The sequence below is a fragment of the Mongoliibacter ruber genome (assembly GCF_003003005.1).
In the GTDB taxonomy this organism is placed as follows: domain Bacteria; phylum Bacteroidota; class Bacteroidia; order Cytophagales; family Cyclobacteriaceae; genus Mongoliibacter; species Mongoliibacter ruber.
The window spans coordinates 298,117-355,787 of sequence record NZ_PVTR01000004.1 but is presented as its reverse complement, the minus strand read 5'-3'; the positions used below and the strand labels follow the sequence as shown (position 1 = coordinate 355,787).

Annotated in this window: 32 protein-coding genes (1 of these 32 running past the window's edge); 22 read left to right on the top strand and 10 right to left on the bottom strand. The window is 36.0% G+C overall.

Annotation, left to right across the window (positions count from 1 at the left end; translation table 11 throughout):
* The 12 genes from CLW00_RS08890 to CLW00_RS08835 form a co-directional block, all read left to right on the top strand.
* On the top strand, positions 1–2,022 hold the 3' portion of the coding sequence (locus CLW00_RS08890) for a baseplate J/gp47 family protein (RefSeq protein WP_106133323.1). 1,704 nt of this gene lie to the left of the window's left edge; the window shows 2,022 of its 3,726 coding nt (coding positions 1,705–3,726); its start codon lies beyond the left edge, outside the window; it ends in the stop codon at positions 2,020–2,022.
* A 2-nt stretch (positions 2,023–2,024) separates the two neighbouring features.
* A complete protein-coding gene (locus CLW00_RS08885) occupies positions 2,025–2,762 on the top strand; it encodes a hypothetical protein (RefSeq protein WP_106133322.1) in 738 nt (245 codons plus the stop codon).
* Positions 2,763–2,780: 18 nt separating this feature from the next.
* A complete protein-coding gene (locus CLW00_RS08880; protein ID WP_106133321.1) occupies positions 2,781–5,555 on the top strand; it encodes a hypothetical protein in 2,775 nt (924 codons plus the stop codon).
* A 340-nt stretch (positions 5,556–5,895) separates the two neighbouring features.
* The gene (locus tag CLW00_RS08875) at positions 5,896–7,509 is read left to right on the top strand and encodes a hypothetical protein (RefSeq protein WP_106133320.1); all 1,614 of its coding nucleotides are present in this window, start codon (positions 5,896–5,898) and stop codon (positions 7,507–7,509) included.
* A gap of 180 nt (positions 7,510–7,689) precedes the next feature.
* Entirely contained in the window at positions 7,690–8,112 is a 423-nt protein-coding gene (locus CLW00_RS08870) for a hypothetical protein (RefSeq protein WP_106133319.1), read from the top strand.
* Positions 8,113–8,367: 255 nt separating this feature from the next.
* Positions 8,368–14,736 (top strand): contractile injection system tape measure protein, encoded by a 6,369-nt coding sequence (locus CLW00_RS08865; protein ID WP_106133318.1) that lies wholly within the window; start codon positions 8,368–8,370, stop codon positions 14,734–14,736.
* Entirely contained in the window at positions 14,724–16,079 is a 1,356-nt protein-coding gene (locus tag CLW00_RS08860; protein WP_106133317.1) for an ATP-binding protein, read from the top strand. Before CLW00_RS08865 ends, CLW00_RS08860 begins: the two co-directional genes overlap by 13 nt.
* A gap of 5 nt (positions 16,080–16,084) precedes the next feature.
* Positions 16,085–17,167, top strand: a complete 1,083-nt coding sequence (locus tag CLW00_RS08855) for a hypothetical protein (protein WP_106133316.1) — start codon at positions 16,085–16,087, stop codon at positions 17,165–17,167.
* A gap of 8 nt (positions 17,168–17,175) precedes the next feature.
* Entirely contained in the window at positions 17,176–18,249 is a 1,074-nt protein-coding gene (locus CLW00_RS08850) for a DUF4407 domain-containing protein (RefSeq protein WP_146131388.1), read from the top strand.
* A 131-nt stretch (positions 18,250–18,380) separates the two neighbouring features.
* Entirely contained in the window at positions 18,381–19,517 is a 1,137-nt protein-coding gene (locus CLW00_RS08845) for a hypothetical protein (protein ID WP_146131387.1), read from the top strand.
* The gene (locus tag CLW00_RS08840; RefSeq protein WP_106133313.1) at positions 19,514–21,247 is read left to right on the top strand and encodes a glycoside hydrolase family 18 protein; all 1,734 of its coding nucleotides are present in this window, start codon (positions 19,514–19,516) and stop codon (positions 21,245–21,247) included. Before CLW00_RS08845 ends, CLW00_RS08840 begins: the two co-directional genes overlap by 4 nt.
* 6 nt (positions 21,248–21,253) lie before the next feature.
* The gene (locus CLW00_RS08835; protein WP_106133312.1) at positions 21,254–21,508 is read left to right on the top strand and encodes a hypothetical protein; all 255 of its coding nucleotides are present in this window, start codon (positions 21,254–21,256) and stop codon (positions 21,506–21,508) included.
* A gap of 3 nt (positions 21,509–21,511) precedes the next feature.
* Here the strand turns inward: CLW00_RS08835 and CLW00_RS08830 are convergent, their stop codons facing one another.
* From CLW00_RS08830 to CLW00_RS08810, 5 genes are all read right to left on the bottom strand, one after another.
* Positions 21,512–24,046: a hypothetical protein gene (locus CLW00_RS08830; RefSeq protein ID WP_106133311.1), complete on the bottom strand. Its 2,535-nt coding sequence runs from the start codon at positions 24,044–24,046 to the stop codon at positions 21,512–21,514.
* A gap of 12 nt (positions 24,047–24,058) precedes the next feature.
* Complete coding sequence (locus CLW00_RS08825) at positions 24,059–26,923, bottom strand: TonB-dependent receptor plug domain-containing protein (RefSeq protein ID WP_106133310.1); 2,865 nt, start codon at positions 26,921–26,923, stop codon at positions 24,059–24,061.
* 16 nt (positions 26,924–26,939) lie between these two features.
* Entirely contained in the window at positions 26,940–29,612 is a 2,673-nt protein-coding gene (locus CLW00_RS08820) for a hypothetical protein (protein ID WP_106133309.1), read from the bottom strand.
* A gap of 54 nt (positions 29,613–29,666) precedes the next feature.
* The gene (locus tag CLW00_RS08815) at positions 29,667–32,759 is read right to left on the bottom strand and encodes an ATP-binding cassette domain-containing protein (protein ID WP_146131386.1); all 3,093 of its coding nucleotides are present in this window, start codon (positions 32,757–32,759) and stop codon (positions 29,667–29,669) included.
* A 433-nt stretch (positions 32,760–33,192) separates the two neighbouring features.
* Positions 33,193–33,948: a bacteriorhodopsin gene (locus CLW00_RS08810; RefSeq protein ID WP_106133307.1), complete on the bottom strand. Its 756-nt coding sequence runs from the start codon at positions 33,946–33,948 to the stop codon at positions 33,193–33,195.
* Positions 33,949–34,918: 970 nt separating this feature from the next.
* Between CLW00_RS08810 and CLW00_RS08805 the strand changes: the two genes are divergently transcribed.
* Entirely contained in the window at positions 34,919–35,839 is a 921-nt protein-coding gene (locus CLW00_RS08805; RefSeq protein ID WP_106133306.1) for a toxin-antitoxin system YwqK family antitoxin, read from the top strand.
* Positions 35,840–35,970: 131 nt separating this feature from the next.
* Here the strand turns inward: CLW00_RS08805 and CLW00_RS08800 are convergent, their stop codons facing one another.
* Positions 35,971–38,184: a hypothetical protein gene (locus CLW00_RS08800; protein ID WP_106133305.1), complete on the bottom strand. Its 2,214-nt coding sequence runs from the start codon at positions 38,182–38,184 to the stop codon at positions 35,971–35,973.
* A 384-nt stretch (positions 38,185–38,568) separates the two neighbouring features.
* On the opposite strand from CLW00_RS08800, the gene CLW00_RS08795 reads away from it, so the two are divergent.
* The 3 genes from CLW00_RS08795 (at position 38,569) to CLW00_RS08785 (ending at position 41,759) form a co-directional block, all read left to right on the top strand.
* On the top strand, positions 38,569–39,297 hold the full coding sequence (locus CLW00_RS08795; protein ID WP_146131385.1) for a hypothetical protein: 729 nt from the start codon (positions 38,569–38,571) through the stop codon (positions 39,295–39,297).
* Between the two features lie 188 nt (positions 39,298–39,485).
* On the top strand, positions 39,486–40,400 hold the full coding sequence (locus CLW00_RS08790) for a glycosyltransferase family 2 protein (RefSeq protein WP_106133303.1): 915 nt from the start codon (positions 39,486–39,488) through the stop codon (positions 40,398–40,400).
* Positions 40,401–40,658: 258 nt separating this feature from the next.
* Positions 40,659–41,759 (top strand): GAF domain-containing protein, encoded by a 1,101-nt coding sequence (locus CLW00_RS08785; protein ID WP_106133302.1) that lies wholly within the window; start codon positions 40,659–40,661, stop codon positions 41,757–41,759.
* A gap of 90 nt (positions 41,760–41,849) precedes the next feature.
* On the opposite strand, the gene CLW00_RS08780 is transcribed toward CLW00_RS08785, so the two are convergent.
* The 3 genes from CLW00_RS08780 to CLW00_RS08770 all read right to left on the bottom strand — a co-directional run bounded on the left by CLW00_RS08780 (position 41,850) and on the right by CLW00_RS08770 (position 44,672).
* Entirely contained in the window at positions 41,850–42,605 is a 756-nt protein-coding gene (locus CLW00_RS08780) for a bacteriorhodopsin (protein ID WP_106133301.1), read from the bottom strand.
* A 456-nt stretch (positions 42,606–43,061) separates the two neighbouring features.
* Positions 43,062–43,832, bottom strand: coding sequence for a YdcF family protein (locus tag CLW00_RS08775; RefSeq protein ID WP_106133300.1), 771 nt, complete (start codon positions 43,830–43,832; stop codon positions 43,062–43,064).
* 216 nt (positions 43,833–44,048) lie between these two features.
* A complete protein-coding gene (locus tag CLW00_RS08770; protein ID WP_106133299.1) occupies positions 44,049–44,672 on the bottom strand; it encodes a hypothetical protein in 624 nt (207 codons plus the stop codon).
* 726 nt (positions 44,673–45,398) lie between these two features.
* Between CLW00_RS08770 and CLW00_RS08765 the strand changes: the two genes are divergently transcribed.
* From CLW00_RS08765 to CLW00_RS08750, 4 genes are all read left to right on the top strand, one after another.
* On the top strand, positions 45,399–46,430 hold the full coding sequence (locus CLW00_RS08765) for a ParM/StbA family protein (RefSeq protein WP_106133298.1): 1,032 nt from the start codon (positions 45,399–45,401) through the stop codon (positions 46,428–46,430).
* A gap of 17 nt (positions 46,431–46,447) precedes the next feature.
* Positions 46,448–46,966, top strand: coding sequence for a bactofilin family protein (locus CLW00_RS08760; protein ID WP_106133297.1), 519 nt, complete (start codon positions 46,448–46,450; stop codon positions 46,964–46,966).
* Between the two features lie 1,411 nt (positions 46,967–48,377).
* Positions 48,378–48,932: a hypothetical protein gene (locus tag CLW00_RS08755; RefSeq protein WP_106133296.1), complete on the top strand. Its 555-nt coding sequence runs from the start codon at positions 48,378–48,380 to the stop codon at positions 48,930–48,932.
* Positions 48,933–49,332: 400 nt separating this feature from the next.
* A complete protein-coding gene (locus CLW00_RS08750) occupies positions 49,333–50,883 on the top strand; it encodes a tetratricopeptide repeat protein (RefSeq protein ID WP_170073194.1) in 1,551 nt (516 codons plus the stop codon).
* 433 nt (positions 50,884–51,316) lie between these two features.
* Here CLW00_RS08750 and CLW00_RS08745 read toward each other — a convergent pair whose 3' ends face one another.
* The gene (locus tag CLW00_RS08745; protein ID WP_106133380.1) at positions 51,317–52,015 is read right to left on the bottom strand and encodes a response regulator; all 699 of its coding nucleotides are present in this window, start codon (positions 52,013–52,015) and stop codon (positions 51,317–51,319) included.
* A 117-nt stretch (positions 52,016–52,132) separates the two neighbouring features.
* Between CLW00_RS08745 and CLW00_RS08740 the strand changes: the two genes are divergently transcribed.
* Both CLW00_RS08740 and CLW00_RS08735 read left to right on the top strand, forming a co-directional pair.
* A complete protein-coding gene (locus tag CLW00_RS08740; protein ID WP_106133294.1) occupies positions 52,133–55,096 on the top strand; it encodes a PAS domain S-box protein in 2,964 nt (987 codons plus the stop codon).
* Positions 55,086–56,129, top strand: a complete 1,044-nt coding sequence (locus CLW00_RS08735) for an ATP-binding response regulator (RefSeq protein ID WP_106133293.1) — start codon at positions 55,086–55,088, stop codon at positions 56,127–56,129. The genes CLW00_RS08740 and CLW00_RS08735 overlap by 11 nt, the downstream gene beginning before the upstream one ends.
* Positions 56,130–57,671: the final 1,542 nt, after the last annotated feature.

The window sequence follows — 57,671 nt, the reverse complement described above, 5'->3', positions numbered from 1 at the left end:
TCACCTAAAGTGGGCAGCTATCTTTTAGTGGGTAGTGATGAGGTTTTTTCTAAGGATCTGGATGAATTGAAGGTTGGATGGACCTTCCATGGATTGCCGGAAGGGGAAGATATGGAGTCGTATTTCAGTGGCTATCCTTTTGGTATAAAAAACGATAGTTTTAAGCTTCAAATTCAAGCACTTTCCGATTTTCGATATATACCCACCCAAAATCAAAATGCTATCATTACAAATTTATTTAGCTATGAGAAGGACGGGCTAAATAGGTTCCAAGTCATTGATAATATAGACCTTTCTCAACTAAGAATCCAACCTGATTATAACCTGGGAATAGAAGAGGATTTTGAACTTTCATTGGATGGCCAAACCGGCTTTCTGAAATTAGAATTGGTTTCCCCTTCCATTGGTTTTGGTTTTGATGTGTACACTGATGTGTATAATAAGAGTGTTACCATGTCTACCAATCAACAAATCGAAAAACCCACTTCTGGTTTTTCTTTTGATGTACCCAAGGAACCGTTTTCTCCTATGGCCAAGGATATCTTTATTGACTATAAGGCCTCTTCTAAGATAAACTTTTTAGGCACAAAGTCTTTTGCCAATCAAAAAGAAAAATCAGAGAATTTTATACAGGTACATCCTTTTGGAAAGAAATACCTCTTTAAAGAAAACTTGGTCTTTGATAATGGCTTTCTGCCATTCTTTGAACTTCAAGGAGCCTTGTTTTTAGGAATTGAAGCGCGCCAATTTCCTCAAGAGTTAAGTATTTTATTTGATATAGGTAAAAATGAAAAATGGTACCATGGTGATATCCCCAAGCTTGATTGGTTTTATCTTTCTACAGATGAGTGGAAGCCATTTAGAGTGGATGATTTGTTGTTTGACACTACATATGGGCTGACTAGGTCTGGGATTATTTCATTCAAGTCACCGAAAGACATCAATCTAGATAATTTGCTCATGCCCAAAACCTGTTATTGGATCTGCTGTAGGACCAAGGAAAATGCAGAGTTGGCAAGCATGATTTCCGGGATCCACCTCAACGCTTTTTCTGCAACCGCACTATTAGAAAATAATACCCTTCACGAACCTGTTTTGCCCAAATTCAGTGTGGAATCATTTGAAAATAATATTCCCGGCATATTGGATTTGATACAACCCATAGATTCAAGAGGTGGTAAGGCTCCTGAAAATCAAATGGCTTTTTTCAGGAGGGTCAGTGAGAGTATAAAGCACAAATTTAGGGCTGTCACCAGTTTTGACATTGAAAAAATTCTTTTGAATGAATTCAGTTGGTTAGGTTTAGTAAGGGTCTTTGGTAGTTTTGGGAATGAGCAATATGTAAAACCGGGTACTATTTTTATTGTGGGTATTCCTGAGATTTCCAACAAGGAGAATTTTTACCTTCCGAGGCTGAATCCTGGTCAGATTAAGGAGATGGAGTATTTTTTAGAAAAGTATGCTAACCCATTCATGACATTCAAAGTAATCAATCCGCAGTATGAATACCTTTTGATCAAAGGCAAAATAAAATTTCACACAGATGATATCGGGATGACCTTTAGGTTGTTGTATGATGAATTGTTAGCATCTATTTGCCCATGGTTTTATGGGGATTTGTCCGATGCATTTTTGAATAGGGAAACCAAAAAATCAGAAATTTTGAACTTGATAATCAGTAGGCCTTATGTCAATTTTTTTACAGGATTTTCGATAGCCCATATTTATCAAAAAGAGGATATGGGATATGTTTTTTTGGATGGAAATAAACTGGAAGATGGCATGGATAAAGTAAATATTGGGAAACCATGGTCAATTTTAGTCCCATATCAATTGAAAAATATTGAAATCGTAGAGGATGGGGATTACAAACCTTCGGAACCATTTGACCTTCGAGATTTTATCATGGGAGAAAACTTGATAGTCACTTCAGATTACGTCGATACATATAAAGTTGAAACAAAATCAGAGGAAATCGCAAAAGAAAATGAAGATGATTTTCATATCACAATAGATTTATAATTATGGCACTATTGAACAGGCAATCGCTGATAAATTATTTTAAAAGGGGAAGCACTCCTACGGAGAAACACTTTTCTGATTTGATTGATTCTACTGTAAATATTGTAGATGATGGAATCGCAAGAGATAGAAAAAACGGTTTTAGAATAACGTCTGTCGGAAATTCTAACCGTCTGATTTCTTTTTATAAAGATTTCAAACAGATAGATCCTGAGTGGAGCATCAGCCTTGAAAAAGACAAATCCAGTAACCTCACTTTTCAGGAGCTTAACAATGATCCAGCTATTGTCTTGAAGAGTGGAGGAAATGTAGGTATCGGTGTGGAAAACCCAAAATCAAAACTTGATATAGATGGCATAGTTACGTCCAAAGGGAGGGTAGGTTCTTTCAAAAAAGGTCAGGTTCCCGCTGATGGCAAATGGCATGTAGTGATAGGTGAACTCAGTGAACCTTGCGCATTAGAGCTTATGGTACGTGTAGATGGCGAAAAAGGTAGCGGACGCTATGCATTGGCTCATGTCATTGCACTCAATACTTTTGGAGGTAGAATGTCTAAAGGTTCTATAAAAAAATCATCAGCTTACTATGGTAGTTTTTTTAATCGCTTGAGATTCAAGTGGGTTGGAGAAATGTATAATTACTCTCTCCAAGTCAAGACAGCCCGCCATTTTGGACTGGATCCTAAGACTGGTGAGCCTTATCCTATTGTATTCTCTATTGGTAATCTGATGCCTGTTTAAACACTAAATAAAAAATTTGTGGCTAATTTTATTTCTAGTGAACTTTCAGAAAATACTATTTTAAGGTATGACCTCTTGTTTGAAGAGGGACTTTGCTTTGCCCAAAAGTATTCTGGGAAAATTTGGACCGATTATAATTACCATGACCCAGGGGTTACTTTCCTGGAATATTTTTGCTATGCCTTGACCGATTTGGGGTATAGGACCAACTTCCCCATTCAGGATTTATTTTTATTTGACCACGAAAATACCGATCCGGTCAATGACAATTTGCTCTTTGGCCCTGAGACTGTTTTCAGTACAAGCCCAATTACTATCAATGATCATAGAAAACTAATCATTGACCGTGTCAAGAATGTTGCAAACGCTTGGGTGATTCCTCTTTTGGATAATAGGCTGGGTGTCCAAGGTCTATTTGATATCTTTATAGAATCAGGTGAGGATTTCAGTGATATTGAACTTAATTTTCTCAAAAAAGAAGTCGCTTTGGTTTTTCATGCCAATAGGATGATAGGTCACGATTTGGATAAAGTCCATATCCTCAGAAAGGTGAATATATCTCTTGCAGGTGACATTTATATAGAAGCGGATGTTTTGGCTGAGTTTGTCATATCCAAAATCTATGCAAACTTGGACAAATATATCAATCCATTTGTAGAGCTTCACGATCCTATAAAGCTATGGAAAGAAATGGATATGCCTCCTGAGGCGGTTTTTAACGGCCCACTTCCCAAGTTTGGATATATTTTTGAAAAAGATCTTTCTCCTAAAGTAGAAGCCATATACCTTTCGAGAATAAAAGAAATAATTCTGGACGTAGAGGGGGTAAAGGAAGTCAAGAACTTGAGCCTGTTCAAAAATGGTATTCCTGTTTTTGATACTTTTGTGAATTTCAAAAAAGATGAGTTCCCCAAAATTCAATACCTAGATGAAATTACCGAAGCCTTTGATAGTAATTTAAAGGTTTATAAAAATAGTGTTTCCTATGATGTTGATGGCGTTATAGCCAAACAGCTTATTGCCACCGAGTTATTATCAAGGAATAAGTTTTACCATCATGAGCTTTCCTATACCCAAAAATTACCTCAAGGTAGATTTTCCCAAAGCCAACTTCAACAGCACTATCCGATACATGATGAAATGCCTGATCTTTTTGGCGTGGGTAAAATCGGAGTCTCTAAAAACGCCAGCAAAAAGGAGCAGGCCTCTGCACTGCAAGTTTCGGCATACCTGTATTTCTTTGAGCAATTCATGGCTTCTTATCTCGCTCAATTAGTCAATGTAAGGCACCTGTTCTCAGTAAGTGATATTAAGCATACATATTTTAATCAAATCCCTGAGGGAATTACCAAGCTGAAAGATTTATTGAAGGATTACCCCATATTTCAGGAGTTTCTTGATCAATGCTCACAGTCAAATGATGATTTTTTCGATAGAAGAAACAGGGTTCTTGATCAGCTTCTGGCAAGATTTGGAGAACGACTTGATGTATCTAGTCTCAAAAAGTTGAGTAGCGGAAACAATCTCAAAACCATAGAGGAAATCAGTTCCGGTATTATCGAAAGTAAGGTCAAACTGTTAAAGGGTATAGTTGACTTAGGTCATGATAAGGCTAAAGCTTTTGATATCTATGCCAAGTCTATTTGGGAATCAGATAATGTATCAGGCTTAGAAAAACGCCTTGCAGCTACATTGAATATCAAAAACATCAAACGTCGGTACATTTCAGCCCCTCTCTTGCAGTCTCTTGGACTTGCGACGCAAAAAAAGCAAAAGAAAAAATGGGGGCTTTTAGAAATAGAATTGGTACAAGGCAAAATCCAGGTGTATAAATTACCAAAAGAAGCTTACAAAAATGGAAAAGCACACTTTATGGGCAAAGGTTTGGCTTTTTTTCCAGAGCTTTTTGAAGTATTGTCAAACGAAAAAGTTATCTACTATGGGGTATCTCAGGACAATATGAACCATTATCTTTTTATGAAACAAAAAAGAGCTGAGTTTCCTTTTGTGTTGTTTCAGTCTGATAACAGGGAAGATTGCATACAAGCTAAAGCCAAAGTCTTGGATAAGCTTCTCCGCTTAGATGATGAATCTGAAGGCTTTCACATGATAGAGCATATCTTACTAAGACCGATGGCGTCAGTATCATACCTTTTTTCTTTTTTTGACCTCAAAGGTGATGTTTTCTTGGAGGGTATTCATGTGGGAGATTTAGAAGAACAAAAGTCTCTCGGAGAAGATCTTGTAATCTACGGAGTGGACCTTGATAATTATACCATTACTGAAGACGAAGAAAACAACACCTTTTCAGTGATCTTGTATAATAGCAACAATGAAGGCATAGGAAGAATCTTTTCACAGTTTGATTCCCGACAAATTGCTAAAAAAGCAATTGACGATGCAATAGCATTTTTCCGGAAAATTGAGAAAAAAGAAGTGAGCATGGATACGGTGTTTGAAGTGAACCATGTAGCCGGCGCGGGTCATGGTTTTCCACCTGATTTTGAGTTTTCTCATACAATTAGCTTTATTTTTCCAGACTGGCCAAGCCGCTTTTCAAAAGCTGATTTCTCAAAGTTCATCACACAACTCATTGCGGAAAATATTATCGCCCATCAGAATGTCAATGTCTATTTTTTAAATGTAATGGATCTCTACAGGTTTGAAGAAGTATATCACCAATGGTTGAAGTTGAAAAACTCCAGCAATCCTGACCTGAAAAAATTAGATACCTTATCTCTCCAGATTATTCAGTTGCTGATGGGGCTCAAACCGATGACATCAACATTTTAGAATCCAATGAAATTATGAAAGATAAATAGGGGCTCAATTGAACTTTGACCTGAAGCTTTAAGATTCATTGGTCTGTTCATTGTCTTTCCATGGCTGTTATAAATTGATATAATAGGAAAAAGGGAATAAACACCTTGAGCAGGATTACGCTGCAATTTGACATGAAAAACAGATGTGTTTGCTCAAATTTATCACTTGATTAACAAAAGAATGCGTATTCATTTTTTAGTGATTGTCTTTTTTATCCAAGCCATCAATTTTTCTTAAATAGGATATTGATTTTACATCAACCATAAAATCAATTTGCACTTATCCCTGTGTTACATATAATTATGTTTTTTTGGAACCTGAATTAATAAATAGAGAAAGCTTAGTTGCTGAACAAAATGGAAATACTTCAATTCCATCGGGAGAAATCCAGGATGCAGCTGATGCGTCAGCAGAAGTTGTAGCTTTAGAACAGCTTTCCAACTTGGCAAATCCACAAGATGCTTCTTTGGATTCCGACGTGAATGTGGCTGATAAGGGCGCTGATGCTTCTTTGGATTCCGAAGTAAATGTGGCTGATAAGGACGCTGAAGAAACTCAGGGCCCTACTGACCCATTGGACGCAAAACAAGAGCTAAAAAGTCCTGACAACGGAGATAAATTCACGCCCGAGGCTATGAGCATGTCCGAAGCGTTGGAGAAAAGTGCAAGTGTAGGAGGAACTGTCAGCAAAGGCTATGAAGGTATCATTGGAGGTAGCACTTTGGCGCATTCTATTGTGCAAGGGAGTACCGATAAACTAAAGAGTGTAATTGGTTTTTTTGACAAAGCAAGGGATGCATGGAAAAAGAAGGATTGGGAGTCAGGCATACAGTTCTTTGCAGAAGCAGGTGATACCACTCATGTGGTATTTACCCAAATCCATAAATATGGAGGCAGTTTACCAGCTGGAGGAGCTTCGCTTTTACCCGGAATAGGTGCTGGTATTTCTATTTTTAAATCTGCTATGAATATTGAATTAAAAGGAAGCAAGTTTGATAAATTGAATGAATACAATGAAATTTTAAAATTAGATCAAAATGATAAGGATGTCCTTAACAAGTACATAGTAAGGGTAGAGGATAGTATGCTAAGTGATTTAGTAGATTTTTATTTAAGTATTGCGGAATTGATATTGACTGTAACAACTTTACCCCCAGTTGGACTTGTAATCGGTTCTTTAAGGAGTGTAAAAGACGTTTATTTGTCTAGCCTGGAATTTTGGAGAGAATTCAAAGGATCAAAGGAAAGGCAGGCATTGTTTAGGGTTACGGGCGCCAAGGAATCAATGTCTGAGGATGAAATGGGTGATTTGTCAAGTCTAAGAGATAAAGTGGCCGATCCCGAAACCGGGAAATTTAATCTTAAAGATGGTTCATTAAGGGATCTCTTGAAAATCAAGCTCGAAATAGATACAGTAAATCGTCAGATTCAATCTGTATCAGGTGAGAACAAGTTAAAAGCAAAATTGAATACGCTGAAAAACGGGTTGACGGATTCTCTTAATAATGGCATAATAGAATATAATCAAACGCTGTCTGCCTCAGAAGAGACTAGTAAATTTCAGATTTCTATAGATGATGTGGATAAGATTGCTCAAATTCATTCAAATGTTATAGCTCAAGTATTGAAAAAAGCTAATACAGAGAAAACCTTAATTGGAAGAGTAAAGAATATATTTCACAAAGAGAAAAAAGATAAAATTCTTAAAGAAATATTCAATGGGGAACTTCCTACTGATATTCCAATAGAAGACCTTTCTAAAGGTGAAAATGCGGATTATTTTTGGGAAAAAACTCAAAAAGCATTGAATATGGCCTTGGAGGGTAGGAAGTACTATTCCAATGCAGAACTTAAGAAAGAAGTCGAGAAAATTTTAAATAAATACAATATTAGCAAGAATGAAATAGATTCTATTATGATCTAAGAAGTACTCAATGGAGTATCAATTTCATACGTTAGAATTAATTATTTGAGACAAGATTTCTTCGATTATTCGTCAGATTTGAGACCTGCATATTTAAGTGCTTTAAAGTATAGCCCAAATTAAATATTTCATCAACATAGTCGGTTGATCAAAAATCCTTGAATTATAACTAAATATCCTATGACTGATATAAATTCAACTATTAAAATCATACTAAGTGAAACGGATGCCCAAGAAATAAAGGAAGTAAAGGAAAATGATTTCCAAGCTTTCAGTTTCATTCAAATAATAGAAGGGAAGAAGGAAGAGTTTGTAATTATTTTTGCTATGGAAGATGATAAGATGGTGATCATGAATCTTTATTGGCATGATAACCAATTTTATAAAGACCTCGGCTTGGATTTCTATACCATCATCAACAAACTCAATACAAATATTATCCTCGGAAATATTCAAATAAGTGAAGAAAATTCATTCCATAAATTGGTCTTTAAGTCATCTTACGTGGGAGATTGTGAAGATTTTCAAGCCAATAAATCATTCCTCTATTTCTTAAAAGTTTCTTTTGATATGGTAGGAATGGTAAAAGATCAGTTGGGTTAACTCAAGATTGATTCATATCAAGGTTAGTAGTATAGATGTGATTTCAAAAGAGGGATTGAGAAAAATACGCCCATCTCAAACCGATTTTATGCACAAATAGTCTTAATCCTCTTATTGACAGAAGGGAGTATGTACCCAATACTCCCTTTAGCATTTATTGAAAAAAGTGCAAGGTCTGAAAATTACCATTCTCCTATTTCTTCAAATCACCTATTTGCTCATGGTTTTTAAGCACTCAAGTTAGGCAATCATTCAATGGAGGAGAGTCTGATAGAAAAAATGGAATTCCAATTGGAAATCAGCCAAGAGTCTGATTATGATATGGTATCCGATGAGGTGACTAAGGCTGTAGACCTGATATTACCAATGATGGAAAAGGCCTTGAATGAATTGCAAATAGGTAATGAGGTTTTGGTGATTGAAAAAATGGAGCTCGATTTAGGCTTGTTAAATATTTATCGCTTAAAGGAAGACCTTGCGGACAAATTTACCAGCCATTTCACTGCTTACCTCAAAGATGTACTGATTCGGAAATCCAAAGTGACTTTTTCCGATCATTCAATGGCCATGAACACCGTAGTGTTTTTTGTCCATTTTGGAACAAAACCATGGTGGCTAGGCAATGGAGTCCCTAATATTCATCATTATGCAACTTTAGCATTTGAGACACACCCAGACCAGTTACTCAATCTGGTCTTGTCTAATTACCACAAGGCCAACCTACGCAATAGGATTATCCATAATTTCTCGGATAGACTCTTGGTCAGTCTTTTATTACATAAGTCCAAGATCTCTGGAATATCAGAGGAAAAAATATTGAATCTGAGATTTTTATTTAAGTCAAAATTCAAGCATTGGGATGAGAGAAGAATATCATTTGCTTTCAATAGATTGTTGATCAATTTGATATATTCCTCAAGAAATCATAGCTCATTTGATTTAAATACCGCCCTATTTCAAGGCTTTATGGGATACCAAAGTCAAGGTATATTCAGTGAGGAATGGTTTGGTATTGGTGGGCTCAATTTAAAAAAGACTGAAAAATCAAACTTACAAAAAGGTGTTGAAGATGGTGTAATATCTTATAGGAAAAAAACCAAAGAGGAAACACTAATTGATTGGCTAAAATTTTATCTTCTTAATGGCTATATACCTTCCAATTCATCAGCTCATTTTTACAGTTATCGAAACTTCAGTAATTTATTTAAATATTTGGTTTACAATTATTTAGATCATGTTGTCGATTTGCTTTTGGCTGTAGGTAAGATACAAGTCGTCAAAGACAGGTTTTTGGACAGTACTTCTCCCGAACTTATTCAGTATTTTTTTTCCAAAGTGGCGCCATCAAAAAAATTATTGCTGGATTGGGTGGTTGGCGTATTTCAGCAGGTTCAGGAAGACTATAAGCCGATTAATCAGACTTTTGTCCGGGTCCGTAAGTCTATAAATGAAATTACATTCGAACTTTTCCTCCTTGACAACCTCAGTTCGATTACTGACGAAAATTACTTGAAACTTCTGATCAAATCCACTGCAAAGAAGTTTGCAGTCAGGTACCAGGACTTGCTTTTTTTTGTTGCTGAATCTTCTGCCAAATTTACAAGGGGCTCGGGGGCATTTAATTTTCATAATACCCTTGCGAAAATTTATCATTCGGAATTTTCAGAGAAAAAAAATAAGCGGGAAACTGATAAGCAGTTATCTTTTGGGAAATCGGATATGCTTGTTTTTGATAAAAGAGAGTCTGCTGAAACGACTGATTTTCAGGTTGATACTTACTCTGATTTCAACGACAGGACTTATGTCCTAAAATTACTCCTTAATTATTTCAGTTTCGCAGAAAAATCAAAGCCCAGGCAAAATCAAGTAATGTCATGGCTCAACGATAAATATAAGGATGGAGCTACCTTCACTACCGAAGAAATATTAAAACTAGTGGAGGAATTTTGTATCAAATACAATTTAAACCTAAATCAGCTTATCATTTCAATTTTAAAGGTCAAGGATGAAAATCCAACTGTGAAGCTCTCTAAAGCATCTATTATTGAGTGGAAGAGCAAATTAAATGGTTACAGTGAAAAATCCCGTTATCAGGTTGATTTCTCAAAACAACAGTCCTTACATCATTTTTTTGAAATACTCGGAAAGGAAAATATTGAGTCTTTTTTCCAGGATTATCAGCACTATGAGGATAATATTTTATTTAAAACTTTGATTACTAAATACAGTGATGAATTTTTCAATCTCCTAAAATTAAATCAATATAATAGAGAGTTTAAAGATTTTGTCCTTGTACACTCTCCGGTTTGGCTTAAGAGAGAAATCTTAAGCTTTATTATGCAAGGCAGCAGTATGTCATGGTCTGATCTCATTGCTGATGTGAGTGCTGTCTTTAAGGATACCAAATGGCTTAATTTGAACAAAATAAGGCAGCTTGCTTTATTTGAGGCGGTTTTGTGGCTTAAGGTATTTGATAAGGAGATCCTAATCATCAATGACCTGATAATTTCAGTCTTGGATGAAGCAATAAGTCAAAACCTACACAACAGCAAGCTAGTCAATGATTTTAAAATCTTGAAGAACTCAACAGCATCTTCCAAAAAGCCTGGGCTTTCGATAGGAGCCAAGGAACTTGAGAAGATGTTTTCCTTTGGATATGCTGATTATTTGGATAGACTTTCAGGTAATTTTGAGGTTTTACTCCCTGTCAGCAAGCCTACTGAGGAGCAAAGTTTGACCAAGCACCTTGATTACAAGAATTTTTTCGAAATAATTGGATATGAGCAGATTAGCCTTATTTTTCATGATTACAAGTACCTTGAGGAGGATGCCTTGTTCAAGACATTGATTACGAGGTATAAAGATGATTTTTTCAATCTTTTGAAATCCAATCAATTCAATGTCGTCTTCAGGAATTTTGTCCTAATCCAAGCTCCATCTTGGCTTAAAGATGATATTTTGGATTTTGTGATTCAAGATGCTTATCCGTCTTGGAATGATCTCGTGGAAGGCCTAAGGTTAGAGTTTGCTGAGACCAATTGGTTAAAGATTAGTAATGAAAGGCTCATACTTTTTATAGAATGGAACTTGTGGATGAGAGCCTTTGAAAGAGGAGCCTTGGTCAAAGAAGACTTGATGCTACATATACTGCAAGAAGCAATCCGACAAAACCATCACAATGAAAAGTTTACTCAAGACTTAAACAACCTAAAGGGTTTTACTAATCAGTCTTCTTCGGCAGCCATTACCTCATCAGGTCTTCGGGTGCTAAGAAGGATTTCTTCTTCAAAATATTCCGGTTTCCAACCTAACCTTTTGCTCAATAAAGTGGATATCTCCATCGGTAAAAAGGAATTGGCTGGAGCAGATCTGATAAAAATAAGGGCATTTAAACTCATGTTTGATATCATAGGCAAGGATGATATCAAATCTTTTTTCAAGGATTACCATCGCTATGAAGAGGAAATATTATTCAAAACTTTGATCACTAAATACAAGAGCAACTTTTTTAAACTTTTGAAATCGAATCAATTTAATCTTGAATTCAAAGAGTTTGTATTGATACATGCTCCGGATCGGTTGAAGTATGAAATCTTAGATTTCATCACAAAAGATGCAGGATTGACTTGGTATGAACTTATTGACTCTCTCAGTACGGGTCTTACTGAGCAGAAATGGCTCAAAATAGGTAAAAAAGAGCTGATTGTCTTTGTGGAGAGGATTTTATGGCTGAGGGCATTTAATCAAAGATGGCCTGCCAAAGAAGATTTGATGGTTTTTGTGCTACAAGAGGCTATCAACCAAGGCCTGCATAGCGTCAAGCTACTAAAGGATTTTAAGAGTCTACAGGAACGTAAATCTTCTTTAGCTGCGCAAAAGAAGTCAATCGCTGTAAGGGAATTGGAGAAAATGCACTTTTCAGGTATCTTGGATTACTTAGAGAATATTGCATCAAATGGTACAAATGAAATATTGATCAGGGATCTATTTGAAAATATCATTTGGTATCAAAAATTCCCTAAAGCACACATTTTTCATGATAATGCTACCCTGGATTTAGACCTATATATCAATGAACTGATTAAAGATAACTGGAGGGTTTTTGTATCAGTGGTCGAAAAATCCGATGAGATTCAGCTGAATATCTTTTTTGATACCATTGAGACGAAATATTTGCAATTATTGGTAGATGCAAAATTGAAGGGGCTAGCTTCCTCTGTCAGTTTTAAAAAACTGAGGTTCATTCTGCATGTATTTAAATTAAAGCAAAATAAAAAATTGCATTATTTTTTTAAGTCTTGGTATCTGGCAATTAGAGCAGATATCAAAATACTAAAATCACCCATAAAAATTTATGCTTCTTTTTTAAAGCTATTGCTAGAAGATAACTTGATCTCAAAAGCAAAACTCATTCATGATACCCCATGGGAATCATTGATGGATAAACTGGAAATCTCTCAGGGTGACCGACTGGCATTTTTAAAAGAGTTTGATCAAGTATTAAACCTGAAGTCAGTTTTCAATTCCAATTTATCGACTGCAAACACTTATTTTGACGGTTATTTGCCGGACACAGGGATTTATCAACTTGTTTTTTCCAACAAATATCCTGTAAAAGCTTACCTGCAAATGATAGCATTTGGTTTGGATAGCAAGATTTTCAATGAAAAACATCGGATATACATAGAAGAGTGGGCAGCCTTCTCTTTACACTGGAATGACAAAAAATACCTTCAAAGTCTGATTCATATTTACCTAATCAATAGGCTTTCATCGGAGCGCAATGTATTGAAAATGAGGGGGGTATTATTCTATTCCTTTTTTGAAAAAGTTTCCGCTCAAAAAGGTGGGTTAAGGACCTTTTTAGTGCGCATCAAACAGTTTTCCTCTTTATTCAAAGGCCTTCCTTTCTCTGTGGTAGGGGGGATGCAAGGGCAAAATCTGGTAAAATGGACTAAAATATATTATAAAATCAACCCAAACCAGAATTTACAATCCTCAGATGCAGCTTGGATTGATGTCTTTCTTGCTTTGCAAGTGAAGCATTCCAATACATTGACATTAGCTTCTGCAGAGCATAATGAATTTCTTAAAAATCTCATTCAAAAAATGCCTTTTCATAAGCTTTTCAATTATGACATAGCTACTTCGTTTTTTACTGAGCTGACAAAAATCAAATCCCGGGCTACTTTAAAGAAAGATTTTTTGAATGATTCGACTTCTTTGTTAAGGCAATTGAAAGGATGGGAATTTATACATGATTGGCTTGGGATTTTCTTTGAAAAAGCCAGTAATCCTGATTTGGCTGGTTTTATGAGTTTATACTTCAAAAGTTTTTATAACGGTTCAGGTACCCTTCAGAAAAGGGGTGAAACCTTTTTCAAGCTATTGTTGGAAATCCCAATAGGCAGGTCTACATTTTCTTTGACCTACCAAAAAAGAAGTGCGATCAATGAAGAACTACCCCTCAAAGTTCCTGCTTTTGTCACAGGTCAAAACACCATTGCAAAAACTGATGAAAATGAAATTAAAGTTCTTGATGGGCTTTCAATTTTTTTTGAATTTGGAAGCATTCCGGAAAACTTTGGGGACTATGAATCCTTTGCACTTCAAATCATCAAACTGAAAGGGCAAGAGAAACAAAAACTTAAAATTCTGGTCTTTTCAGCCTTAAAGTCCGCTAAGAAAAGAAATCACCTCTATCAGCTTTTAGCACATATTGATGAATCTTGGTTTCTGGGATTATTGCACAAAGACCTTTTCCGAGACCTAAATAGCCTGCATTCAACCTTCAAGAAAAATTCTGGTTTGGACTTCTTCAGTGATCTTGGAATAAGCCATAAACAAGACCGCCTCATCATGATGGCTGGCAAATGGTCTTTGATACGTCTATATATTTTTTCACCCATAGAAATCATCAACCTTGTCTTTTCCGAATGGTTAGAAATTGTAAATGCAGAGAAAATCGCAAAGGTATTTAAAGTAAAGACACTGTCACCCCTCTTAGGACAATTGAAGCGTACCAATAATAAGCTCAAAACTATTCTAAGAAGTGAAATTTTGAAAAACAAAGAGGAGAGCGTCCGGGAAGTAATGGAAACAAAAGAAGTGGATTATGGAGAGGGAGTGACTGTTTCCAATGCAGGATTGGTGTTATTTTGGCCATTTTTAGGCAGGTTTTTTTCTTCATTGGGGATGCTGGATAGGGAGGGGATCAAAGGTAAGGAGATGCAAGAACGTGCGATTCAACTCCTACAGGTCGTCGCTACCGGTCAAACAGCGTTTGAAGAGTGGGACCTTACTTTAAACAAACTGTTATGTGGGGCTGACCCTGGTTTTCAGGTATCGCCTGGGATCACATTGAATAAGGAGGAGGAAGTTTTGATAGAAAAATTAATCCAAGGGACAGTTTACAATTGGGAAAAAATGAGAGGAACAAAGACGGATACTTTCAGAGAAACTTTTGTCAATAGGGAAGGTCGGCTTTATCAAATGGAAAACAGGTGGGAACTGATTATTGAAAAACGTGCATATGATGTTTTGCTTGATACTTTGCCTTGGAACATCACCATGATAAATCTCAGTTGGATGAGAACAAGACTAAATGTAATATGGAAGTATTGAAGACTTTGGACAACGCCTTTCTTTTACCCATTCTCAGAGACTTGGATTGGTTGAGTGCATTTATAAACGTACGGATAAAAAACTATTTTCAAAAAGATTTAAATCAGGTAGTAGTCTTGCCCACAGCTCCGGATATTGAAGATGAAAAATCCCCGTATACCCGCTACATCCTAAGAAATAATTTGACTCTTAATGAAAGAATTGTCTTTCTGATGAGTATGGTTCCATTGCTGAAACCGCAGATTTTTGACTGTTTTTTTATTCAAAACAAATCAATAGGCAGGTTTTTTTCAGAATTTGGAGGTGTTGATTCAAAGTCAAGCGGTGGTTTCAATCCCACTGTAGAGACCTTGAATTTTGTCATAAACGGTCAAGATGTCTCAAAGCGTATAGCTCTTTTTATGATCTTGTCAGAAGATCATTTTTTTGCTAAGGATCAGGTTCTTTTTCTCAGAAGAAACCAGGACAATGATACGTTTTGGTCCCGTAGACTGATGATGAATGAGGACTTTTTTTATCACCTTATATCTGGCGAACAGATCAAACCTAAGTTTTCCGAGGGGTTTCCAGCAAAGGAACTTACTACGCAATTAGAAATTGAAGACCTCGTATTGACCAAACAACTGAAGGAAGAGCTTTACCATATCCTTGCCTGGATGGAACATAGGTCCGAAATCAATAACAACAAAAATCTAAGGAAAAACTTCAAAAAAGGATATAGAGCACTTTTCTATGGTCCACCTGGGACTGGAAAGTCACTTTCGGCGGCTATTTTGGGTAAAATGAGCAATCAGCTTGTGTATAGGGTTGATCTTTCTCAAGTAGTGTCCAAGTATATTGGAGAAACTGAAAAGAACCTAGCAAGGCTTTTGGATACCGCCGAATATAAAAACTGGGTGTTGTTTTTTGACGAGGCCGAATCCCTATTCTCAAAAAGGACCGAAGTCAATGATTCAAAAGACAAATATGCCAATCAAGGCACTGCTTACCTGCTTCAAAGATTAGAGGACTATGATGGGTTGGTCATATTGGCAACTAACTTAAGACCTAACATCGATAGAGCTTTTGTGCGACGATTCCAATCAATTATATACTTCAATGTTCCGGGTTTTCAAGAGCGGATGCAGCTTTGGGAGAACTCACTTAAAGTATTCGAAATCGATGAAAATCTAAGTATTCCAAAGCTAGCTGAAAGATTCGAAGTTTCAGGAGCCTCAATAAACAATGCCATTCAGTTTGCTTGGTTAAATGCCCGTAGGCACCAAAGGAAAATTATCGAAACCTTTGACATAGAAGCTGGATTGATGAGAGAAATGTCCAAAGAAGGTAAATCAGTAAAATAGCGTATATGTTTGATTACGTTCATGTAGTAGAGTTGACAGAAGTTGATATCAAAAATCACTTGAAAAGGGTTAATTATCAGGCACAATTGCTTATCGAAGCCCCGTTGTTTTATGAATTGGGAAATGCATTGTTGAAAGGACAGATGGCGGGTAAATTTTTTGAAATAATTGTAGTGATTCCTCAAGGGTTCAAACCTCTTGAAATGGGCAGTTTAATGCACAGGCTTGTTCAATCTGGAGCCAGTATAGGTTTTTTGGAAGGGGGATTCATGATTGAGGATATGGAATTATTCGCGCTGTTAGACAATAAAGTGCTGATCAGTAATAAACTTCATGGCATAGAGAAAGACGTCATGGCTTTGGTTTTTCAAAAACACAAGGAGTTTGAAAAAGTGATGGGCATAAGTCAGAAGGTCAAGACTTCTTCACAAAACATTAAAATTCAGTTTAAGGCGGACAATTATTTTGTGTCTAAAAATCAACCTGTTCAACTTTCTTGGGAAATAGAAAACGCAGATTTGGTCGTCTTAAATCCAGGGGCAATGGTGCTTGACAGCGAAGGTAGTATCTCATTACCTATAGAAGAGGATACCTTATTTACAATTAGTTGCAAAAACGCAAAATATAAAAGGACATTATCTATTTTTATTAAGTACTTAGAAGAAGACATTTTGAGACTTTCTCTTCTGGTTTACAACAGAGACCTTGACACATTTATCGAAATAGATCCGGTAAAACCAGATGATCACAGGTATGCTGTCTATAAAGGAGATTTGATCAAGGTAGAGTGGGTTTGCAAAGGCGAATTTAAGTTGTCGGAAGAGGGTATGGGGCAATTGGAGAATATTGGCTTTCAAGATATCATTTTGATGCATCACAAGGTGTTTCAATTCTCTGCTCAACAAGACAGTTTATTGATTGACAAAAGGATGGAGGTAATACCCATTTCAGATGATGAAATACTATCAGACCAAGTAATTGGTTTGGATGAAAAAAAAGAAGCTAGTAGCATAAAAAACCGGAGTATAGCACATGAAAAATTGAATAAAACATGGCTTCATAAGCTGGGATTGAAATTTAAAAAGTGAAAGAAAACATGAGGATTTCGACTTTCTTGTTATTGTGCTCGGGAGTAAGTAGAAAAGTGTTGGATAAGTGCCCGGAGTATGAGAAAACAAAGCACATCAGCATTGGAGCATCTGTTTTGTTTACTGCTCTTTTGGCGGTAATCTCTTCCTATTTTGCTTTTAGCCTGATCTTCACCTCTATTTTTGTTATTTTATTTTTGTCCGTTTTTTGGGGCTTGATCATATTTAATTTAGATAGGTTTATAATCGCTACTTTAAGGAAGCGGGGTGATTTCCTGCAGGAACTACTCCAGGTAAGTCCGAGACTTTTTCTTTCTATTGCTATAGCTATAGTGATTTCAAAACCCTTGGAATTACAGATTTTCAAGTCTGAAATCGACCAAAGTCTTCAAGAGCAAATGATGCTTCGCCTAGAGATCAGTGAAAAAAAACACCTGGACAAACTTGCTATAATTGACAGCGGCAAGAAGCAATTTTCGGAAGAATTGAGGGGCTATTTCGACCTGAAGGAACAATATTACCAAGACTATAAATGTGAATGTGACGGAACCTGCGGTACTGGAAAATTCGGGAGTGGTGTGGAATGTCAGAGGAAAAGAAAAAAATATGAAGATTTTTTAGTTGAATATCAAGGGAAAGAGCGCATGATCTATGATTTTTTGGCGGATCTTGAACTGGAAAAAGAAGCAGTTACTCTTGATGCCAAAGAAGAAAGGGACATCTTAAGGGCCAACTTTTCTTTTGGTCTTCTTGCCCGACTGCAGGCTTTGCACAGTTTGAAAAGCTTTGCTCCATGGGCAATAACACTTGTAATTTTATTTGTAGAAGTTGCACCTGTTTTTACAAAACTCTTCACTCCAAAAGGCCCCTATGATGAACTTTTAGCTATTGATGAAAATAATTTCAGGTTTGACTACATCAAAAACCTGTACCAAAATGAAAAAGAATTAATGAATGGTTACGCCAACAGGGCCCAGGAACTAAAACTCATTAAAAGGGAACACGCTTCTGAAAAAGAAAAAATGGTGAAAGAATTATATAAGGACCTTAGCCAAGAGTTAAACAAACATTTAAATAATTGATAATTTCTCATCAAATATCACTTTGGCTTCTTATAGGCTTTTGTTTGTTTTCTTTTTGCCTTTGGGCTCAGGAGGACAAGGGAGCTAATCGAATTCCCGAAAATGTCGACCTATCACAATCAGATGTTAAAGTGTTTGATAATGAGAGTGATTTCGCATACTTTATCGCCGATCAACTGGATCTGAATTCCAAGGTTTTAGCCCAATTTCTACAATTTCAAGACCATTTTAAAGACAGTATTTTTGAATCTTTGAGTCAAAATAAGCAAGTAGTCATTCCTAGAAAATTCCTTTATTACTTTTTGGAGTATAACATCCCGGCGCCAGAAAGTCAACAACGCATGTCCAAGCGCATTGATGTGCTTCCCAAAGACAAAGTAGAGAACCTGAGTTTTGATTTGAAAAAGGGAGATCACTTTTTCTTGGAGTTTTTGCTGACCAAAGGAAAGGGTTTAGGTGCCCAGGTTGAGGTGTTGTTTAATGAAGTCAGGATTAGGCAAAGCATCACTTTGAATAAAAAGGAAGGTTTTACATTTGACTTCTTGGCTTCTGAGGACGGGAAAGTCGAAGTTATCCTCAGGAACTTTGGTTTTTTCCGGATGGAAGGGGACTTAGAAGCTCATGTAATTGGTGCGAAAGAAAAGATATCATTTCAACAAATAAAGAAGACCATTACATCTAGTCAAGAACAGGCCAGAACCATTCAGGATACACTATTCAAGACTGTACTCGATGAAGAGTTGGTTTTGAGTCACAGAAAAAATATAAAAGAAAGCAATACGTTTCAAAAACTATTGGAATTTGATGAAGAGCAGAAAATTCTTGGCTTTGCTTTTTACCTATATCCCTTAGAAGAAAAGGAAAACCTAACCTTTCATAGGCAGGTGACCTACAGGGAAGACCCTTTGGAAGATTTTGCCATCAAAGAGCTCAAAAAGCAGTCTTTCACCTACCTGCAAGAATTTGATTTTTCAGATTTGGATTTGTTTTTTTCTGATTCCTACTCGCAGAACTTCTGGCATAATAGCCGATTAACAAAAGAAGGTCCAAGGACAATAGGTCTTAACAGTAAAAAAAACTACTCGTTTTTTCGGCTTCAAGAGGCTAGAACTCCATATTTTCTCGAATTCAAAGCAAGCAATCGGTCCATGCTTTACAATCAAAGTCTTGGGGTCAAAATTGTCTTGCTGCATGTAAAAGAATTCATCGTAGTGGAAGAAGTTGTCGTGGAGGAATCTGAAGAATATGTATTAATTAACCTAATATGATGACAAGAAGAATAAAGTCAATATACCTGATTATTTTAATTCTTACGCCCCTAATTGCATGCAAAAGAGAGTATGCGCAATTGAAGTCTAGTTCTAGGAGGGTTTCATCTGAGATGCGGTTTTTACAGAGAAGTACCTCAGGTTTGGTGACTGCCTTAGGGATTGGGCAGTCCTCAGAGGGTATGGATACTACCCTTACTCAATTGACCCCCATGAGTCAAAAGAATTTCATCAACGAGTATGCATTTCTCTATGATGCACTCAATGGGGCTCCCACCAATAGATATCTCAATGCCTTGGAATATGATTCAATTCAAGATCTTTATAAAAAGAGGTCTGTAAGTAATCGGAAATTGAATGAAGATAAGGAGCTGTACGTTTGGTACCCTTATTGGATGGGAGATGTCTGGAAAAGTTACAATTTCAACTTGATTTCAACAATTTCATTTTTTACGTACAAAATAGACCCAGCATCCGGGAGTTACCTTAACCCCACGCAAATATCACAATGGCGGAGTACTGATTTACTGGACTCTGCCAAAAACACCAATACCAAAGTATTGTTAAACCTTTCGCTTGAAGGTGAAGAGAATCAATCACAATTTTTGAAAAATGAATCACTATGGAATGTATTATTGGACTCCGTTACAGTGCTTTTGCAGGAAAGAGATGCGGACGGCATAGAGCTTGAGTTTTCCGAAATCACAAAAGACCAGTCTCAAAAATTCTTGGATTTTGCCATATATATGAAAGATAACCTGGATTTCAGGTTTGTTACAAAGAAAATGAATCTTGCGCTGGCTGTTCCTGCGGTTCCAAGTGATTTTTCAACAAGCCTTCGGCAACTCGACGAATTTGTTGACCTTTTTGTAGTCAAAGGAATCGATTACCATGAAATAGATGGTCTTACACCTGTTGTTTCTCCATTGAGGACAGATATTGCAAATGGATACAGCTTGGAAAAAACCATTAATCAGTACCTTGAAAAGGGGCTTAACGCCAAAAAATCCATTTTGGCTTTACCCTTATTTGGTTTGCAGTGGTCGGGAACATGGGAAAGCAATGAGGGATATTACGAGACGAATTTTGAGAAGAAAATCACCTTATCAGAGGTAAGCAGGATCTATCAATCCAAGGATACCAGTTTTGTGATGATTCCCACACTTGATGAAACAACAATGACCAATTACTTCTTCTTGGAATTTGCGGATAACACCTCTATTGAATGCTGGTATGATGATGCATTCACACTTTCAAAAAAAATGGATCTTGCATTATATAGAGACTTTAAGGGGATAGGCCTGTGGGCACTGGGATATGATCTTGGAATGAATGAAATATGGAACGTGGTGGAGGAAAAGTTCACAAGTGATGTGGTTTTTATAAAGGATCCCATTGCAGAAATTGATGGCTACCCATTGAAGCTTGCGGCATTCCTACAAAAGTACAATTACCTGTTTTTTGTGACTTTTTCGGTTTTGACAATTTTCTTGTTTTTTGCCCTGACTATGGCTTTTTCAGATTGGAGATTCAGAGATACTTTGTTGGCCAAACAGCTGTACAGGATTATTTTCTTGACGGTGTGCATGGTACTCTTCATACCCATTCTTTCCTATTATGGGCTTTTTGAAGGGGGCAATTGGAGACTCGTTATCATATTTATTTTGGGGGCTCTATGTAGCTATTTTCTTCAAAAATTCGGTGGATTTATCAAAATAAACAAACCTTAAAAAGGTATGAAGAGATTAACAAAAGAGGTGCTCTTGTTTGTGTTTTTTGCTTACCTATCTGTATGGATAGTTATGTTGGTGCTGTTCTTATCTGACCTAAGATCGAGTTCTTTGGCTATTTCCCAAATTGAAGAGATATTTTTAATCCAACTTTCGATCGTTTACTGGTTTTCCTCACTGATACTTTTGTATGTGTTGAGGCTGTTGCTGGTCTTTTTATTCAAGAAATTTTCATTGACATCAAATGAAGGCGCACCCTGAGTATTAGACGTTTTCCAGTGGGAATACTTTCCCGTACAAATCAGAATAGAGGGAGTGGATGAGCATGTAGGATTTGTTGGTTTTTGCTTCGGAAGTATCACATCCCCAAAAAAAGTGATGGATGCCGGAACCCGAATCAGCCTCCAAGAAGTCATCCATGGCAATGCCAAGGTATGTCAGGTAAAAATGCTTATCAGCGTCAGGCAGACTGTTTTGATGCCCATTCAAAGATGCTGAGACCTTTTTTAAAAAGAGCTTTGGGCTAGTCAAAAAGGAATGAGTAAAGGAACCATAGTTGTTCGTCGGGTATTTTTTCAACAGTTCCATTAGGGCTTGTCCTTTGATAATGGATGGGATTTCCACTTCATTATTGGCCAATATAGAAAGAAGTCTTTTTTCTGCCCCTATTAAAGCCTGAGGAAATTCAGATTCCAGTTTTCTGAGAATATATTCTGGTTTTTCATCTCGGAATATCGGGAGTACCCATTTTTTCTCTTGTTCTTTGAGTTGAAGCTCTAAAAGCTCCAGTGCAATCAGCTTCTGAGATTTATCTTCCTGACTGAGTAGCCGGGCAATTCGGTTCAGACTTTTTTGATCATATCTGAAAGAAAGTACTATCAATAAATCGTTTTTGGTTGTGTTTGATTCTGAAATAAGGAGTTTTTGAAGAAATGGGGAATTGCCTGACAAGTCTTCAATGCAAGCCTGTAAGTAGGTATATTTCATTACCCTTTCTTCCAAAAGGAAAAAGTAATCTTGCTCTTTTAATTCTGTATACTTTTCCAATGCCATATTCTGTATTAAAGCACTTAACAAGAAGTCCTTAGCCAACAGTTTTTTGTGAAAATTAAAAAAATTGAAGTTTGGTGTGATTTTAAGCAATTGAACTTGAATCAAAATAGAGATAAGAATGAGCAATGGACTTCCTGTTTCTTTATTGGTCACCATGCTTTGAACCTCACTATCGAGTCTCAAAAGGTCGTTTTTGGGATATTGCTCCACTGTTTCTATGAGAGATTGCAAAAGTGCCCTTGTATCAATGTCTGATTTTTTGGTATCCACTAATTCATAGTCTTTTTTGCTACTCGCAATTTTGATTCTGTCCTCAATTTTTAGTAGATCTTCGATGACCACCTGCAGTTGTGGTAAACTCATTTTTTGTTTTTGTAGCAATATATCTCCATGGTTTTCTTCACTTTTATCATTGGATGATGACCCTTGCGAAGGCCCAAGGCCTTTTCTTTTTTCAGGGACATGGTAATCTTGAAGCGAAAGGAGGATATTGGATAATTCTATTTTGTAATGGAAAATCAATTTCTTAGAAACAATCTGCCACAACACTAAAATCAAAAGAATGCTTAGCAAAAGCATGAAAACCTTGGATTCGAAGCCACTGATTTTAGCTATACTGAAAATCAAAACCGCTGCCACAAGTTGCCCCACTGTTTTACCAAAGCCATCTGCATAATTTTGCGTCAATGCACGCTTGGTAATAGGATATGCCTGATACAGGACATTGATAGTGGGGGCATAAATAGAGCGGTATAGTGAACGTTCGAAAAGTTTACTCAAAGCTGCCACTATTAAAATCAAGCCAGTATAACCGATAAATAAGGAAGAAAGACCGACCACTACGATAAAGGCCAAAGCAAAGATTAAGGTGGAAAGACTAATGAATACACCGTACTCTTTTAGTAGAAATTTGGAAAGGAAGGATTTTAAGATCAATTCCAGCAAGCGCATGCCACCAAATAGAAATGCAAAGAATTTCGCCAGTTCTTCAGCATCTGACATCTGATGGGCAGACACCTCCATCAGACTGAAGTCAATCAATAGCTGTATAATTACTCCTAAAAAGACAGACAAAAATATCAATTGAAAATACTTCTCTTTATAAATTACACTGGGGGAAGCTCGCTTGTAAATCTGCTTTTCATTGGGTTTGTTTTTGGCTTGGGGTTTTATTTTACTGCCTAGGATAAAACTTATAAAGGAAAAGCTCAAAATCCCGAAGAAGGAAATCAGTAATAATTTGTCCCTTGAAAATGATTCCAAACTTAAAAGTGCAGGGACAGAAAGATAAGCGACAATGGCTGAAATAACCTCCCCTGAACTGATGACACCATTATATTTTTTGTTTTCGCTTAAGTCGAAGATATTACTAGGTAGCTTCCAAAATACAAGCGATGTAAAGTTTATTGATACCCAAAACCAAGCATATGCAAAGAAAATCAAATAATAGACACCGATGCCGTTGACATAGAAATACCAAAGGACAAACATGACCAACGCAAAAAAAAGACAAAAAATAGTGGCTGATTTGGCAAAGCCTATTTTTTTTTCGGATGAGTTGAAAAGCCAGGTAATGATAGTACCTCCCAGGCCTGAGAAAATGTATGCCAGCGGCAATTGCGAAGTACCGATTTCACTTATGAACAGGGCGTTTACAAATACAAAAAAATAGGAGATGAAGACTCCTAATGCGAGGGATAAAAATACCATCCACCACAATGTCGCAAGATTGTTTTTAGGCTTCATTGAGGGATGAATTTATAAGGTATAGGTCAATCGTACCATAAAAAATCTGGGTCTCTGAGGAACATAGGGTACGTTGTCGTCATTGAATCTACGTCCAGGAGTATCACCTGGCATATTGAACCGGCCTCTAGCTGCTCTTGTACCAGGATGAAAGTACTCTTGGTTTAAGCGATCCAATATATTGTTGTTGAGTAAGTTCTCAATCCTCAAGTCTATGCGTAAATAGGGGAAGCTTTCCACCTTAAATCCAATATTTGAGTTTACTAATAAATAGGCTGGAATCTCTCCTGTTCCATTGACTCCAATGTTGTCGCTTTGGGTTGTGCCTTCACCTATGGGTCTTTCACTTACATAATTGGCTCTCAGGTTGATTACGTTATGCAATTGTCCTATTTTGTTTTTTCGCGTCACAGAAAAGTTGACTCGATGACTGGCTATATCTCCCAACCTCAATGGCTCATTTAATTCAAAAAGGGTTGAACTGATCTGTTCGGGTCTGTTGTAGGTATGGTTGACAAATATCCTCCAGTTTTTGGAGTTGGAAGAAAAATTAAATCCCGACATAAGTCCTAAATTTCGGTATTTCCCGGCATTGTAATTTTTCTGGATACCGTCCAGCCTTCCTGAAGCTACAGCATCGTCAATTTGATAAGCAAAACCATTCAATTCCCAGCCCAGGTTGCCATTTCCTATCCTACCCAAGTATTCCAAATTCACAAAATTGATAGTTTCGGTTTCTAAAGTTGGGTTTGGAACTCTACCACCTCCCGTGGAAAATTTTGTCCACTGGGATACATTTTGTAGTCCTCTTGAGTAGTTCAACTTGAGAGTAGTGTACTTGGAGTTGTAGATAGCGGATAATCTTGGACTGAAAGCAAAGCCATACCCTCCAGACCTTCTGATTTGGTTGTAATCAATCCTGTTTCCTCCACTGATCAAAAAGTTCTCGTTTAAAGTTACAGTTACTTGATTGAACACGCCAATATCTATGATGGAAAACATATTACTACCTTCCAACTGATTCTGCACAATACCCTTTTCCCGTGCAAGGGAAACTTCAGACTGCTTGTTTTTATAACTTTTTGGGTTTTCATGGTCGGTATTAAAATCCATGTAGATCAAATAGTCTCCCTGAGTTAAAGTATTCCTAAAGTCCAATCCATTGGAGATTTTCAATCTAGGACTCTCATAGAAAAAGCGAAATTCGTTTCTGAACTGCTGTGCTTCATAAAAATAGTACCTGTTTCTCCATCCATTTCTCATCAAAGAACTTTCGTTCATGTCCAAGGACTCTGTGCCAAATAGGTTTTGGCTCATTTTCATGCTATTGACACTTGGAATCAGCGCCTCAGGATTGAGCAGATGTGCTAAGTGTAAGTTTGCGGCAGGGTCTCCAAAGGAAATAAAGTTGACCCTATTCGATTCCCTTCCCAGTCTATGAAGGGCAAAATTGGATAAGTTGGAAATAGTGATTCTCTCTGTAATGTCCTTGTCATACTGAGCATAGATGGTGGTGTTTTCGGGAGACCAAACTGATCCGTTTTTTGAGCCTGCCACATCTATATCTTGGTAAAAATTAAAGCCTTCAGTTCTTTTCCAATGTCTGATTCCAAAAAGGAAGTTTTCTACAGTCAGTTTTGCTCCGATAAAATAATCCTCGGTATGATTCGAGTACCCTACCGGATGCCCATTGGCCATGCCTGTGTAAGCCAATCTGTCTAATTCTCTCGCCCTACTTACACCTTCAGGAGTCAAAGTGATGTTTTCAATGTCGCCTGCCGAATTGGAATTTACATTATAATAGGGATGATTCATGGGTAAGTTGAATTGCCCCATGTATTGGTTGAGTGAAAATGGACCTATACTCCCTTGTAAATTCATGTGCCCATATGTAAAATGATCTATGTCCTGTGGGGAGTAATTATAAAATTCAGTATTGGATAAATCGTGTTCATCTGAGCGATAATACCTGCCTGTCATCTGAAAAGCAGTAGATTTTCCTCTGATTCCTAAAGTAAGGTCTGCTGATTGTGTATTTAAATTGCCTACCTGGGTATTCCCATTTAAATAGATGTTTTTTTGAGGGTTTTTTGTGCTTTCCATACTCTCTTTGGGAAGTTCTTTTGGAGACAGGGTGATCACATTGATTGCGCCCACGAATGCCCTAGGGCCATACATGGTGGACGATGGTCCATATAGAATTTCCACCGCCTTTATATTGGATAGGGGATATTGCCTTGAGATGTATGCCCAGTTAAGCCAAAGGTCATTTTCTTCCACACCATCGACCATGAAAAGAGTACGCTCTGTGTTTTCCTGCCTAAAACCCATTTGGAATATATTGGCATAGGTCACAGCGAATATTTTACTGATATCAAAACCAGGCATGTCGGTCAAAATTTCAACCAGATCTAAGTAACCCCTATCTAGGATTTCCTCTCTCGTAATGGTTTTGACCGTTGCGGGAGCTTTATTTAAGTCTTCTGCTTTCTTGGAAACAGATGTAACACTTACTCCGATATTATCCCGTTTGGCTTGTTCGAAAATTAGGTTGAATACAATGTTTCTGTAGCTGGATACAAATTTATTGTTACTTTTTACTACGTCTTCAATCAGCAATTGCGCTTCTTCTAACCTGTCTTCAGCTATCTCCGTCAGCGCCAAGAGTTCTCTGGCTTTGTTTAATTCATCGAGGTTTTCAAATCCCCTTGTTTTGATGCAGACTTCCAGATTTCTTCGCACTGAAGCAAAATCTCCAATTTCGTATCGGTCTTTACTCCGTTCTAAATTATTGCTATCACAAATTGGATTTTGCGCAAACGCTACTGTTAAACCAAGGCAGGAAATAATTGGTATGATGATGAATATCTTCTTCATTTTAGAGCAATTTTGATTATTGTTGATCGGATCGAAGTAATTCTTCCAATGCTAAAGGCCAGATTTTTAGCATTCTGTCATTACCTATAGAATAGGCTACACTATTTTTCCTATCCATGATAAACTCCCTGATCCAACTTCTATGAGCTGTAAGGCTGATTCTGGAAGACACGCTGCTTGCTATGGGTTTGGTTTGATCTAGTATAAAAAGGTTGATGCTGCCATCATACCCTGTGCTGATCATCAACTCAGTACCAAAATCGTAGGGTATGATTTCCAGATGACTGATTCTGGAAGCATGAATAGAGAATTCCTCATTCCTGGCTGCCACGTTGAATGGGTTTAAGGTTTGGATTTGTCCATTTTCCAATCCAATCACCAAGCAATCATGAGTCTTGGACCATGCCATACTTTTTATTGGACTATTGGCGCTAAAAAAATACTCCCACTTCTCCTGTGGGCTTCGGGACTGATATAATTTATTGTCTGCCGCCCAGATGAATTGTGTGTTGTTTACTAAGATGGCCTGATTGGGATTTTGGCTCGTTTCCCCCAAAATAGTGGATACCTCATCAATTGTACTAAAAATATCAGTACCGCCTTGAGCTTTTGTAGCGAGCCATAAATTTGTTCCGCCTGAGATTCTAAGCATTGAGGAGTAAGTGGTCCCCGAAATTCTGCTTGTTTTTAGGTTTTTGGGATTTGTCTCAAAAATTTGCCCCTCTAGGGTTAAATAGATGAGACGTTCATCCCCCAAATACCCCATTGTTTTGACATACCCGTCAATAGGAATATGGTGTTTGAAAGAAAAACCTGATGAACTTTTCTCAAAAATACTGATCCGGCCATTGATAGTGTATACAGCGATTTCATCCTGAGAGGGTGATAAGGATACATGCTTTCCCGGGAATTCCAAGAGGACATTTAACTCTTCACTTTTGTCTAGAATTTTGCCATAGAGTAAGGCTTTAAATATTTCCGCTTGTAAGGGAAAGCCATCATTATTGTAATTTTTGTAAAAAGCCTCTTGGGCCAAGGAAAAGCCTAATGCTATATTTTTGTTGTCAAAGTGACCCAAAGCTTCCAAAGCAGTAGCACGGGCTTCCTGCTGGTTTCTTAATTTTTCACTTTTTTCAAAATTAACTTCTGCATTTCGGGTTGCCTCATTGGCTATAACTTCATTCTTTTCGGCAACCTCTCTAGCTATTGAAGCTTGTTTTTCGGATACTTTGGCCATATCCAATGCGACAATGGCATTTGATCTTTGGATGTCCGCCTGGGCCTTTGACTCGAGAGCAAGGAGTCTTTCTATTTCAGCCTTGCCTAAGGCCAAGCGTTCATTTTTTTGTGCTTCTAGGGCTTGTAGCCTTTCGATTTCAGCTATTGATCTTGATTCTTCCGCTTCTTCTTTGGCTAAAAGTGCCAATTCCTGCTGTTTGATGGCAGAATTCCGTTCGAGGTATGCAATTAATGCGGTAAATGAGGACAGTAAAAATGCAATACTGACTGCAATACTTACCCTTATTGAGTTTTTCAAAAGCCTTGCCCGTTTTTTTTGCTGGGTTTTTAGCTGCTCTTCTAAGTGGTTTTGTGATAATAGGATATAGTTTGATGTCAGTGCTTTGTTATGATTGTATTTTTTCTCCCACACATAAAAGCCGGCAGCTTCTTGTTCCCAAATTAGGGCTTGGTCAATCTGCTCTTTGCTAAGCAAAGTCCCTAAATTCCCAAAATAATCATTTGCCAGGGTTTCTAGGCGCTGATACTGTTGGTAAGCTCTTTTCTCATGTTCAATCCACCTTACAAGATCCTTCCACTCTTTTAAATATTCAGGAATTTTGATGGAGTATCGTGTTTCTGTTTTTGTTAAAATCTGAAATTCGGCATCAGAAGCAGTGCTTAAAAGTATTTCTGCTTCATTGATGGGTAGGTTGGTGTATGAAATTATATCAGAAAGCTCCAAAGACAATGGGAAAAAGTAATCTTTTCTCACGTAAATAAATGACCTGAAAAATGATTCTATAGCATCCAAGCTGATTGTTCCATCGAACTTTTTGATAAAATCACTCCCTTTTTCATCCAAAAAGGTATGAAAGGATGATAAACCTGATTGCAGTCGGGGGGTGGTTATCGAAGTATTTTCCTTCCCATAGCTGCAGCAGAAAAAATACATCTTACTGATACTTGACTCTTTGCTTATGATGGGTGCATCAAATAGCGACGACACTTGCTCTTTTCCATTGTTTATTTCCTTCAAAAGGAAAGTTTGCTCTAAAATGAATCTCCGATAAGTGTGAAATTTGTCTGATAGGAAAATGCAGTGTGGTAAAATATCGGCCTCCTTGTGTTGGTCTACCAGTGTATTGAGGAGTGAACTGGGGAGAACATAGATAAATTTGGCATCAGAGGAGTTTTCTTGATTTTCTCCCAGATTTTTCAAATTTTCAAAAAAGTCTTCTCCTCCTGGAATAATTTCTACCCATTTGATTTTTTCACCATCGTTTTTTAATTCAATGGACTGACTATTCGGGGAATCTTTCCCGTGTAGTAAATCTGATTTGATTTTCTTGAATAAAAAATCATCAAAAATATGATCTCCTGTTCTTATCAGAAAGATATACTGCCTTGAGTCAAGGAGTAAAGAAAAATCAGAATGTAGCCTATCAAACAGGCTGTCTGTTCGGTCCATTATTTAGTTCTATTAAGATTGGATATATTTTTGAGCATACATGATATGATTGGGCTATCTCTCAGATAGTTCTGTGTAGAGTATTTCCGAATTTTCAAAAATTTCCTTGAAGAGCATTTCCGAACTGGTTTGCCAAAATTTCAAGTCTCCATTCTCATCAATAGTGAGTATATTTTCATCTTGATTTTTATTGAATAATTCAAAGTCCCAAATCCATTTATTAAAGCCTTCAATTCTAAGTGCATGGTTAATAATATATTCAGGCCCCAGTTTTCTGAGATTCAAATCAAAAATGTTAGCCTTTTGATCTAAACTGGCTGTAAAGAGTTTTTGACTATCCTTATTATAAGCAAGTCCCGTGATACGGGTAAGGTGAGCGGGGATTACCATTTCTGTTTTTAGGCTGGAAAAATTCCCAATTGAAATCAACTGATTGATATACACATCTCCATTATCCATCCCAAAAAACACCCGATCTTCGGATATTATCGCTGTACTGATAGGCTTGTTGGCCAAATCTGAATTGATGGATTGCCATAGCAGTGATTTTTGTTCCATCAGTACTACCTCGCTTTTATTGGATATAACCAACAATTTGTCCCCTCTGAATTTGAAGATATTACTTGCCGAAAGATTGGTTACTGCTTCAGTTTTTGTCGGTTGATCTAATCTTATTTTAAGTATTTGTCCACCTTGCAGCAGAAAAAGATTGCCATCATGGTGTATTATTTTTTCAATTATTCTGTCATTCAGTCCTGTCGCCTTTATTTCTGTCAATCTTTCCGATACAAGATTAAAGTGGTATAACTTTCCCTTCACGGTGCCTACCATAAGCTCTGCATTCTTTAAAAACTCGAGACTTCGAATTCGATCTCCTTCTATCTTCAAGCTGTTGAAAGTTACAGGGAGTGACTTCATAGGTTGAAGAGAATACAACAAAATGCCATCATCCCCTCCCGTGGCTAAATAGTTGGTTGGGGAAAGCTTTAGGTTGCGTAGACCATTGGGTAATGAAGCCAGGTTATAGGATGCCAAATTATGTGATTTCAATTTGAATAGACGACCCCTCGTCTCCATGAGGACTTGGTATAGGTCGTCATTTGGTAAAACAAGCCCCTTAAAATCTATACTTGCCTTGACGTAATCATTATAAATGGAAGATAAACCCTTCAATATTTCTGATCCATTTTCAGTCAATAAATCTTCTTTTTGGAGGTTATTCCTTAGGGTCAATATCTTATTGACAGCTACTTGGTAAGCCCTTGCACTCTCAGCTTCCTTAGTGGCGACACTTTTTAATGAATCAGAAATTTGCAGCTCATTCACAGTCATACCAAGTTCGTCGGTTTTCCGGTCAAGGGCATGAAATGCTTCTTGGATTTGCATGCGCTGTTCCTCAGCTTCATCTCTTAAATCGTTTGCTCTTTTGGATTCTTGATCTGCCCTTACTTTTTCCTGCAACGCCAATTGTTCATTGGTTTTTGACTCTTTCATGGCCCTATCTGCTTCTAAGTAAAGTAGGTCACTTCTCTCTCTTTCCAAGCTTGCCCTTTTCTTTTCTCTTTCGGCTTTTTCTTGGGCAATTCGAGCTTGTTTTTCTTGGTTTTTGGCATCAAAAGCAAATACACCAATTACTATACTTACCAATAATGAAATCAGCGCCACTGAAATACCGGTTTTCCTTATCCTTTTGATTTTTTTCTTCTGTAAAGCTTCCTTGAGCCTTAGCTCTTCATCAAAGGCGGCTTTTCCATCTTTCAGGTAGGCTATTGTTTTGTGAAAATTGTACTCAAATTGGTTGGCCCAGTGTTCATCTGGTTGATGCGATTCATACCAATTTAAGGTCAGGTCCAGATCTGGAGGTCTTAGATAACCTGTCAATTCTTTTTCAAACATTATGGCTGACTCACTCAGTCTCTTGTAGGTTTCTTGAGCTGATTTTTCTTGCTCAATCCAATGTATCAATCTTGGCCAATGTGGAATAAAAAGTTCATTCTTGATATTGATGACAGTTTCATTGGTTAAAATTGGGTTCTGTACTGTTTCTAAGCGTTCCTGATATGGGGGGATAATTTCTAATACATAACTCAGATCTTCTTTTAACTTTTGTAATAGGGGGCTCAGCTCTTCCAAGGTAATCCCCAAAACAAGCAGAAGTTCTTCCACTCTTACAGGTCTTCTATAACTATTGCCTCCTTTGTTGATGGTAATCTGTTTAAAAATTCGCTCTACAAGCTTTTGCTCATCAGGAGAACAGTCTTCATAAATTTTCTCGAGACTGTCCTGGTAGAGTTGATTTAAATCTACCTGCTGCAATAGCGTGGTGTCTGCGTATATCGTGCTGTTTTGTATACAAAGTTCAGCCGTATGTTCTATAAACAATCTCAACAACTGAAGATTCTTCAGATCTCTGCCTAGCTTGATATAGAGTAGATCGATGGCATCAAGGAGCATGTAAATGCTGTGTGGCTCCAAAAGGAAGTGCACCACCTCCTGAAATTCTGTTTTCCTAAATTGAGGTAGGCTGTATTGGGACTTGGAAATGAGTTCGTGAAAGTTCCTGTATGCAAATATATTGGTCACAAAGTCTGACCTCAATACCAACAAGAAGTAGATTGGAACATTGCTGTTAAAGACACACTTGGTTATGTTTTGGATAAACCGGTTCACATTTTGATCCCAGGTGTCTACATCTTCATAGCTTTCTCTAAACTGGAACAAATCTTCAAAATTATCGATAACCATGAGGTAGTTGAGTCCATCTCCTTTTGAAAGATGCTTTTTTGAAGCCTGTAACAATCCGTCTTGGTGTAACTTGATTTCTTTGGTCAAAGAAAATTCCTGTTCTAATTTCTCTTTTCCATTTTCATCAATGAATCCAGAAAACCCGGATGATAAATTTTCTATTGGCCTTATCCCAGGCCTAATAGTTGAGATTTTCCAGTTTTTTCCACCAATTCCTAAAAAACCCCGATGTAATTCCGGAATCAAACCATGCTGCACTAAGGTTGACTTACCAGTACCGTTTTCCCCGATCAAACCTACAATCTGAGAAGATTGATAAAGGCTCAGCAGATCAAAAATCTGCCGCTTCCTCCCAGGGATGGATTTATCCAATAATACAGAATTACTGCCTTGATTAATCACTTTATGAGTTTCGGTTTTTCTTACTATTTATCACTTAGAAAGCTCTTCGTATTTATCCAATTCATTTTTTGTGAAAGGCATACAATTAAGTATTTGTTTTAATTGCTCAATTCAAAAGGTAAATCATGTGATTTACAGAGTAAATTATGAGGAATGATTACTTTCAATCTGATTCAATACAGCATGTAGGAGTATTTTAGCACTGCATATTTGGGAGATCTATTCACTACCGTATATGATTGGTTATTATAGGTTTTTCATGTTGATGATTCGATCTGAGTAATGGAACAAGTTTGTAGTATTGGTAAAGTAAGAGCTGAATTTCCTCCTTCCGATAAGTTTCCAAATTGGGTAAAAAAATAAAGGCTACCTGATTTCTCGAGTAGCCTTTATTGATTGTAAGTAGCCCTATAAGTGTACTGTAGAGGATAAATTAAGCGGTAATATTGGCATTCCTGTTTTTCTTGGTCTCAGCCACAGCCACTGAATAAATCACCAAACCAAAGCCGATTTTGTTTACTGCATCTGCAAGGTTGTAGAATAAATCAATGCTTTTGACATCGAAGACTGAGGAAAGAAGGTTTCCTGGAAGAACCATGTACCCTATTGGATAAATCGCCCAACCAAGCGTAATGAAGATCTTTAACAAAAACATTGCTCTTAGCAATTCCGGACTTTTGGAAGCTTTTGATAGCTTTGCCACATCCCCTGCAAAAACCTCATATACGATATAAAGATATCCTAAAGTAGAGAGGACTCCCCAGAAAATATTATTGTCGATTCCTGATGTTTCACCGATGTAGCCCGTGATCAACATGACCAATGAGGCTAGAATTAATTTGAATAGAGTAGGGGTTTTTGCGCCAAATGGCTTGGTTAGCAAGTAAAATTCCACACACATCAAAGGTACTGTCAGTGTCCAATCAACGTATCTGAAGGCTGTTGGGCTGGTTCCTGTGATCATATAGAAATCCCGCATGTAGTAATAATGTACCGCTGCTATTCCTGTAATAAGACCAGAAACCAATAAGGAAGTTTTCCATTTTCCATCAACTGAACTTCTCTCAAAAAAGAAAAATACAGCGGATGCAAACATAGCCATATAACCTATAAAGAAGGTGATGGCAACGGGATCACTATTGACAATTAAGTCTAGACCAACCAATTCTGAGGCAATTAGTGTTTTCATATTCAATTATTTTGGGTTAAGGGTTTGATTAATATTAACTATATATATAATTATATAAGGTTCAATCTGATTTTATAGCCTCCATTTGAATAAGAATGTGAGATTTACTTTTAGCCTTTTAAAAGAGAAATTTTCACTCCAAACCAGTAAGAATTAATCATATCTGAATTGGATCAAATATGTCATTTAACAGCTTTGATGATCTTTATTAACTTGTCTAATATTTTTCTAATTCGACTCATAAAAAAATAATCGATTGTATAATTTTATTTTTCGTAACAAATAGTAAATAATATGTTGTGTTTGTCAAATTTTAATTCTTTTCAATATTTTCAGACATTTGAAAAGTTGATTTAAGCCATGAAATCGAGCATGTCTGTCTGCTTCAGACTGGCATGACGAAAACCATACAAGCTGGGATTCGCCGACTAATCTAGGTGGCCGCTGAAAAACAATTGTAATCACATCAAATTTTAACTGAAAAAAGGACTAAGGCTTTTCTTCATCTGTTTTTTATAGGGTACTTCTTAGCTGCTGAGAATTATAAAAAATATTTATTCGTATGCCACAACTTTAGCAACTGCGTTGATTGTTTCAAATCATTTACAAAAAGTTGCTTCAAACCAAGATGTGGGTCTATTACCTTGACCTTGTGTCTTTTTTTTTCTTGATTTAATAGCTAAGAAATCGAGCCTGCTTGAAGCAGACAGGACTGTCTGTTACAGGCATGAGGAAAACCTCACACAGTGGGATGAATATCATAGCGAGATTCCATAGCCTGCCCCGACTAATCGAGGTGGCCTTTAAAAGACAAAATATTAACACATCAAAAGTCAAATAAAAATGTTGCCTTCAACTAATTCGAAATGTTTGGATGTGGTGTCATGAATAATGCTCAGTCACTTTTTAGCGGTTTTTTTCTTTTGGAGAATGTTTAGGTTGATTTTATCAATCATAGAATAAACTATTTATGTATTTGAAATTCAGGGTATTCCTTTCAATTCTATTATTGCCTCTTTTCTTCTTGAGTTGTTCTCAAAAGGAGGTATATGTTGTGGATTTATCTGAAAAATTTGCTGAATTTCAGGAAAATAAAACCCCCATTTCGGTCAATATGAAAGCAATCACTGGAATGGCTTTATCAAGTGATGATTCAGGAAATCGGGTAATTGCAGTATCCCTTACCTCAGGGGTCCCTGATGGAAGATTTGAAGTATTCTATCAAAATGGACAATTGAAGGAAAAGGGATCTTACAAAAATGGTTATTTGGAGGGTTTGTATGAATACTATTATGAAAATGGACAGTTGAATGAATCAGTTAATTATCGCAATGGGGAAAAACATGGTCCTTACGAAGGCTATTATGAAAATGGGAAATTAGGAGAAAAAAGCAATTATCAAAATGGTGAATATCATGGCCCAATTGAAATGTATTATGAATCAGGTATTTTGAAAATAAAAACTCAAATGATTTTAGGAAACCTTGAAGGTTTATATGAAGAATTCCACATCAATGGAATTTTATTTGCAAAGCAATATTTTAAAGAACATAAAAGAGAGGGACTTGCAGAGTCTTATTACCAGAGTGGTCAGTTGAGGATGACAGAATTTTATAAAAATGATAAATTAAATGGGACTCTCAATGTTTATTACGAAAATGGTGGCTTAAAAACAACAGGAATCTTAATTGATGGGCTGGGGCATGGGCTAAGGAAGGATTACTATGAGAATGGTAATTTGGAGTCTGTTTCCACTTACAAGAATGGCATACTGGATGGCTTAAATGAGAAGTACTTTGAAAATGGTGAATTGATTAGAAAAGGAGTTTATATGAATGGAAAATTTCTTGATCTTAATGAAATACAGGTTGACGGAGATCATGATTTTTAATAAATCGAGTTTGGTTCTCGGTACCGGTATAGCTGTTACTTTTTATCTGGCTCATATTTGCCTGAATGTCACTGAAAGCCAAATCTTATCCTTGTAAATTCTTTCAATTATAACTCAGTTTTGAAATTTTATCAATGTAGACCCCCAATAGGACTCAGAACAATGGTATTTCCTCCTGCGACAAATATCTCTATTGTGCGGGTGGTATGGTTTTCAATCACCTCATTCCGTTTGGCGTAATTATTCAACAGTGCCCCTAGTGCCCGGCAATGTAAGGTAGAAGAAGGGATTTGCCGGATGTCATTTTCTATTTTTTCAAATACATCAATGATTTGAGAGTTTGAGGAAATTGCTCCTGAAAAATTGCTGTATTGGCTACCAACAGTATTCCATTTTTCAGCAATATTTTTATTGTCTGACATTATATGTAAAAAAGAACTGGGTAAATCTTTTGTTTCCATTCTTGAGAATGCTTGATAGTCAATATTGGTAGGGTTTATTTTAAGAATATCTTCAGCTACAATATTAGTCAGCTGGTTTTTGCTGATTCGTGGTGTTTTGAGAAAATTAAAAAAAGCTCTTTTGTAAGCCATCTCCCTTTTTTTTATATCTCTTCTTACTTCAAATTGGGGTAAATATAGAATAGCCAAAGCCAAGCATCTACCCAATTCTGTCTGAAGACTCCCTGTGTTCATTCTTGCCAAGCTTGTTATTTGGTTCAAGAAAGATATATAACCTTTACCATGGATAGCGATAGTAGCCTGGACCTCTATGTTTTTATCTTTAAGGTCTTTAAATAGTGAGCTTGCCAATTCATTTCTTTGATCGGGCAGGATAGCACCCCAAATCACTCCGGTATCCAATAGAACCTCTAGGTCTTCCATTGTATTGATGTTGTTGCCGGAACTTAGACTCAGGTATTGACTGAAGTCAGCTTCTTGAAATCTAGGGACTTTTGAAAAACCATTCATATCAAGAGTGATTTCCGAATACCACTCGGAAGACCAATTACCAAGTTTACCCCTATATCCGGAACCTACCTGATAGTGGATTGATTGTTGGCCTGATAGGTTTTCTGTGATGGATTTATGTTTCGATTTTTTGCCCAATGCGGTGAAGAGGACTTTATCAAAAAGTGTCAATCCCAAGCCTATGGACCTTTTTACAGAAAGCGTTTTTTGATTCAAATATTGGTGAAATAAGCTTTGCGGAAGTTTGTCCTCTCTGAAGGCTAATAAAATATCACTTAGCCTAAAATTTATCAATGATGAATGGTATTGTTGAATTTTATTTAAGGGCAAATCGAAATGTAACACCTCATTTTGCGCCTTGGTTTTCCTGTATTCATATTGGATTGCCATTTCTGTATTTTTACCAATTGCAGTTTGAATTTTGGCAACGATATTTAACTTGGCTGAGTCCAACTCTTTTCTGATTTCCGGAATTTCTAAATTGTCAATGCGATTCTTGGTAAGTTTTCCGAGTAGGGGGTACCAAGCCTGATTTTTTATGGTTTCCTTTGTCTGATTGGCTTCATTTAGCAATGTTTCCACGTGTTGTAACTTGGTCCCGAGTATAGTTTCGATAAGCTGATCTCCTGTATCATGCAGGTGTCTCTGAAGAACTGCATTTTCCGATAGCTTTAAGTTGACTTTAACTCCTGCATTGACGTTTGCTTGTTTTTGATTGGCTTTGGTAACAGCAAATTCTACCTGTTCACCTTCTGATTTTTTGGCAATTAAGATAAGGGAGTCATCGAGGCTATATTTGAGGTCAACAAAAAGACTGGGTTTGATGTCAAGGGATATGGTTTTCGGATCCAATCCCAAACCAGATAGGCCAGAAATTGATCTTGAAATGATATTGGACCAGGAAAAATTCATACCCAACTCCGCTCCACGGTCTATACTGAGTCCGATGACTTGCCCCTCTTGTAGGCCTTCTACATCCTGACGATCATACAAGACTGGAAATGCAGATAGGTCTTTTAGTACACAATCCTTTAGCAAGGTGTTTTTTGGATGTTGGCTTGTCAAAATAATTTGATGCTTGGCATTAAATCTCAAACCAAAGACTCCTTTAATCAATCCTAGTTCCGTATCTCCAGAGATACTATAAATAATCTGTGTGTGGGTTTCATCGGCAAACTTAAACTGCTCAGGTCTGGCCTCGGAATTGGTTTGTTGGATCTGTACTGATAAGGTGATAGAGGCCTTAGTTGTCGCTAAGGAACTATGGGTAAACTCTGAACTTATTGAAAAGTCAAATTCAGGAGGAATCTCCTGAAGGGATTTTTCTCTTAATCCATCATTTCCAAAATCAAAATTTAGGCTTAGGTCCAACATGTTGAATGATCATAATAGGCTCTTCAATTTCCGCAATTTCTCAGTCTATTCAAATTTATATTTACAGACTTCCTTACTAGAAGAGATATCAAAAAAACAGTCAAATCAGTATGGTTCAAATGGTAGGCGTTCAGTTGTTTTTCCTGACCTTCTCCGGATTTGTCAAAAGTGTAAGCCAAAATGCCCACATAACAGTATTTATCACCTATTCTGACATAACTTTTTGCTGAAAAAAAATCATTTTGGCCTTAATTAATTTTCACCAAGACTGATTATTAACATTTTAGTGTAAGTGGTTTATCTAATTAAAAATGGATTAGGCAGCCCAAACTATTTTTTTTAATTATGTATAGAAAAATCTAAATGAAATCAAACTTTATTTTTATGAAAGCATTTACTACTATCTTTATTTCTTTCTTTTTGATTGCAAATCCTTCATTTTCTCAGGTAAAAAAGTATATAATTGATAGCACTACAGTTTATTCTTCTGTAGCTGAAAATTCGGAAATCATGATGTATTTTAATTCGATTTCAAAGAAGGATTTAGAGATATATCTAATTGTAAGAAACAATTTCAGTGAAGAGATTGATTTTAATCCTGAAAAGAATATTGAAGTTTCAATAGTTGATAAAAATTTGGAATGGGTAAAGGGAGAAGTCGTCCGACCTAAAAAATACTTCAAACAAATCAAAAAGCAATATATGGAGTTATTGATCCCTGATAATGAAGTTTTATTGGAAGAAGGTGAATTACCCAATCCATCCAAGACTATATCTATGTCCCTACTGAATACAGCCTCAATCAACACAAGAAAAAGGAGTTTTGATGACAGAACAAACAACCCTGTCACGAATTTTGAATTTGTGGATGAAGAGTTGGATAAGATTTTTGAAAATCAGCAGGAGGAAAATTCCCCAACATCGGATCAACTCAATCCAAAAGTAGAATCGAAAGCTGATTTGCTGTTAAAAACTCATATTGTACAGTCTTTTGAACAAACAGAAGGGATTGTAGGGCTCAAGATTCCAAATAAAAATTATTCTTTGATTCGTCTGGATTTTTCTTTTGGAAAAGATAAGCATACCATAATTTCTTTTGATTGGGAGAATTAAAAATATTTTAAGGTAATAGAAAGCATATCCTCTAGTACATGACACTGGTTTTTATTTTCGTGCAATAAGTTTTTATTTCCAATATGTAGATAGACCTTTGTAAGGGTTACCTCACTGCTTATTGGAGAAATCTGACGCAAAAGAGACAGCGCAAAGCAAGTGAAATTTTTAATATTGACGCTAGTGAAATGAATAGGATAGTTACGATTGTAATCACATATAATGGTTCCCGCTGGATAAAAAAATGCTTGGAGCATTTGATCGACAGTTCTGTAAGTTCAGACATTATTTTAGTGGACAACAAGTCCACCGATGATACCATTGAGATTATCAAACCTTACCTACAGCAGGTTGAATTGATTCAATTAGAATCGAACTTAGGATTTGGGGGTGCTAATAACATAGGTGTTAAACGTGCTTTATCCGCTGGCTATTCCCATATTTTTCTCCTCAATCAAGATGCATATGTGCGGCAAGACTGTATATCCAAATTACTTGCCACGTCGCTGCAAAATCCGGAATATGGCATCATCAGTCCCATACAACTAGATACTTCAGGTCAGGGCATGGATATGGTATTTAAAAATCAAATCAAGAAGCATTACAATCCTGATTCAAATAAGCTGCTAAAAACCTTGAAGCAAGAAAATATCAATGATGTTGTTGAAGTGAGGTTTGTAGGAGCTGCTGCCTGGTTTCTTTCTTCAGATTCGATTAAAAAGGTAGGTTTTTTTCACCCTATATTTTTCCATTATGGAGAGGACAATAATTATGGAGCGAGAGTCCAATATTTTGGTTTCAAAATAGGATTACAGGTAACTGCTGCAATGATCCACGACCGTAACCCACGTAACAATGCTAAATTTTTACCAATTAAATTGAGGTCTTTTCCTGTGCATCAGTTGCTTGATATCAGAAAACCCTTTGTACTGGCTTGGATCGTGGGTTTCCATCAGTTGATAAGGACATGGAACAAGCTTCGCAAAGTAAGTGGGGAAAAAGAGAAAAACCTGTTTTTGCAAACCCGGAAATGGTTTTTTTCAAATGTAAGTAAAGCTTTGTCAACAAGGGAGGAATTGAAGAATGGATATGCACAACAGTAAAATTGAAAATCATCTCATCCTTTAATTGAAAGAATTCTCATATAACAATCGGCTTAAGCCAAATTCTATTAAATACCATATCGTGTGGATCAATGAAATCGAGCTTGCTCCGACTAATCGGAGTGATTGCCGAAAAACTATAAAAAATACATGAACTATTAGGTTTTTACTACCCCAATCTTCCCCTTAAAGAAATGTTTTTGGTTGATATACCTTCATTTTATTTCTATATTATAGAGTACTCCAAAGCAAGAGATTATGAATAGACTCGAAGATTTAAAGTCATATTACATATTAGATACACCTCCTGAAGACGAATTAGATGATTTGGCAAAAATAGCAAGTGCCATTTTTGACACCCCGGTTTCTCTTATATCCTTTATTGACGACAAAAGGCAATGGTTTAAGGCCAAAATAGGGATTGATTCGGATGAAGATAAAATTGAGGAAACATTTTGTCAACATACACTGAATAAGCCCAATGATATTTTGGTGATTGAGAATCCTGAGACAGATTTCCGTGTGAAAAATAGCGATAGAGTTACATGTGAGGGAGGGATTAAGTTTTATGCCAGCGCACCACTTGTGTCTGATTTGGGGAATGTGTTGGGTACTGTTTGCGTAGTGGATTACAAAAAAAGGGAGTATGACCCTAAAAAATACGAGGCTCTTGAATTAATTTCCAAAAAGGTTATGAATTATATGGAAACCAGGAAATTGATGATTGAAAAAAATCAAGAGATTGAGTATAATGCATATAGACTCAAGAAATTGACAGATCTTGCACCGGGAGCTATTTTTAAATTGTCCTTTAATAGTCAAGGGGAGTTGAAGTTTATTTTTATGAGTGAGGGGATCCAGAAGATTGTCCCCGATTTATCTCCTGATAAGCTCAAAAAAAGTCCAACATTATTGCTCGATTACATTGAAAATAAGGAAGCTGTTTTAGAGCTTTTTAGGGATTCTTATCGATCACTAAAACCTATTGAAACGGAATACAAGGTCTTGCTTGATGAACATGTTTCAAAATGGCATTGGATGATAGCAAATCCTGAAAAAAGATCAGAGAATGAAGTCGTATGGTTTGGTGTGATTCAGGAAATTACCCAAAAGAAGGTGCACCTTGAAACTCTTGAGAAAATGCTGTTTGATATTTCCCATGTTATCAGAAAACCCATTGCCAATATGTTGGGAATAGTTGACATCCTTCAGACTTCTGACGTCTCTCAAGAGGATAAGAATGAATTGATCAAGGTATTGCACGGCGAAACCAATACCCTTGATGAATTTATTTCTCGCTTAAATAATGAATATTACGATTTGAAAAGTTACCTGAAGCAAAATTGGAAGGAGAATTGATAAACAGGTGAAAACAGAGCAGATTCCAATATTGAAAAAATCAGTAATTTCTAAATTGGCTGATTTTTTATAAGTTCCAGCACAGAAAAATTAAGCATGTACTTTGGCTTTGCTGTATTTTTTTGTCTCAGCTATAGCCATTGAATAGATCACCAGACCAAAGCCGATTTTATTTATAGAATCTGCGATGTTGTAGAATGAATAAATGTGATTGACTTCAAAAACTGTTGACAAAAGATTCCCTGGAAGAATCATGTATCCGATCGGGTAAATTGACCAACCAAGTGTAATTAAAATTTTCAGAAAAAACATAGCCCTTAACAATTCAGGACTTTTTGAATCTCTGGAATGCATGTAAATATCACCCGCAAAAACTTCAAATATGATGTAAAAGTAGCCAAAAGAAGATGCGATTCCCCATTGAATATTGTTTTCAATATCGATGGTTTCGCCAATATACCCGGTCATCAGCATGATCATCGAAGCTAAAATCATTTTAAACAAGGTTGTGGGTTTTGTGCCATTTGGCTTAGTAAGTAAGTAAAACTGCACACATATCAAAGAAACTGTAAACATCCAGTTGGCATACTTCAGAGCTATAGGGCTGTTTCCTGTAGTCATATTAAAATTCAATACTAAGAAAAAATATAGAGTAGATACTCCTGTAATCGAAACAGAAACCAATTGAGAGGTCTTCCATTTTCGTGGTACTGAATTCCTCTCAAAAAAGAAAAATGCCGTGGAGCATAGCATAGCCAAAAAGCCCATAAAAGATGTGATGGAATTGTGGTTACTATTGTCAATAATTCCAAGTCCAGCGATTTCTGCGGTAATTTGAATTATCATAATTTTTTAGTTAATCGGTCACAAAAAAAAGATATTATCAGTTGCAAAAGGGATAGAAGATATTTTTAGAAGTATCAACTATACAAGTGAATTGAATTTCGATATCACAGGATAGGAAAAAAAGACCTAATGAACATGCTTTCTACACTTCCCTATGAAATATGGTGTCCATTTACACTTTAAAAACTACCCTTTTTAAGGGGTCTTATGTTTACATTATTAATTTCTATTATTCCGGACAATTAAAAAAAATATCAATAATGTAATTCTGTTTTTCGTCATTGAAAGTAAATGAGGTGTTGTGACGTTCTCTTTTAAATCGTTTCAATGTGTTTTTTGAATTCAGGAGTAGGGTACGATAGAGAAAAGTGCAAAGGAGTGAAGTTGAATGTTAAAAATATTCAGTGTGGGGTAGGAGGAATGTGGATTTTTCAAGCAGCTTTACCAAGCATGATCTTATACTCTGTTTAAAACTTGTTTCGGTATAGGGTTAGATCTTAAGGATAAATAAAATATACCAAACACTTCTTTAAGTAATTCTCCAAGGAATGGAGCGTGGCTAAAAGCAGGGATAAAGCATTTACTCCATGCTATCCGATTTTCTTTAAATATGTAATTACAAGGTGCTGGAATTGGTGTTATTCCCAGGTTTCTGAATGTAAGGTTTGCCCTTGGCATATGTATCGCTTTAGTCACTAAAATAGGTGAAATATCGCCAAAAATATCCTGAAAGGCTTTAGCTTCTTCTTCAGTGGTCGTAGGATCATCCAGCCTGATAATTGAATTTGGACGAATACTTCCAATTCCAAGCAACATATTTTCCTGAATCTCCGCCTGAGTAGGATGGCCTGGCATTACACTACATCCTGACAGGACGAATAATTTGGAATTTGACATGTGATAAACCCTTAGGCCTTCCATTACCCTGCCCAATGCCCCTGAAGTCAATTGTTGATTTGATGGTAAATTTAAATCCGGTGTATGACCTCCTCCCAATACGAGAATTGGGTTTGAAAGACCTTTTTCGTCTAAAGTGTCAAATTTGTTTTCAATGGAATTAATGATGAAAAAAGTCAAAGGGCCTAAAATCACACATGTAAGTAAATAAATCAAACCAATCAATATTGGATTCTGTAAAAAATAAAACAAGGGCAGAAACAATAGAATGCTTATGATGAAATCAGGATTGATAATAATAGGTTTAATATATTTTTTAATAGTTGACATTAGCGGAAATCTTACTTTGATATTTAATATCTATTAAAAGTAATACTTCTACTATATGATAACTAATAAAATAATCAATATGCAACATATTGTAAATAAAGAGTATAGATAGTTTTTTTAGCGAATAAGTCTCTGGGTTTTTGAGGATTTAAAATTTTACTTAAAGTGATATTAGGTTAAAAAATGAATTTTTAATTAGGCACTTAGGCCGAGATATTACTCTTTGATTGACATACTTTGTATTGGATATGTCTTCAGTTCTTCACACACTTTTTCGAACTTGGTTGAGTCTGATACATAAAAAACATGTGTATGGACTAATTTCTCAATAAAACACATTTCATTTTTGGAGTTTTCAAATACAAATGAATTGTTATTTTCAAGTTGGTTATTCAGCAAATTACTTTTGGTATTCAATGGATCAATAATATTTAACACCTCTTGGAGTTCATTTCCATAATCATATTTCTTATGTAAAGAAAATAAGAGTTTTTCCTCTAGGAAAGCCATATATAGAGAAGTAGTCCTTTTTTGTTCTTTGATTACCAAACGTTTTATTTTAAGTAGACCCATATCTAAAGGGATTTTGACGATCACTTTAGCTTTTTTGTCTTCAGCCTGTTTGTGAACCTCAGTTAATTGAGTGAAATTCTCATTCAATTGATTATGAGATATTTTTGGATATAAGGTAATCTTAAAGTACTGGTCTAAAATAAGTCTAAAAGGATCAAAATAATCTGATTTACTTCGGAAAGTGAAATGAACATCTTTTCCATAAAGATCTTTTTTCTTTGTGATATATCCTGTAGCAATAAGCTGTAGAGAATCGAAGAAATGCATGTGGGTGAATTTTTTTCAGTTAATAATATTATGGCTTTTCACTTCATAATTATAGTCTATTATCTTATCCGCATTGGACTCGATTTTTAATGAATTGACTATAAAAAGTGATGTTTTCTGGTGACTTTAAACATTTAATCTGGGGGATTTGTAAGGTGATTGAGATAATTTAATGAATACCGAATAGGATAATTGTATCAATTTAAATCTCCTCAGATTGAATATTTTTTGAATCTAATGTTTTCTTTTTTGTAAATCTCAAAGAAGTGTTTCATGTGTTGTTATTTGTTAATTAAGCGCATGTCGTCCCTGTTTTTAGGAGTTATTTGAACTTTATATATAGTTCTTTTCATGCACTGGAAAAAAATCTTAAAAAACAATTATATCATTTGAATGAGACTGTTCGGCTTAAAAAAGAAGTTCTCGTTAACTGTGTTTATCTGGTTTTGTTCAGAAATAGATGCTTTTATTTTCCAATCTCTTGCCCAATTTTGAACAATATAAATTGAGCGATACCTTCCTTGCAGAGCAGGTATTTTGGATTAAAAATTTATTAAAGATGACATCTTAAGGGTTTTGAGTGCTTTTCATTTACAGAAAAGTGTAATGATATTCAGGTTCGGGCTCAAATTGTAATTTTGCATAAATAGAAAGATCTATTACCCTTGGTTTTCTATTTATTAGCTAAATATAATTTCTTATTCAACCTAAAACCCAATTGCAATAATGACAGAATATATTTTAGAGGTAGAGCAAATACCCAGTGTTTATGAAAGTAATAATATCGATTTAAGGTTTGTATCAAAAGACCTTGTGAATGGTTTGAAAATTATGAATAATGGTACACCTTATATAGTTGGGAATTTAGCCCTTTCTGAAGGGGTGTCTCCTCATAAAAACATAAACGGTGCACCGGATGAGTTAGATTATAAGGTACTTTTGAAGTCTGGACTACTTCTAGGTTTTCACAAAATAGGGAATCCAATAACTTTGACAACAGGTTTCCCATTCTCTACTTATCAACTGTATAAAGAACCGGCAAGAGAAATGCTTGTTGGAGAACATATTTTGGAATTCGACACTTCTACTTTTTCCAATGGTGGGAAAAAAAGGGTCGTCACTGAGGTTGACAAAGCTTATATCATGCCTGAAGCTGTAAGTTGTGCTTTAGCGCTAAGGAAACAAGGTGTGGCTAAAGGAAATTTCTTTATGGTCAGTTTAGGCTACGGAACATTCGAGGCTATATTGTCTACAGAAGGTGGGTTGGTGCAACGCTCCTCTGTTTCTACTTTTGGTCTAAGGTATGCAGTCAAACTCCTGGAAGCCGAACTCACCAAGACATACTATTTAGATCTTAAAAACGAGCATCAGCTAGATACGGCTTTTAGAAATTCATTTATATTCCTGAACAGAAAAAGAGTTGACCTATCGGATTTGAAGCGCAAAGTTTTAAGGCAGTATTATGAGGATGTTGTGTCACCTGCTTTAAGAAAGGCTTTTGATGATAATGACTTCGAAAAGTCTAATACTATGTTTTTGGCGGGAGGTGGAGCCCTTTATAATGATCTATCTGAATGTTTCCAAGAAGAATTCATAGATATTCTTGATGTCAATGTGCCTGAAGATGCAGCTCACCTTGCAGCCAAAGGTTATTGTTTTAATAGTTTGATTTCAAATGGAGGCGATAGAGGAAGAGCAATGGGCTTGGATATCGGTAACTCCACAACAGTAATTTGCACTTTTAAAGTGGAAGTTTAAACAACATAGATAAATTGATGGGTAGTAAAAAGGATATTTCAGTAACGATTTTTTCTAAAAGTCTTGTATTTAACGGGGATGTTTTGGTAAAGGGAGACCTTAGAATTGAAGGGAAGGTGGAGGGGACTGTATTGTGTTCTGGAAAAGTAGTAATTGCTGCCAAAGCAGAAGTCGTTGGACCTATTCATGCCAAATGGATAGACCTTATTGGTTCTTGCAACGGTGATATCTATGCCTCTGAAGGCATCAACTTGTCTTCAGAGGCAATATTGACAGGTGATTTGACAACAAAAAGTATCTCTATTGATAAAAATGCGAGGATTCAAGGTCAAATTCAAATTGACCGTAACATTCCATCACTCGATATTGAAGAAATCAGAAACTCAAGACGTAATTCTTATGATATTTCAAATATCCCAATGAACGAGAAGCATTCTATAATGTCCGGAAGTGAATTGAACAAAGAATATGCTTCCAACAAGTCTGATGAGGTGGATTCGGAGCCTGTTGAAATTTTTGGAGGTGGATGGGTTTAAGTGATTTTAGTGAGCTGATTTAATGATTGAGAAGAGTTTTTTAATTTCAAAATGATAAACCATACAAATTGCTGAGTATCAAATGTATATTTCCTCTATTACTTTTTCGTCATTCAATGCATTTTAGCGCTTCAATTGGACTATATAGATGTGTTTAGTTTTAAGAGTATAAACCAGTAAATCCGTGACAAAAAGACAACCAAAAAATTGTTTAAAATGAAAAAAGTAAACCCGAATGGGTTTACCTTTTTAGTTATCCAATTAATCAACACTGTGCTAACTTTCACTTCATACTATGTTTAGGGCTTTTTGTATTTGTGCTTAATATTAAATTTTTATTAAAATCAATTTCGTGTAATAAAATATTAATATTGAATATTTAATCGAATTAATATTTTACAGAATAACTGATTTGTATAATTTTTACAATGTTAATTTTCAAAAAAAACACTGTAAAAAAAAGGTTAATCAGTAAAATTTAGGGAGAATGTAAAATTTAGTAAATTAACCGTAGCCTCCTGGTTTCTTTTGTCTTTTCGTTGACTTCAGCTTGTGTTTTTAAGGTTTTGAATCAGAATTGAAACTGTCAATTTTGAAATGGAAATAATCAACTGGTAAAACACTTCTAGCATTAAAAAAAAAGTAAACCCTATTGAGTTTACCTTTTTTGATTAATTAACACTCTACCATTAAGTTTTAATAATCTCTGTTGAAGAGACGTTTACGAATTATTACTAGGGCTAAATTTTTTATGAATTATGATCTTATAAGGAAGTTACGAGCAGAATTTTATTTGTATAAATACAGGTATTGAAAAAGATGACCCTTTCCAATTTTAATTTGAAAGAGTCATCCACCCATATAAACTCCGTATGAATTTAATGACTAAATATTGTGATTTTCTATGCCTAGAAAAAGTTTGTGTTGAGTAAAAATCAAATTCTGCAAGAAACTGTAAATTAAAAGAAGTCAAACCTTAAGTTCTGTGTTTTGTTAGGATATAATTACTTTAAGTTATGCATTTGAAAAAGTTTCAAAGTTGTTCTTGATACCAGGGTTTCCTGGGTTTTTAATTTGTTCTGATAGACTTAACTCATCATACTTGCTCAAATCAAATTTGAGATTCTTTTCTATCAATTCCATTTTTCAAGCATGTGCCAAGCCTCTCAGCTCTCATATCTTAAAGAAGAACTTAACCATTTATTCAATCAGATTTTCTGCATGCCTATCCACGTCGTCCGGAAAGCGGGATACTTGTAAGACTTATGAAAAAAGGCAGAAATACAGATTCGAGCATTTAATAATTTACAATATTAAGCTGATTGTTTACCTATCGTGTTTTTTCAATGGAATTAATCTGGCTATGTGATATTTTAATGTAACTATTGTGAAACTGAAAACATTACATATCATGATGAAAATTTCAAAACCTTCTAAGTTCATATTTTTTGTGATATTCATTTTGATCTCTTATATATCAAGTGAATCCATATCTCTTCAGTCCAAACAAGATTCGCATGAAATGGGGGAGAGCCTTAAACCTGCAATTTTTGGTTCAGATGATTTAATCTTGGACGAAAACCAATCTGAGAATGACAGTACTTTTCTGATTCTGAACCATGAAAGTATAGCTGAAGAGAAAATTCAAAAATCTGACAATTTGGTTCAAATTGAGCGCTTAGAATCCGCTTCAAATATTTCTTTTCTTCCAAAAAATAGTGGGGGCTTAGATGCATGGATACTTTTTTATATTCTTGCGGCTCTCATGATAGTAGCCTTGTGGAATATGATTACTATGAAAATTAAACTTAACAATGTGCAAGAAGAGCATCAGAATCTTGTCGAAAGATATGAGGAATTTCGGAGATACTTTATTGATAGAGAACGAAAACTCAAAAGGGAATTGATCGATGCTTACGATAAGTTAGAAGAAATACAAAAAGTGAAAGATGAACAGCTACAATGAAAAAATCAGTTCCTTCCCAAAGAAGGTTGTTATCTGAATACACATTTTACAAACAGGAATTATAGAAAAAATCACACGTTTTACCTTACTTTTTCCTTGCTATTGAGATAGGCAATTGCTCGAGGTCATCTAGATCTGGGGAAGTCTGAATACTTATTTAATCTCGTGGAAAGTCCTGATATATTATTTTTTCCATTAATTTCGCGCCGTTTTTATGGGATTCTATTACAAATAGCAATCCTGTATTGAAATTTATGTAATTTAATTCACAAGGACTTTAAATATAATTATCATGTATAGACCTGCATTATTTTCAGCAAATTTACTTATAGTTCTTTGTTGGATATTTTTTGTTCCAAAAGTCTATTCTAATCCTATTTTCTTTAAAGTAAATCCGGAAATGGACAGCGTAAAAATTGTCAATTTATTGGATAAAGCTAAAGGTGAACTTGCTTCCGATTATAACAAAGCTATTGAACTTCTTCTAGAGGCTAAAGTTCTTGCTTATCAATCAGGTAATCCTTATTTAATTTCCAATGTGGAATTGAATTTGGGTAAACAGTACTTTTTTTTAGGACTATATGAAAAAGCACTTGATTGTTACATCAACCTGATCAGGTCAGCTGAGCTCAATGAAGACTTTGAGAGTTTGGGTAAGGGATACTTTCAATTGAGCGGAGTAAGACTTGTCATGGAGGATTATGATCAAGCGAAGACTCATTTGCTTAAGTCCAGAGAATATTATATTCGACACTTTCATTCTGAGGAGGCTATCGGTTTGATAGACAGGTTAACTTTTCAAAATAATATGGGTCTCATTTATTCGGGGTCAAACGACCTGGAGAGTGCCAGAAAAGAATTTGAACTAGGCTTGGCCATGCTTTCAGATGATCCTGTGTTGAGTAATGTGCGTATCCAATTAATGAATAATATGGGTGACCTCAACTTTAAAGAAGGAAAGGTCAAAGAAGCAATGGAATACTACAACTTAGCTAAAGAGCAGCTCACAGCTACATCAAACCCTCTTTTTCATGCCATGTTGGACCATAGTATAGGCAAGACATATTTGGAATTAGAAAGCTATGCTGATGCTGTTTTATTTTTTCAAAGAGGATTTTCAACAGCTAAAAAAGTCAAAGGATATTCCCACCTCCGTCATTTATCAAAAGGTTTATCACTTGCTTATGGGAAAATGAGCGAAAGTGATTCAGCTTTTCTCTATTTGCAATTGAGTGATGCATATGAAGATTCCCTTAAAATAAAAAAAACAGCTGAAAAGATCTTAGTGGAAGAATTGATGTCAGATTATAGACAAGAAAAGTCCCAGCTTTTACAGCTTTATGAAGGGAATAAAAAAAATCTGTTATGGTTAGCCATCTGTTCACTGACTTTAATAATATTCCTGTTTATGAGAGCATATTGGATTCGTGATAGGCTTTTAAATATGGAAAGACAGAGAAATGAAATGGAAGAAATTGTGGGAAAATCAAATGATGAAAACCTACTTTTGAAAAGGAAAATAGAGGATACTCAAAAAGAAGCTACTTTGATGTCTTTGAATAATCTTCGAAAAGACGACATTTTTAAACAATTATCTCAAACAATACATCCTGATAAAGTAGATAATGATAGTGCAAACGCGGAAGCACTTAGGAAGATCTTAGAAAAAATGACAGAGGATGATAGTCAGCTTCTTTTTGGTGAATTTGAATATGTTTTCGAAAATACCCACATGGGATTTTTTCAGAAGCTAAAAAATAAGTATCCCAATTTGACGCCAAATGAAAGGAGGTTATGCGCTTTTCTAAAACTCCAATTGACTACAAAAGAAATATCACAGATAACTTATAAAAGTATTAGGTCAATCGAGTTGGCTAGAATCCGGCTTAGGAAAAAACTAGGTTTTACCAATTCAGAAAAAAATCTCAATGATTTCTTTCTGGAGTTTTGATTAGCCATGCACTTTTTCAAACAAAAGGATAAAAAAAAATCATTTCAATACATTTTATTTACAGGAATGTGTTTTTTGTTTAATTGAGACATATTTGTGACAGCCCTATATTTTTGAAAAGCGAGACTTGGGCTTACTCTTGTATCGATTTAAGAGACAACAAAAATCAGATCTACCTTATAGAAAATCACTAAGAGGAAACTGGCTAAAAAAATAAGACTCTTCCAGATGATCACCTGAAAGAGTCTTACACCCACTTAAATTCCGTATGAATTTACATACCTAAATTTGGTGAATATGTCTTATTGGAAAAAAAATACGCAAGAGAATTATTCAGTATTGTTATGAATAGTAAATCAAATGAATAGAAAGTTCTTTCAAAACATCTTAACTTAAAATAAAAAACTTAAACATGCCACTTTTCCTTAGAGTATCATTTCTTAATCTCAGCCAATTCTTTGAAAAAGCCTCTTCGGATTGGTATAACCGAATCTTTGATATTGATTTCTTTGGAGTTGTAAGAAGCAATATGATTGACATTGACCAAATAGGATTTGTGAGGCCTAACAAATACTTGATGTGGGAGTTGGGCTTGTAAATCTTTCAAAATGTCTCTGACGACGTAAGATTTTGCCAAGGTTATGACTTTAGTGTACAGCCCATCTGCTTTTAGATATAGGATTTCACTGACTGGTATTGGTACCACATACCCCTTGTCTCTTATCTTAAGATTAAGTTTGTCATAATCAGGAGTCAATTTTGGGTAGTTGTTTGAATTAAGTGCTAAATATATCGCTGATTTTAGACCATCTACTTTAAAAGGTTTGAGTAAATATCCATTATACATGACATTTGAAATTCTCTCTAAATATTGTTGATCCGAGTATGCCGTCAAGAAAACTATTGGGATATTGTACAAATCCTTAACCTTATAACATAAATCTATGCCATCTATATCACCTCTAATCTGAATATCCATAAGTATCAAATCAACCTTCGATGATTCTAAATAAGAAAGTACACTTTTGGCATCAGCATAAATGCCACTTACTTCATAACCAAAGCTTTGTACAATTTCTTCTATGTTGAGCGCTAGTTCTAATTCGTCTTCTACAATAAGTATCTTCTCCATAATCATTTAAATCTGCACTTAATTACGATTTAAAATCAATGAAAAGAAATGAAAAACATAAAAAGGTAAATAAAATGTATAAAGCACTAACTTCTAAAACATTACTTTGCATTACTTATGATTAGTTATAGCGAAAAGATTTTAAAAGCTATTGGTGAGGCCTATTACGCCTTGCAAAGTAATAATAAAATCAAGGAGGCGATTCCAGAGATTTTAGAATTACTGGGAAAAGCGACCTTGGTGGACAGGGCTTATATTTTTCAAAATCACCTTGGAGAGGATGGTGAATTACGGCTGTCTCAAAAATATGAATGGGTAGCTGAAGGGGTAACACCTCAGATTGATTTCGAAGAACTGCAAGATGTCCCATGGTCTGTTTTTCCGATAGTAGCGGAAAAGCTGGGGAGGAATATGGTCATTAATGAAGTCCTTAATGAAGAATCAAATGGGAAAGATTTTTATGATACAATGGCAGAACAGGGTATTCTTTCATTCTTGTTTATTCCCATTATGGTGGACCGTAAGTTTTGGGGATTTATGGGCTTTGACAACTGCTCTTCCAAAGAAATCTATTCCGATGAACAGGTAGCTGCTTTACACGCTTTTGCCTCTACCTTAGGTTATACCATTTTGGCAAAAAGGCAGAAAAAAAGATTGGTAAGAGCAAAGGAAAGTTACTCCTTTCTGGTCAATAATGTCAATGAAGTTATCTTCAAATTAGATCAAAATTGTAATTGGTCATTCTTAAACCAACAATGGCAAAGAATTACCAATTTCCCTATCAAATCTACTCTTGGAACCTCATTTAAGGACTCATTTAAGAAAAAATATCAAGAGGAAATTTGTGCTTCTCTGGACAAACTCTACAAAAAAGATATCAAAAAAATTAGCTTGGAAGCAGAACTTTTGGTTCATAATGGAAAGGCAAAGTGGGTAAAAGTGCAAGCATCTCCACAGTTCAATTTTTCGGGCAACTTTGTTGCAGTCACAGGATCAATCATTGATATCAATGTAGAAAAGAAAGTTCAAGCTGAGTTGGAAGAAAGCGTAGCCCAAACCAATGCGGTTATCAATTCTGTAAAGGATACTTTGTATACTTTTACCGGTGATTTAAAGAAAGTTCTTTTTGTATCAGACAACTTGGAAGTGTTGGGTATTGAAAAAAAGAAGTTTCTGGAAGTAGAGGATTATTGGTATGAAATCATACATCCAGAGGATAAAAAGTTTGTAGCAGACGAAGTAGAAAAACTTTATCAATTTGGGGTCTTTGATGCCATATATAGGATAGTCAATGAAGAAGGAAAAGTACTTTGGATTCAGGATAAGTCATGGGCAGTAAAAGATGAGAAGGATAGTATTGTCAAGATACATGGCAGGTATACTGATATCACTGAGCTCAAAAACAAAGAACTCAAATTAAAAAGTAGTGAAGAGTCACTTCAGAAACTGAATGACTTATTACAGGCTGTTAATGATACACAGTTGAGTTTTCACTTGGACAAAGATTTTCAAACACCGCTTTACACGCTTTTATCAAAAATATTAGAAATCACTGGAAGTAAATTCGGCTTCATAGGAGAGATTTTATATGATGAAAATAACACTCCTTTTTTAAAAACACATTCAATCACCAATATCGCCTGGTCTAAAGAAAGTGATAAGTTTTTTCAGGATAATTTCAGAACAGGTTTAGAATTCCGGAATCTCAATACACTCTTTGGGAGATCTATAACTTCAGGGGAGTTGTTGATTTCAAATGATGTGGCATCAGACCCCCGTGCTGGAGGCACTCCAAAGGGTCATCCACCGATCAAGAGGTATATGGGGGTGCCGGTTTACAAAGGCGAAGAGTTTTTGGGTCTGATGGGATTTGCAAATAAAGACGTTGATTACACAGTTTCTGATGTAGAAATTCTACAGCCTTTGATATCTGGTTATGCCAATCTTATCAAATCCATTAGAATTCAAAAGGAAAAGCAAGAAGCCGAAAGACTGAGATTCCAATCAGATGAAATGTACAGGCTGTTGTCCGAAAACACAGGTGATGTGATAGCCTTGCATGACTTAGATTTGAAATTCGAGTACGTTTCTCCCTCTATCTATAAAGTGCTGGGCTATACTCCGGAAGATTGTTTGGGCAAAACCCCGTCAGAATTATTTGGAGTTTCCAGAGTTGAAAATACTGAGATGGATGAATTGAATAGTTTTTCAACTGTAATGACACATTATCATAAGATTACTGGAAAACCTATTTCATTGGAGACACTGATCACACCGCTCAAAGATGAAAAAGGTATAGTTTATTCTTATATGGCAGCTTCCCGAGATGTGACAGAAAGAGAAGCGGTACTCGAAGAGCTGAAGGAATCATTGGTTAGAGAACAGGAATTAAACCAACTGAAATCAAGGTTTATTTCTATGACCTCTCATGAGTTTAGAACTCCTTTGGCTACCATTATGAGCAGTACAGAAATCTTGGAATTTCTATTGACTGATTTGGAAGAATCTAAACTGAAAGATAAAACAGTCACTCATCTTGGAAGGATCAATAATCAGATACAGAGATTGACGGGAATCATTGCGGATTTACTTGTTTTGGAGAAAAATGCCCAGGATAAAATTGCAATCAGCAAGGAACAGGTTTCTATCAATCAATTTTTAAGGAATATTGTGGACCATTATTTTCCTGAAAGTAGAAAAGCAATCAACTTGAACTTACCTAAAGATGATAAGATCATCAATCTTGACCAATCGATTTTATCTCATGTTTTAAATAACTTGATAGACAATGCTCTAAAGTATTCAAAGGATGCAAAAAGCAGCCCGGAAATTACTTTAGAACACATGGAAGATATGTTTAAGATTATAGTCAAGGATTATGGTTTGGGTATTCCATTGGAAGACCAGAAATATATTTTTGGGTCTTTTTTTCGGGCCAAAAATGTCAATACTATTAAAGGAACAGGGCTTGGACTGAATATTGTTAAAGAGTTTATCGAAAAACTTGGCGGCCATATCTATTTTGAAAGCGTAGAAAATCAAGGAACAGAATTTATAATAACACTTCCCTATGAAGATTAAACTTTTATTGGTAGAGGATGAAACAGACCTCCAACAAAACATGAAGGATATTTTGGAAATCCATGACTTTGAAGTGATGACAGCTGACAATGGCAAAATTGCGCTGGACCATTTATGTGAAAATAGATTTGACATTATTGTTTCTGATATTATGATGCCGGAAATGGATGGTTATGAATTGCTTACAAGGGTAAGGAATGATAATAGACTAATGAATCTCCCATTTATTTTTTTGTCAGCCAAAGTGGAGAAGGATGATTTTAGAAAAGGAATGGAGCATGGAGCAGAAGATTACTTGACCAAGCCTGTACATGCCAAGGACTTGGTGAATGCGGTCAATGTGGCAATCAACAAAAAGAAAGGCAGAGAAGCATGGGTGCAGCAAAAAATCGAAGAGGTAATTCAGGCAGAAAGAAATGTAAAGTACCATGAGTTGAGGACGCCGCTTTTTGGCATAATGTCAATTTTGGAGCTTTTGACCAGCTCTATGGGAGACTTTGATATGGCTCAGATGAAAGAGCTTCTTGAGGCAGCCCATACCGCTTCCAAAAGATTAAACGGAAGTCTCCTAAACCTGGCAAGGCTGAATGGACTAGGGGCATATACTCCTATGAGCAGCACTGTATCCTCTGTCAAAAAGCAAATTGAAAGTATGCTCTATACTTTAGATAAAGAGTATGAGTTTGTCGTCGACGAAGATTTTCAAATTCAATATGACGTGGAAATTTTCGAATTTATTTTAAAGGAGATTTTTGAAAATGCTAGCAAGTTCTGTTCAAAGGAACCGGTTTTCGTTTCCTTACAAAAAGGGGTATTGCATGTATCCAATTACCAAAACTTTGTAAAGTCAGGACAGAATTTTGAAATAATACCATTTGGACAGATAGATAGGGGTTATTTTGAACAGCAAGGATTGGGTCTTGGATTATACCTGTGTAAGGTCTATGCAGAAAAGAACAACTCAAAACTAACAGCCCGAATAACTGATGACCTAAGGTTTGCTGTAGAAATCGATTTTTCATTAGCGAAGTAGGAGGGGAGTGGGGAATTGATGAAGAGGGGAGTTGATGAAGAGGGGAATTGACGAACTGACGAATTGACGAACTGAGATCAGAACACCAAACCTTCAACTCAGTATTAACCCCAATCTAAAATCTGAAATCTAAGATCTAAAATTTTGGTGTTAAAGGTTGGGGGGATTGTGGGTGTAGGGGATTGATGAATTGACGAACTGATGAACAGATGAAGTGGGGAATTGACGAACTGAGATCAGAACACCAAACCTTCAACTCAGTATTGACCTCAATCTAAGATCTGCAATTTTTATGTTAAAGGTTAAATGTTAAAAATGTTAAAAGTTGGGCAAACCTTCCACTCAGTATTAACCCCAATCTAAAATCTAAAATCTGAAATCTAAGATTTTGGTGTTAAAAGTTGGGCAAATTGTAGGTGTAGGGGATTGATGAATTGACGAACTGACGAACTGATGAACAGATGAACTGACGAATTGACGAACTGAGATCAGTACACCAAACCTTCCACTTAGGATTGATCCTAATCTAAGATCTACAATTTTGGTGTAAAAGGTTGGGGGGATTGTAGGTGTAGGGGATTGATGAAATGACGAACTGATGAACTGACGAACTGAGATCAGAACACCAAACCTTCAACTCAGTATTAACCCCAATCTAAAATCTGAAATCTAAGATCTAAAATTTTGGTTTTAAAGGTTGGATTGATTGTAGGTGTAGGGGATTTCGGCGTTGTGAGTCAAAAGAGAGGTTTATCTGCGTTCATCTGCGATATCTGCGGGAAAATAAATACTTAAAAATATGCTGGGATCAGATATGGACTTTTAATACTCTTTTGAGCTAAAAGCTCAAAAATCATAAATCCGAAGGTGCAACCTTCGGATAACGCAGCAATTGTTAACCATAATCCTCGGGTTAAAACCCGAGGCTATTTAAATTTGACCCCTTTGGGGTCTAGGATATTCCTACAAAGACCACAAAAACAACCAATTATATCACTGATCAATACAGATAAAAAAATGCATCATCCTTCGTAAATCAAAATTCCAGCACTCTACAGACACCAACCTTTTCATCCTTCATCTTTCCTCCTTCATCCTTTCTATTGCCTTTCCCTTCCTTCATCATTCATCATCCATCATTCGAAATTCGATATTATTTCAAATTCCGATTCCTAATCCAATCAGCTATCTCTATGGTTTGCCCATCGTAAATCGTAATTCGTAAATCAAAATTCCAGCACCCCACAGACCACAGGCCTTTTCATCCTTCCTCCCTCATCCTTCATCCTTTCCCTTCATCCATCATTCGAAATTCGATATTATTTCAAATTCCGATTCCTAATCCAATCAGCGATCGCTCTGATTTGCCCCTCATAAATCGTAATTCGTGAATCAAAACACCAGCATTCCACAAACCACCGACTTTTTTATCCCTCATCCTTCATCCTTCCTCCTTTCCATTGCCTTTTCCTCCCTCATCCCTGTTTTTGGCGAAAAGCTTTGTTCAATAGCAAGCATTTTGCGGCCAAAAACCAAAATCAC

Bases quoted from the DNA above. Each gene is read 5' to 3' on its own strand.
- CLW00_RS08885 (WP_106133322.1), top strand. From the start codon at position 2,025: ATGGCACTATTGAACAGGCAATCGCTGATAAATTATTTTAAAAGGGGA.
- CLW00_RS08775 (WP_106133300.1), bottom strand. From the start codon at position 43,832: ATGTCAACTATTAAAAAATATATTAAACCTATTATTATCAATCCTGAT.
- CLW00_RS08745 (WP_106133380.1), bottom strand. From the start codon at position 52,015: ATGGAGAAGATACTTATTGTAGAAGACGAATTAGAACTAGCGCTCAAC.
- CLW00_RS08860 (WP_106133317.1), top strand. From the start codon at position 14,724: ATGGAAGTATTGAAGACTTTGGACAACGCCTTTCTTTTACCCATTCTC.
- CLW00_RS08770 (WP_106133299.1), bottom strand. From the start codon at position 44,672: ATGCATTTCTTCGATTCTCTACAGCTTATTGCTACAGGATATATCACA.
- CLW00_RS08810 (WP_106133307.1), bottom strand. From the start codon at position 33,948: ATGAAAACACTAATTGCCTCAGAATTGGTTGGTCTAGACTTAATTGTC.
- CLW00_RS08740 (WP_106133294.1), top strand. From the start codon at position 52,133: ATGATTAGTTATAGCGAAAAGATTTTAAAAGCTATTGGTGAGGCCTAT.
- CLW00_RS08835 (WP_106133312.1), top strand. From the start codon at position 21,254: ATGAAGAGATTAACAAAAGAGGTGCTCTTGTTTGTGTTTTTTGCTTAC.
- CLW00_RS08825 (WP_106133310.1), bottom strand. From the start codon at position 26,923: ATGAAGAAGATATTCATCATCATACCAATTATTTCCTGCCTTGGTTTA.
- CLW00_RS08855 (WP_106133316.1), top strand. From the start codon at position 16,085: ATGTTTGATTACGTTCATGTAGTAGAGTTGACAGAAGTTGATATCAAA.
- CLW00_RS08750 (WP_170073194.1), top strand. From the start codon at position 49,333: ATGGACAGCGTAAAAATTGTCAATTTATTGGATAAAGCTAAAGGTGAA.
- CLW00_RS08840 (WP_106133313.1), top strand. From the start codon at position 19,514: ATGATGACAAGAAGAATAAAGTCAATATACCTGATTATTTTAATTCTT.
- CLW00_RS08795 (WP_146131385.1), top strand. From the start codon at position 38,569: ATGAAAGCATTTACTACTATCTTTATTTCTTTCTTTTTGATTGCAAAT.
- CLW00_RS08735 (WP_106133293.1), top strand. From the start codon at position 55,086: ATGAAGATTAAACTTTTATTGGTAGAGGATGAAACAGACCTCCAACAA.
- CLW00_RS08870 (WP_106133319.1), top strand. From the start codon at position 7,690: ATGACTGATATAAATTCAACTATTAAAATCATACTAAGTGAAACGGAT.
- CLW00_RS08805 (WP_106133306.1), top strand. From the start codon at position 34,919: ATGTATTTGAAATTCAGGGTATTCCTTTCAATTCTATTATTGCCTCTT.
- CLW00_RS08790 (WP_106133303.1), top strand. From the start codon at position 39,486: ATGAATAGGATAGTTACGATTGTAATCACATATAATGGTTCCCGCTGG.
- CLW00_RS08760 (WP_106133297.1), top strand. From the start codon at position 46,448: ATGGGTAGTAAAAAGGATATTTCAGTAACGATTTTTTCTAAAAGTCTT.
- CLW00_RS08785 (WP_106133302.1), top strand. From the start codon at position 40,659: ATGAATAGACTCGAAGATTTAAAGTCATATTACATATTAGATACACCT.
- CLW00_RS08830 (WP_106133311.1), bottom strand. From the start codon at position 24,046: ATGAAGCCTAAAAACAATCTTGCGACATTGTGGTGGATGGTATTTTTA.
- CLW00_RS08865 (WP_106133318.1), top strand. From the start codon at position 8,368: ATGGAGGAGAGTCTGATAGAAAAAATGGAATTCCAATTGGAAATCAGC.
- CLW00_RS08800 (WP_106133305.1), bottom strand. From the start codon at position 38,184: ATGTTGGACCTAAGCCTAAATTTTGATTTTGGAAATGATGGATTAAGA.
- CLW00_RS08755 (WP_106133296.1), top strand. From the start codon at position 48,378: ATGATGAAAATTTCAAAACCTTCTAAGTTCATATTTTTTGTGATATTC.
- CLW00_RS08765 (WP_106133298.1), top strand. From the start codon at position 45,399: ATGACAGAATATATTTTAGAGGTAGAGCAAATACCCAGTGTTTATGAA.
- CLW00_RS08820 (WP_106133309.1), bottom strand. From the start codon at position 29,612: ATGGACCGAACAGACAGCCTGTTTGATAGGCTACATTCTGATTTTTCT.
- CLW00_RS08850 (WP_146131388.1), top strand. From the start codon at position 17,176: ATGAGGATTTCGACTTTCTTGTTATTGTGCTCGGGAGTAAGTAGAAAA.
- CLW00_RS08780 (WP_106133301.1), bottom strand. From the start codon at position 42,605: ATGATAATTCAAATTACCGCAGAAATCGCTGGACTTGGAATTATTGAC.